We start from the raw sequence: 57,671 nt of genomic DNA on the forward strand, positions 1-57,671 counted from the left end.
TCTTCCAAGGTCGGGGCTTGTCGGCAAGAAAGGCAAAGGAGGTAGCGTGACGCTCCGGGGCTATCCCCCTAATCCCAAGGAATGATCCCCCTACACGCTTTTGCGACTTCCGAAGGAGGAATATCTCGCCAGTTTCATGCTCTGCGGTGCTTGGATTTCATCGCGCGGGCCTTCGTCAGGAGCACGCCAAGGATGGGCGTCCTGCTGGCCTGCAGCGTCCTGACAAGTTCCCGCAGCGTTTCGACATGTGTCTTGCCCCACTCGGCAACGACTACGACGCCGTCCAGAACGGATCCGACAATCAGTTCGTCGGCTCCCGAGGCAAGCGTCGGCAGGTCCAGGATGACAATGTCGTAGGCGGCAAGTTCGTAGGCGGCAAGGTCGCTAGCGGTCAGTTCCAAGAGGAACGCCTCCATATTGCCTGGTGCCAGCAGGTGCCTGGCGCCCACCACCGAACTTGGAAGCACGTCGAACGGCCGCCCAGGAGCGCGGACGATGTTGAGCCGGACAGGGTCCTGGCACGGTCTGTCGAAGGCGCCCGATGGGCCGAGCAGCCGCGTGGTCATGGTCGATCGGCGGACGTCGGCGTCAATCACCAACGTCTTCAGGCCGGACCTCGAGTAAAGCGTGGCAAGATTGCTGGCGACCGAACTCTTCGAACTGTCGTTGGATACAGCGGTCAACCCAAGTAACTTGATCGGGCGGCTGGTTTCCGCAAGGCTGATTTCGGTTCGCGCTTTCCTGAGGCTTTGGCTGTATCGGGAGTGCGGATATTTTGCCACTTCGTCGACGCGGCCGGATTCCCATCCTCTGCTGGTGGGCGGCAGCTCTCCGACGCATTCGACACCCAGGTCCCGGATGTGTCGTGGCGACCTTATGGTCCAGTCGAACGTATGCCTCACAAACGAAAGTCCGATGCCGAGAATGAGCCCGGCAGCCGCCGCGAAGGCTAGCATCAATTTCGGCTTTGGAGCGCTCGGATAGAGCGGCGCCGTCGCAGCCGTGATCACCCTTGCGTCGGCGACCGGGTACGACTGCTGGCTTACCGAGTTGGTGTAGGCCTGCAGGAAGCTCTCGTACATCTTCTGGTAGGTTTCGGCAGTCACCTCAAGTTCTTCGAGCGTTGGCACAGCGCCCGCACCGTCTTCCCTTTTGGCTTCATCCCCGACACTATAGTCATGCCGTGAACGGAATTCCTGCGCTTTCGCCATGGCCTCGTTCATCTGGGTGCGCAGCTGCTGAAGGCGCGTCTCGAGCCACACGCCGCCTTGCTTTGCTGCGTCGGCCTTGGTTTCGATCTGCTCGCGCACGAAGGCATCGGCCGTGGCGTTCGCAATCCTGGCTGCACCCTCGGGATCAGGAGAGGTGAAGGATATGTCTATCGCGTAGGAAACGCCGATTCTGCGGATGTCGAGGCCGTTGCTGAAAATCGACATGGTGCGGCGGGCCTTTTGGTACTCGGTCAGCGTCGCAGGCGTTTCAGGCACGCCGATGCCGAAATACTCCCAAAGTGAGGTGAACCGGGCGCTTTTCCGGAGCCCGGAAGCGTCAAGCAGGACTGCTCCTATCCTCCTGAATCTCTCCAGCAAAATCGGAACCTGCGGACGGTTGAACTTGGGGTCGTCGACAAGTTTCAACTGGTCGAGGACCATCGCAGCGATCTTTTCCGACTCCATAACTGCGATCTGGCTTTCCACCTGGGCGGTGTCCAATGACAGATTTACTTCGCCGCCCTCCTGCAGATGTTGCGGCAATTTCGGCTCGATCAGGATCTGTGCGCTGGCGGTGAAAGTTGGGTCGGTGGTCAAAATGTAGAACCCGACCACCAAGAAAGCCGCGGCAAGGCAGGCGACGATGGTTCCAATATAGCGCCGCAGAAATCCGGTTATGTCGGAGAGGCCAATGAACTCCTGGCCGGCGGAAGCCTGCTGCTCCGTTGTCGAAGGCCATTGATTGGGGAACATGCGGTTCATTCAACTTCTCCTGCAGGCGTGCGGGGAGATCCTGCGTGCACGCCGTCCCCATGCAGGCGGTCGATGACATTCGTCCGATGTTTTCATTGAAAGCCGAGGCCCCGCGATCCCAGACTGCCGCGAAAGATTACGCCTGCGCCCCGGAAGGTAAACGCCGCCATAGGGCGTATGGACCCTACGCCCTATGGGAAGGGAGAATGCACGGCAGCCCTGCTCTCGTCCTGTCGACAAATGACATCTGCTGTTCCAGCAAGACCTGCCGTCCGCGGCTGAGTGCCAGGTTCCGGGCGAGGGCATCGATCCGCGCGGACATGCGTTCGGGGCTCTCGCCATTTTCCATCGCCTCCAAAGCGAATGCGGCGCAGTCCGTCATCCTTTCCACAGACGGACGGAGTGCCGCGGATTCCGTCTCGATTTCCACTTGAATGACCTTGAGAAGACGAGCCAGGCGGCCGAACCGCCTTTCGTCGACATCCTCGCGGAACGCGAGCCTGAATGCGGTCAGCGGCATCTTGCAGCCCACCTTTCTCGTCAGCGCCCGAGCAGGACGCACCTTACAGAATACAAGACCGCCCCAAGCTTGGACGAGACATCCTTTCGGCCGTCGGCGGGCATGCTCCTATTGGATGAGGGGGTGCGAACCAGGGCGTTAGGGCTCCTCGAATTCATGAAGGGGCCTGCCTCCGGCAGCGTGCTACGACTGTTCCCTGTAACTGCGGAGCGGAAACCGTGACCGTGAACATAGTCGGCCAAGCCAGGCCAAACACATTCGCCTTCGAAACCAGTGCTCTGATCAAAGCCACTGGTTTCCGGGAATACGACGCGCGCTGGTGGTTCGGGCAGCCAGGCTCGGAGAAAGAACCCGAACTCAATCTGATGGGCGTGCAGGCGATCGGCATGGGGCTCGGCACCTTGATCCGCCGAATGGGCGTAGGCCCGGACATCGTCACTGGCCATGATTTCCGCAGCTATTCCATGGCGATCAAGATGGCGCTGGTCTCCGGCCTGATGGCGGCCGGCGCGCGCGTCAAAGACATCGGCCTGGCACTTTCTCCCACGGCCTATTTCGCCCAGTTCGCGCTCGACGCTCCCTCGGTGGCCATGGTGACGGCCTCCCACAACGAGAACGGCTGGACCGGAGTGAAGATGGGAGCGCAAAGGCCTCTGACATTCGGGCCCGAGGAGATGACCGCTTTGAAGGCGCTCGTGCTGGGCGGCGATTTCGATCTCATAGGCGGGGGAAGCTATGAGTTCGTGCCCGGATTTCGCGAGAGATACATCGAAGACCTGACTGCCGGAAGGAACCTCGGCCGAAAGCTGAAGGTGGTGGCGGCCTGCGGCAACGGCACAGCGGGCGCTTTTGCACCGCAGGTGCTGGAAGGAATCGGCTGCGAAGTCATCCCGCTGGACGTAGAGCTCGACCACACGTTTCCGCGCTACAACCCCAATCCCGAAGACATGCAGATGCTGCACGCTATCCGGGACAAGGTTCTGGAGACGGGTGCCGATGTCGGGCTCGGCTTCGACGGCGACGGCGACCGCTGCGGCGTGGTCGACAACGAGGGTAACGAGATTTTCGCAGACAAGGTCGGCGTCATGCTGGCGCGAGACATCTCCGGACTGCATCCGAAATCCGTCTTCGTCGTGGACGTCAAGTCGACGGGACTTTTCATGACGGATCCCGTTCTCGTGCAAAACGGTGCAAGGACGGATTACTGGAAGACCGGGCACTCCTACATCAAGAGGCGCGTTGCCGAACTCAATGCCATCGCTGGTTTCGAGAAGTCGGGGCATTTCTTCTTCAACCCGCCGATCGGACGCGGCTACGACGACGGGCTCCTCACCGCGATCGCCGTCTGCGAGATGCTCGACCGCAACCTGGGCAAGACACTCGCAGACCTTTACCGCGATCTGCCGCTGACCTTCGGTACCCCGACGATGTCGCCCCATTGCCCCGACGAGGTGAAATACGGCGTGGTCGCGAAAGTTGTCGGGGAATTCACGAAAATGAAGGGGGACGGGATCGAGTTCGCTGGCCAGCCGCTGGCCAATCTCGTCACCGTGAATGGGGTGCGTGTCGTTGCCCAGGACGGCACATGGGGTCTGGTCAGGGCTTCGTCGAACAAACCGGAGATTGTCGTCGTGGTGGAAAGCCCCGTCTCGCCGGAGCGACGTCGCGAGATGTTCGAGGCTCTCGATGCCGTGCTGCGCCGCAATCCAGAGGTCGGAGCCTACAACCAGACATTCTGAGAGGAATTGGACCATGCCGGACCGGATCGTAAGTTTTGTCATGAGCGGGGGCGTCGGCTCACGGCTGTGGCCGCTCTCGCGCGAAGACAATCCCAAGCAATTCCATGACCTTTCGGGCGACGGCTCCATGCTTGTGAAGACTGTTCGACGCCTCAAGGCGCGGCCGGACGGTGAGACGCCGATCTACCTGATAGCTTCCGAACGGCATGCCGACCGCGTCATCTCGGACATAGCTCCGCTCGGCCTGAACGGCGGCCGACCGATCTTCGAGCCGGTCGGCCGCAATACCGCCGCCGCGGTCGCCATAGCCACCCTGCAAACGATCTCCGAACATGGCGCCGACGCGCTTGTGCTCGTGGTCCCCTCCGACCATCAGATATCGACCGAAACGCAATTCTGGGAAACCGTCGAGGCGGGCGTGCCTGCCGCCGATTCAGGAAGTATCATCGTATTCGGCATCAAGCCGACGCATCCCGAAACCGGATATGGCTACATCGAGGCCACGGCAAATGGTGACGCAGTAGCCCCAGTTTCGCGCTTTGTCGAAAAGCCAGACGCCAAGACGGCCAGCAAATACCTGTCTTCGGGAAGATTCTACTGGAACGCCGGCATCTTCCTGTTTCGTGCCGACACCATGCGGAGGGGTTTTCTCGATTTCCAGCCGGATATCTGGGACACTGCGGAACGGGCCTATAAGACCGCGCGGGCCGACATCTCGGGCCTATACCTGCCACAGGGCTTCTACTCGGCTGTCCCCTCGACGTCGATCGACTACGCGGTCATGGAGCATGCGCGCGACATCGCGATGGTCACGGCTTCCTTCCGCTGGAACGACCTTGGATCGTGGCAATCGCTGCTGGAAGCCAGCCCGACGGACTGCGACGGCAACGTCGTCATGGGCGACATCGTCGCCATGGATTGCAGCAACTCCTACTTCAGAAGCCAGGGCAGACTGCTGACCGTCGTCGGAATGAAGGATGTAGCGATAGTGGCGACGCCGGACGCGGTATTCGTCGCCCCCGTCGGCCACAGCCAGAACGTGAAAAAAGTCGTCGAACAGCTAGAGAAGAGCGGACGCCTCGAAACGAAATTCACCGCTTTGGAAGACCGGGTCATCATCAGCGGGTCATGGCGCAAGCGCGTCGAACACTGGCTCTTCGAAGAAACCCTGCCGCTGTGGTCCACCGCAGGTGTCGACGATGTATACGGCGGCTTCCACGAGGCTCTCGGCTTCGATGCAAGGCCGTTGGGCAAACCCAAGCGCATGCGCACGATGGCTCGCCAGATTTACGCTTTCGCGGTGGCCAAGGAACGCGGCTGGGCTGGACCGGCCGACAAACTCATCAACCACGGTATCGACTTCATCGCGAAATACGGCCGCACCGACCGTGGCGGCTGGGTGCGCACTCTTAATGCCAACGGCAGCGTGGCTGACCCGACCGAGGACGCCTACGACCATTCCTGCGTGCTCCTGGCGCTGGCTCATGCTCATCGCTGCGGCCATCAGGATGCCCTGCGGCTTGCACAACAGACATTTCATTTCGTCGACACCCATCTCGAGGACGACAGTCTGAGCGGGTTCCTCGAGAGCCCCGGCTGGAACGGGGTGCGGTCTTCGAACCCACACATGCACATGCTGGAATCCTTTCTTGCCTGGCACAGTGTCACCGGCGACCGCGCATATCTGCGTCGGGCGGCTCGCGTCATCGATCTCTTCCGGTGCCATTTCTTCGACCAGGAAAGCTGGACGCTTGGGGAACATTTCGACGTCGATTGGCTGCCGTTGCCGGGAGACAAAGGACAGTGGACCGAACCAGGGCATCATTTCGAATGGGCCTCGCTCCTTGTCGACTTCGCGCGGGCGAGCGGGCAAAAAGACTTGGTCGCCTACGCAAGGAAGCTCTATTCGTCGGCGGTCGCCAGCGGATTGAACCGAGCCACAGGTCTGGCTTACGCTGCCGTATCGCGGCAGGGAATGCCTCTCGACCGGCTTTCCCGTAGCTGGCCGCAATGCGAAGCCGTCAAGGCAGCCGTCGCCCTGGACGGCATTGGCGGGCCTGATCTGAAGCCTGAGATCGAAGCTCGTGTCGCCCGCCTGTTCAGATGGCATATCGATCCCGCACCGCTTGGCTTGTGGGTCGACAGGATTGACGAGCGCGGAAGGTCACTGGCGACGGAGGTCCCCGCAAGCATCTTCTACCACCTTGTGACGGCGTTGATGCAGTATCTGGACAAGACCGGAGGACAGGTCGAACCTTTCCCGCTTCCGGCTTTGGATGTGAGCAAGACAGGTCTGAAGCAGGTACAGGGTCGCCGCTAATGCGGTTCACCGTTTCACGGAAACGGCGAACCGCTCTATCTCTTTGTTTGACGCAATTCCCTAAGGGAAAGCGCTACGCGCTTTTCCCGGGAAAACCGTTTCACACTTTTCCTGGAATTGCTCTAATGCGCCGATCCTGGGATACGATGTTCCGTCCCGAATTCGTGGTTGGCGACGCTTTGATCATCTCCACCAAAGTTTGACGAGGGGCCGCAAAAGTCGGCTCATGGCCGCCAGGGCACGGCCTTGACCGTGCGCGCCGGCAACGGTCGCTTTCGTCCTGGCGGCCGCCGTGAGTCTGCTGCAGGTGCCAGAAGTTCTGAGCCCACGGTTCAAAGCAATTCGCCTCGCTCGCCCACCGTGAGCGCGGGTAGCCCCGAGGTAGTAGTAGCTACGGCGAATTCGGTATCCCTTGCCTCTGTGTCGCGGCTGCAAACCGGGATAGTATGCTCCTACGATATGCCTAAGAGAGAGGCATTGAACGACCTCTTCCGATCTTGGAACTGCGGCTACCTCGTCGAGGCGTTGTGATTTTGAGCCTATGAACCCTCTTGTCCGAACGGTTGAGACGCAATTATGGCAAAAAAAAAAGCGCGTGCCAGGCCCAGCGGTGATCTCCTAAAACTGCTTGCTACCAGGCCGAGAGCGGTGGCGCTTGCTGCGCTGCACGTGAGTGAATCCGTGCTGCTGGAACTCGAAGCATCCGAGCTGTTGTCGGCAGCAGAGATCAGAGGATTGCTCAAGGACGCGTCGACGACGTTACGAAATGCCGCCGAGCAAGTGGACAATCGCAGCTGTCTCATAGCCAGCGAAATAGTTGAGTCCATGCGGGAAAATTTCAAGAGAAATAAAACCTAGCCGTGCCGCCCTGCGCCGATTTCGAATCGTGCCGTCGGCGAGCCGGTGGAACCTGTGTACATTTTCAACGAAAAGTGCCGTCGCCACACCAATCGATAGTTGCAATTGAACGGATACTCATCACATCAAATTTGATGTACATTCTATCCGAGGGAGGTAGTTTGGGGTAGATATATTGGGCGGGGTTGGCTGTAGATGACGTACGCTTCAAATCCATTTATGCGCGGAAATGAAAATCGTCCATCGTATGTCGGACTCAACGACGACGATACGGCGCTTATCAAGACGCTGGGATTCACGCCGAAGCGCTATCTGGCGGAGACGGTCATCGTCAATCAGGGCGAGGACAGCGATCGCATGTTCATCGTCGAGTCGGGCTGGGGGTGCATTTCTCATGAACTCGCGGGCGGGCAGCGACAAATTCTGGATTTTGCACTGAGAGGCGATATCGTCCTGCCTCAGTCGTATTCGGGCAGTGCTCTTCAAACGTTTGTGGCTCAAACCGAACTTTCGGTGTTGGTGGCTTCGACCAAGACATTTACCCTTGCTGCCATGCAGTCGCCCCATCTCTTCTCCCTTGTTCTCGAAACCCTCGTGCACAACGGAGCGGTTATGGCTCAACATCTCACCAATGTAGGACGACGCAGCGCCTTGGCGCGCACAGCGCATCTCTTCCTCGAACTGAGGGCGCGTCTGGAACGAATCGGTTCTGTCACCCGCAACAGCTATGAATGCCCTCTCACCCAGTACGATCTCGCGGACGCTCTCGGCCTCACTCCGATTCATATCAATCGAATGCTGCGGGAACTGCGCGAGCGCAAGTTTCTCGAATTTCGCCAAGGCCATGTTCGCGTGCTCGATCAACCGGGCCTGGCGAAGTTTGCTGGATTCGAGCACGAATATATCGAAAGTTAAGGCGTTATCGGCACACGATTCCAAGGCCCCCGAAGTTCTTCAGTCGAGGAATTGCGGGGACACCAGTGCTCGGCTCTGCTTCCGCGATAACACCATAGGCGCCAGCGGCCCGTCTGCTAGCTTCTTCGGGTGGCGGACCTGTTCCGCCTGGCCGGCGCCTTTACCCCAACCAGGCCCCCCGCCCAACAGGCGCCGGCCATCTTCAGTTTTCGCTTCTTTGGGTGTGATCTCTTCGATCCGCACCTTGTCTCCGATCTCCTTGGCGAGATCAAAAGCCTTCGCCTTGTCCTTCGTCGTCAAAACGGTACGCCAGTGAGGCTTCTCGAACACGCTCACGACGTAGGTCGTCACCGGTTTGTCGGTCATCGCCAGACCTCCGCGTTCCTCCATCCGCATGCTTCACTTTATATTAGCAGAAGCGCATAAATCTTCCAGCCGGCGGCATGTCCTCACAAGCATCTGTCGGTTAGGCCCGGTGTCCTAGACATCCCAACAAGGGGTGCCGGGCCGCTCCAGCCCAACCGCCGCAAGACGCGGGGGAAAAAATGCATCCTGAAGGACGCAGCCCGTGGCAGGCGATCACGAAGCGGTGACGGCTGTAACGAAGGCTCGGTGGGCTGCGAAGGCAGGATGTGAGCGCCGCGCAAAGCGCTTGCGGCTCGTCTCGGCCGAAGTTTCGGCGCGAATTGGATCCCCATCTGCCAACCTCCCAAGGAATCCACGATCATGATAAATCGGCGTACTTTCTCCACCGCACTTGTCGCCGGGGTGGCGACGAGCCTACTGGCCGGCTCCGACAAGACGCGAGCGCAGACGGCCCCCAAGGCTCGCAATGTCGTCCTGGTCCATGGCGCCTATGCGGATGGCTCGTGCTGGTCGGAAGTGGTTGGCATCCTGCAGCAGGCCGGCTTCAAGGCAACCGTCGTCCAGCATCCGCTGACCACGCTGGAGGCGGGCGTCGAGGCAACGCGCCGTGCGATCGCGCTACAGGATGGACCGACGATACTTGTCGGACACTCCTTTGCCGGCATGATCGTCACCGAGGCAGGGATGGATCCAAAGGTCTCCTCGCTCGTCTATGTCGCGGCGCGCGCTCCGGATGCGGGCGAAGACTACACGGCGCTCGCCAAGACTTTTGCGGCGCCGCCCGCCTCCGCCGGCCTTGTCTGGTCCGCAGGCTACGGCAAGCTCAGCGAAGAGGCTTTCCTGCGGGATTTCGCCGGCGGTATTCCTCACGAGAAGGCGCGCATCCTCTATGCCGTCCAGGGGCCGATCTCGGACAAGCTTTTCACCGGAAAGACAACGCAAACGGCCTGGCGCTCGAAGCCAAGCTGGTATGCGGTCTCGACCGAGGATCGCACGATCAACCCGGATCTCGAGCGCTTCATGGCAAAGCGCATGAACGCAAAGACCATCGAGGTGAAGGCAAGCCATTTGTCGCTGATCTCTCACCCGCACGAGATCGCCCAGCTCGTCTCGCAAGCCGCCGGGCAGCTCAGCTAGCGAAGTTGGCTGAGTCAGGGACGGCATGGAAACCAGCCGGCTCACGGTCAGCTCGATCGAATGCCCTGCCGCAAAAGACCGGACGGAGATTGGCTGCCAGCCGACGGCTGGACGCTGCGGCCTCTGGTCGCGCCACGGGATTGAACCGCTAGAAGATTCCGTTGGCGGTACCAGATGGACCACTGGGCGGCTTCAACACGAGTCTTTCAAAACCAGCCATTTGGATTGGACGCCACGATGCTTCAGAGCGACAATTTTGTCGGATCGCCACAACTGAATTTCGAGGCGTGGAGAGACACGCTCCGCGCCCTGTGCGGGGGGTATAACCCGGAAGGTACCGATCCCGACGCCTTTACCGGTTGGGTGCGCCCTTTGAGCGTCTGCGGGTTCACGGGGCTGAACCTAGGTTGCAACGCTGAGCGGATCGAGCGGACCCATCAGGATGCTCGCCGCGACAGCGTGGACCATTACTTCGTTTTCTTTCAGGTCGCTGGCCAGTCGGCGATAACCCACAACGACCAAGCCTTGCAACTTGCCGTGGGCGATGTCGCATTCGTCGATGCGGCCCGGCCCGCGACATACTTCACCAACAATGGGAACGAGGCAGGGATCACCGTGACGACTCTCGATTTGCCACGCGAGTCACTGGTGTCTCATCTTGGATTCGAGCCACAGGCTGGGCACTATCGGCCTGGCGGAACGTCCGCCGGGCGTCTGCTCTTCGATCTTATCCGGGATGCCGCGCAAACCGAAGGATCAACCTCGTCGCCCGCCGATTCCTACATGCAGCTGGCGGTTTACGATCTCGTCGGCGCGCTGTTCGCACCATCCGAGCCGTCGCTCGGTTCACGTCATTCGGACACGCTGTTCCGGCGTATCCAGGGCATCGTCAGAGACGGCTTTGCCGATCCGGATTTCGGTCCCAACGAGGTGGCGGCGGAAATGGGGATATCGCTGCGCTATCTTCAGAAGCTCTTCACGGAGCGCGGTTCGACCTGCAGTGAACTGATATTTGCGCTTCGTCTGGATCACGCCGAGCGCCTTGTGCAGCGCCGGGCGTCACTGCGAACAAGCCAGCCTCTCAGCGAAATCGCCTACGCCTGCGGCTTTCGCGACTACACGCATTTCGCACGAAAATTTCGCCATCGCTTCGGTCACGCCCCAGGCTTCCATTCAGAATAAGCCTGATCGCGCTGGCTAAGAAGTAGTGCGCGCCGATACCGGTGAAAGTGCGCCTGCGGCTCACGACCTCCCACCTCGCCTGATCTAGGCTCCTTCGCATGCGGATCGAGAACCGCCGGCGGTGCCCTCGCTACCGGCGTGGCGTGTTCCCGTCGTCCACAATGATCGGGAGCCAAGGCCTTGAACGCAACAGTCTATCTTTCAGGCCTTGGCCTGGCGGTGCCGGACAATGTCATCCGGCAAGCGGACGCCGCCGCCCTGGCGGAGACCTCTTCTCCGACCGGATAAAGGGATATCGGCGTCTCACCCCCATTTTCAGCAATTCCGGCATCCGCAAGCGGCACACGGTGCAACCGCTGTCATGGTTCGTCGAGCCGCATGGCTGGGCGGAGCGCATGCAGGCCTATGTCGAGGGCGCGAGCCGGCTGTTCGTGGACGCGGCGACGCGGGCGATCCGGCAGGCTGGGCTCACGGCCGGGGACATCGACAGCGTCGTCACGGTATCGTCGACGGGGATCTCCGTCCCCAGCATTGAAGCCCGCGTCGCCGGTGAAATGGGTTTCCGCCCGGACATCGAACGCGTCCCCGTCTTCGGTCTCGGCTGTGCCGGCGGTGTCTCCGGCTTCTCCATCGCGTCGCGCCTTGCCGCGGGCCGGCCCGGCGCAAGGGTCCTCCTGGTAGCGATCGAACTCTGCTCGCTCGCCTTCCGGCTCGATGAGCCGACCAACGTCAATCTCGTCGCTTCGGCCTTGTTCGGCGATGGCGCAGCAGCCTGCGTCCTCACTGCCGGCGAAGGCGGCATGGCGAGCGTGGAATCGACGGGCCAGCATCTTTTCCCCGATACGCTCGACATCATGGGATGGACGGTCGACGATCCCGGATTGGGCATCGTGCTGGCGCAGTCGCTGCCGCATTTCGTCCGCTCACGGATCGGACCGGTCATCGCCGAAATGCTCTCCCGCAACGGTCTGGGCGCGGCCGACATCGACCGCTTCATCTGCCATCCCGGCGGCGCCAAGGTGCTCGATGCGCTGGAAGGCGCACTGGCGCTCGGGCAAGGCACGCTCAACGACGAACGCCAGGTTCTCGCCGAGTACGGCAACATGTCCTCGCCCACCGTGCTTTTCGTGCTCGACCGAGCCATTCGCGCCGGCCTGCCGGAACGATCGGCGATGATCGCCATGGGACCAGGGTTCTCGGCAAGCTGCGTCACCTTGAAAAGGGCGGCCTGATGTGGACCTCCATGGCGCTCCTCGGCTTTGTGACGCTGCAGCGTCTCGCCGAACTCGTCCATTCCCAGCGTAACACGGCACGGCTTCTGGCTCGGGGCGCGAATGAGGTTGCGCCGGAGCACTATCCTTTCATGGTCGCGCTGCACGCAACGTGGCTGATGGGCCTGTGGCTGCTTGCGCCGGCGCGGCCGGTAGCGGCGTTCTGGTTCGCGGTGTTTGCCGTGGCGCAGATCGCGCGGTTGTGGGTGCTGGCGACGTTGAAGACGCGCTGGACGACGCGCATCATTATCCTGCCCGGCGCTCCGCTCGTCGCGACCGGCCCCTACCGCTATCTGGATCACCCGAACTACGCCATCGTCGCCGTCGAGATCGCCGCACTGCCGCTCGCCTTCGGCCTGCCTGCCTATGCGATCGGCTTCTCCGTCCTGAACGCGATGGTCCTGATCATTCGGTTGAAGGCCGAGAACAGGGCCCTTGCCACTGCTCCTTGAGCGGAAGGCACCGTTCTACCTCGGGGCGCAGCCAGATCCGAAATGACCCTGACCAGGAGCGTGACACATGAGCATGATGGTGAGCTTCAAGTCGCTCCCTCAGGCAAGGCCGAACTGCGGGGTTTCATCAAGCGCACCATGGACAGCTATAACCACCCGGCCGGCACATGCGCGGTGATGCGGGACATTACGACCGGCCATACGCTGGCGCCGACCCTGGTGATCGCGGAACGGGCCGCCAGCATGATCAGCGCAAGCTCGTAGCGCTGAAGTCGGAGCAAGTGCGCGTTCGGACCGGTGAAAGTGCGTTGCCGGCTCACGACGTCGAGCCTCCTTCGATCTAACTTCCTCCGCAAGCATCTGATCCAGCACGACAGGGACATCACTATCCGTCCGACAAAGAGCCGCGCTCGTGGCCGGAGAGACCGGCCGGATGCCTTAACTTTGAAGGAGTATGTTATGAAGAACTCAGCAGCAATCCTTGCAACGGTCGCGTTGGGCGCCGTGCTGGCGATCGGCTCGGCGACGGCGTCGATGGCTCGCGGCGGCGAGATGGGCGGTCATGGCGGCGGCGGTATGGGCGGCGGCCATGGCGGCGGCATGGGCGGCGGTACGCCATCCATCATGAACCACGGAAGCGGCTCCGGTGGCAGCCGCAGCTTCGGCGGCAGTCATGGCTTCGGCGATGGGCACCATGATTTCCATGGACGCCACGACGCAAACGCCTTTTTTGGATTTGGCCCCTTCGCATACGATGACGGCACCGCCGCTTACTGCGAGCGGCTCTACCGTTCCTATGATCCTGCCAGTGGTACCTATCTCGGGCAGCATGGGCTTCGCCATTACTGCTCGTGATCCACTTGGCCAGCCGCATCCAATCCGGCCCCTGCGGGCCGGATTGGAACATTCGATACAAACTTCGATTGGAAACTCCATGCTCACGCGCCTGTCATTCACCTTCGCTGCTCTTGTGCTTTCCTCGCTGTCAGCGGTCGCTCAGCAGATCCCTGCCGAGCTTGCAGTTCCGCAACGAGGCACGCTGTTGGGCAAGTACCCGGCCAAGGGCGTTCAGATTTATGTCTGCCGCGTCAAAGGGGCCGGAACGGAGTGGGACTTCAAGGCGCCTCAGGCCGAACTTTCCGACGCACAGGGCAGACCGTTTGCCAGGCACTATGCCGGGCCAACCTGGGAGGCGGCCGACGGCTCGAAGATCGTCGGCAAGGTTTTAGCAAGCGAACCCGCTCCGAAGGCGGGCGCAATTCCCTGGCTTCTCTTGTCGGCGGAACCGCCGGCATCGGGGATACTTGCTGGGGTGCGTTTTGTGCAGCGGGTCAACACCTCCGGCGGAGTTGGGCCGGCCGGCGCGTGTCAGACGGCCGGAACCGAGCAGCGCGTCGACTACACCGCCGACTACATCTTTTACAAATGATCAGGTTCGCTGGCCGAGCTGCCAACGGGCCAGTGCGCGCCTGTACCTGCGATCGTGCGCCCGGCGCTCACGACGTTCGGCCCTTGGCGACCTAACCTCGCTACAGACCCATCCGCACCCGCTGACAGTCCCGGAAGACGAGAGTCATTCATGCCTGCTTCACCCAAATTCTGCATCTACGGCGCCGGTGCCATCGGCGGTACGATCGCCGCTCTTCTCGGGCGGTGCGGCGCAACGGTGAGCATGGTTGCACGCGGTCGGACGCTCGCGGCTCTGAAGCGTGACGGGCTGCGGCTCATAATCGATGGCGAAATGTTGCGGGCGCCCATCCAGGTCAGCGAAGATCCGTCAGAGCTTGGAGTGCAGGACTATGTGATCATCGCGGCGAAGGCGCCTGCGCTGCCGGACATTGCACGGCGGATTGGCCCCTTGCTTGGCCCCAAGACGGCTGTCGTCACCGCAATGAACGGTGTGCCCTGGTGGTTCTTCCTCAGCGCCAAGGGCAATCTCGCAGGACACCAGCTCAAGGCCATCGACCCGGACGGCACAGTGGCGCGGGCGATTCCGACCAGCGGCGTGATCGGCTGCCCGGCGTCATTCGCCACCAAGGCGGTCACCGGCTTGTTGTTGGTGAACCCGACAACCGGCTGACGCCTCGATTGGCGGATCTTGCCGACTGGCTTCGTCGGGCCGGTTTCGATTGCCGGGAAAGCCCGGAAATCCGGCGCGAAATCTGGCTCAAGCTTTGGGCGAATCTCTGCATGAACCCTATCAGCTTGCTGACCACGGCGACCTCCGATCGCATCATCGAGGATCCACTGCTTCGCCGGCTTTGTGTCTCGATGATGGAAGAGGCAGGACAGATCGGTGCTGCGATCGGCGTGTCGGACAGCCCTCCCCTCGAGAAGATAATTGGAAGTATCCGAGGGCTCGGTGCATTCAAGATGTCGATGCTGCAGGACGTCGAACACGGCAAACCCGTCGAAATCGATGCATTGCTCACAGTTCTCCACGACATCGGACTGCTTGTCGGCGTGCCGACGCCATTCATCGACGGTGTGCTGGGCCTGGCCCGCTTGCGGGCAAACAGTCTTGGATTGCTCGACGACGGTTCCGTTGGAGGCGCGGATCTGTTCTCTCGGATGCAGCACCATCAGACACAAAACCGCACCGAGGCCCCGCCTGCCTGGCAAGAAGAAGTGAGGGCGCAATGAACGTTTTGTCCGACTACCGCGCCTCGATCGACAACATCGACGCAGCCCTCATCCATTTGCTGGCCGAGCGCTTCCGCTGCACCAAGGCGGTCGGCATGCTGAAGGCTGAGCATGGCCTGCCGCCGGCCGATCCGGCGCGCGAGCAGCAGCAGATCGCGCGCCTTCGCCAGCTGGCGAAGGATGCGCACCTCGACCCGGATTTCGCGGAAAAATTCCTCAATTTCGTCGTCCGCGAAGTGATCAGGCACCACGAACAGATCGCTGCATCAAACGGCGGGTCCAAAACCGGCTGCTGAGTCCAGTGCATGTCGCCCCCAAGCCTGCTGCAGGTATGGGACAACGGCATGCGCGAAGACAAAAGCTGCAAACCGATCGGCGAAATCAGAGCATGACGGCCGCCGGTCTGGAAAGTCCTCGAAGACTGCAAACGAGGTGTGCCGAGATCTTCAACATTCCCGCGTTGTCCGTACAGTCTCACCCCATGGCCAGCCGTAGCACCTCATCGCGGCCGCATACCAGCAACAGGGCCGGCCTCAACCCGAGGCGAACTCGAAGAGTTCGTCGACGGCTTCCTGAATACCTTGTGCAGCCGCTCGCTCGAGCCAAAGGCGACCGGCTACCGGGTTGCGCTCCCCGGCAAGACCATTGGAGAGATAGCGCCCGAGCATGAGTTGGGCATGGCCATGTCCCCGCTCGGCGGCGGCGGCGAACCATTTCTGCGCTGCCGCCGGGTCGAGTGATAGACCCTGGCCGCTCCCGAACAGCGCGCCGATCGCAAACATAGCCCCGGCGTGACCGGCCGCGGCTGCCCGCTTGAACAACTGCGCCGCAGCCACGGGCAAGCATGCGCCGCCGCGCCCGTTGAGGAGCATTTCGGCAAGCGCCACTTGCGCGTCGACCATGCCAGCGTTGGCCGCCCGCTCAAACCAGACACGGGCCTGTTTCGGGTCGGCAGCCACGCCGCGCCCATCCTGAAGCATTCGCGCGTACGCATATTGCGCCTCGGCCACGCCTTCGGCCGCGCGCCTCACCCATTGCGCTGCCTGCTCCTCGTCCTTTCGCACGCCGACGCCCTGGGCAAAGCAGAGTCCGAGGTTGAACGCTGCAATCAGATCGCCTGATGAGGCGGTCGCCTCGAACCATCCGGCAATGCTGGCGCGGTCGTCAGGCTCGCCTGCTCCTTCGAGGACCAGATTGGCAAAGTCGACCTGCGCTTCCTGATTTCCCGCATTTGCGGACGTGCGCAGCCAGCGCGCTCCCTCTTCGACGTCCTGGGCGACACCGTTTCCCGAGAGATAGAGCGATGCCAAGGCACGGGCGGCGGCCTGATGGCCTGCCTCGGCCGCCCGTCGATACCACGTTGCGGCCTCGGCATAGTCCGGCTGCGAACCCTTCACATGCCGATCGCCGAGCCGATAGGCCGCCTCGATATTTCCTGCCAATGCGGCGCGCCGCATCCACGCCTCGCCGGCTGCGATATCCTGATCTGCAAGGCCACCATCGATGAGCCCCAATCCCAACCGGAACTGGGCTGAGGGAAGGCCTTTCTCCGCGGCAAGCTGATACAGTCGCGCGGCTGCCGCTCGATCGACCGGCACGCCGCGCCCATGCTCGGTCAGGACCCCAAGAAGGTAGATTGCGGTCGGCAGGCCGGCGTCGGCAGCGCGCCGAACCTCGGCGGCAACCTTGACCGTCTGCGCAGGTTGCCTGCGCCGGGCGAGGGAAAGAGCAAGGCCCAGGCATCCCTCAGGACAGCCGGCTGCCGCGGACTTCTCATACCAGCGATGCGCCGCATCCAGGTCGCGCATCGTTTCGGGGCCTCTGCTAAGGATATAGGCGAGGATTGCCTGCCCGGTCGCGGAGCCAGCTTCGGCTGCTTTTTTCGCGAGACCGAGCGCTGCCGCGAATTCCGGCTCCCGCGAGGAATCCCGTTCGAACAAGCTTTCCGATCCGATGCGATTGCCGTCGGGCTCCTGCACCGCCAGTCCAGCCACGTAAAGCGCGGCGAGAAGCGACTGGGCATCGGGGCTGCCGTGATCGGCCGCTCGCCGTAGCCAACGCGCGCCTTCCGACCGGCTTGGCGGCACGCCCAAACCCTCGAGATAGCAACGAGCGACCCGGTATTCGGCCTCGGCGATCCCGGCGCGTGCCGCAATTGCCATGAGCGGAAAGGCTTCTGAAGGCTTGCCGCTGTCAGAAAGCTGGATCGCCCGGCGCAATACCAGCGCTGGAGGGGCAAGGGCAGTCAGCCGGTCAAGGATTGCCATCGATGCGAGAACTCATACCTCCGTTTGTCGCGTACGGGTGCCCAAGCCTACGGCTCCCTCATCGCTTCCTGGCCTACGGGGAGCATGGCGCCGAGAATGTACTTGAGCACGGTGCGGCGGCCGACCTTGACGTCAGCGGTCACCGGCATGCCAGGGCTGATCGTGAAACTGGCGGGCACGCCATGGAGGGCGACCTCATCGATGGAAATCTGCGTGCGATAGAACAGGTCAGCGTCCGGGGGCAGCATGGCCAACGAGCTATTCGGGTCGCGCGCTTGTTCCCGAGCCGAGAAGGAATCCGGGCTGACCGCGCGCACAGTGCCATGAGCGACGCCATATTGCGAATATGGAAAGGTGTCGAACTTGATGGCCACGGGATCGCCGACATGGACGAACCCACTGCTACGACCGACAATGTTCGTCTCGATCTCAAGCACCGCGTCGTCCGGCACCAGTGTGATCAATCGGTCGCCGGACTGCAGGATCGAGCCGACGGATACCTTCGCCACCGACTGCACGATGGCGTCTGCCTCGCTCTTCAGCTCGACCAGCTGTTTGCGCAGCTTTGCCTTGTTGAGAAGCTCACGGGCGTCGGACATACGCGAGCCCGCCTCAGACAGGCCCTGCGAGACTTCCGCGCGCCAGCTCTGGATGTAGCCGTCACGGTCGGCGGCCACCGTCGCCTGCTGTCGCTTGGCGGCTTCCGATGTCTGCTCGGCGTTGCCGAGCGCCCGGGACATTTCCGCCCAGTTGTCCTGGGCGAGAAGCGTATTGAGGCGGCTCCCCACCTGTCTTGCTTCCAGTTGCTTGCGCATCTGTTCGATCGAGGCCGCGACGGCCAGCCGCTGGCGGTAGCCGTCAGCATCGGACTGGGAACGCGAGATCACTGAACTGAGTTCATCGCTCTGCCGGTCAAAACTCGCCAGCTTGGCGTCGTAGACGGCTTTGCGTCGATCGAAGATCGACGCCTGCAGGGTCCAGCTCGGGTCCAGGCCGTCATAGTTGAAGGGCTTGCCGTCGGCCTCGGCTTTCAACCGCGCCACTTCGGCTTCAAGCGTCGAAACCTGTGTCGCCAGCGCAGTAAGGTCAGCCGAGGCGAAGGTCGCATCGAGGCGAGCAAGCGTTTGACCGGCTCGCACGCGCTGTCCTTCGCGCACCTCGATCGAGCGGACGATCGCTGTCTCCAGTGGCTGCACCACGATATTTGGCGATTGCGAGACCACGAGCCCTCTGGTGGTGACGACCTGATCGACCGGTATGAGCCCTGCGAGTGTTATCAAGGCGACGACCATGCTCGAGATGATCCAGACCATGCCGCGCGCCATTCGCGGAACGGGCGCATTGGCGATGGCCGTCGACGGCCACTGGAATTCCAGGATGGCGGGCATCGTCGGATCGCTCGGTTCTGTCCGGCGCCGGCGGGCGGGAAGGCTGGAATGGGTGATGCTGATGCTGCTCATGAGGGCGCCCCGATGCCGATGCTCAAACAAGTCGCGGCGGCACAGCGGCCAGACGACCGTGGCGGCTGTCAAGATGCCGGTTCTGCTGCATCCAAAGCTGGCGGTAGAGCGCGCATCGTTCAAGCAGGGTCGCATGCGGCGCGACATCGAGGACCTTGCCCTGATCCATGACCAGGATCTGGTCGCACTCGGTCAGCGAGGAAAGCCGGTGCGAAACAATAATCATCGTGCGGCCCCTGGCGATGCGCATGAGATTGGCGCTGACCACAGCCTCGCTCTCCGGGTCAAGCGCGCTGGTCGCCTCGTCGAGGATCATGACGGTCGGATCGTGGATGAGCGCGCGCGCGATCGCCAGCCGCTGCTTTTGACCACCCGACAGGTTGGGCGACCCTTCCTCAATATAGGTGTCATAGCCGTTCGGCATGCGTTCGATGAATTCTTCGGCGCCGGCAAGGTGAGCGGCTCGCATGGCGTCGGAAAGGGTCAAGCCGGGGCGCCCGGCGATGATGTTGTCACGAATCGACCCGCGGAAAAGGAAATTGTCCTGGAGGACCACGCCGAGCCCCTGGCGGAGGTGACGCAGGTTGATTTCCTTGAGGTCGACGCCATCCAGCTTGAGAAAGCCGCTGTAATCGCGATTGATCCCCTGCAGCAGCCGCGCAATCGTCGATTTTCCTGAACCGCTGCGTCCCACGATACCGAACATCGTCCCTGCCGGAATGTCAAAGCTGACCCGGTCAAGCGCAGGCGTCTTGGTGCCGATGTAGGTGAAGGTCAGGTCACGGAAACTGATCTCGCCGACGAGCTTCGGCCTCAGGCCTGTGGAATTCGAACTGCTCTCCAGGGGTCGGTTGAGGACGGATCCTGCCTCGCCGATTGCCGCCCCTACCTCCTCGAAGTCCTCGACCAGTCGAGCAAGGCCGACGAGAGGCTGCGCGACGCGTTGGGCGATCATCATGAATGCGAACAGGCTGCCGACCATGTAGCCAGACTTGTCGCTCATCGCGAGATAAGCTCCGATCAGCATGGTGCCGAGGACCATCACACGCTCGATTGGCGTGACAAGCGTCTGCGGCCAGTTGGCGAGCTGCCCGAAGGCAAGGCGCGCCCTGCCCGCATCCGCCACCCGCTCGTCCCAAAGCGCCTTGCGTTGCGGTTCCAGACCGAGCGCCTTCACCGTCTTGATGCCGACGACGGTTTCGCCGAGCGCGGCCGCCTTCCAGGTCTCCGCGTCGACCACCTGCTGGTAGCGGCGGCGCAGCGGCGCGAGAAAGGCGAAGATGATCAGCATGATCACGCCCGCGCAGGCAAGCACCATCCAGCCGAGCGTGGTGTTGATGTAGAACATTACCGGGATCAGCACGCAGAGCGTGATCAGATCCAGGAACGTGCTGAGGAGTTTTCCGGTCAGGAACTCGCGGATGCGATAGATCTGCGCGAGGTGGTACATCGTCTCGCCGGCCGGATGACGCTCGAAATAGTCAAGTGGCAGACGCAGGAGCCTGCTGAAGACATGCAAGTTCAGTTTGGTGTCCAGCCGGGCGCCGACGACGTTGATGATCAGCCGTCGGGCGTGACCGAGGAGCGTCTCGTAGACGAACATGACGGCAATTATGGCTGACAGGAGCACGAGGGTCGACATGCTGTTGAACTGCAGCACCTTGTTGACCAGCGTCATGACGATGAGCGGCGGCAGAACGGTAAGGATGCTGAGGGTGAACGAGGCGATGCCGATGTCGCGCATGGAACGGCTTTCGAGCCGCACCAGGTCGATCAACCAGCGGAGGGTGAAAGGCGCATCGGCCGCGATGTAGGATCGCGCCGGACGCAACAGCACCGCCTCACCCGCCCATACCTGCGACAGCCGCAACTCGTCGATGGCGATGGCTTCGGCGTCGTCGGGCGCGTCCGCGCTTTTGAGGAAGACGACATTCCGCTCCGGGCTGGCCCCGGTGAGGAGACCTGCGCCGCCGTCATTGAACAGCAGGACGACCGGCCCGGTGTGCTCGAAGCGCAGGAGATGCGACCAGCGGATGCGAAGCGCGCGCGACCACATGCCGCCGTTCTGGGCCCATTGCGAGAGATCAGTCGCGTTTGGAACCGGGCTTGCGCTCGCCACCCTGAACTCGTTCGGGTCAAGGTCGACGCCATGATAGCGCGCGACCCGTAGCATCGCCTTGAGGCGCGGCCCGATGCGGTCGAACTCGGCGGGTCCGCCGGGAATGCTCCGCGCCTGGCTCTCGCTACCAACCTTGCCAGTCGCGTCCACGTCTGCGCGGATCGGGATTGGCCGGGCGTCGGCGTTCAGAGGTATGCTCACCATGCACTTGCCCTCCGACCCACAAGCGAGGGTTCAAGGATGCCTCGCGCAAGCCGTCCCAGCCGGGACTTCCGGCAAAACCCAGTATATTCCGAACAGGCCGGCCGCACGAGCCCTTTGCCCGCCTGAAAATGGTGAACGCGCGGGCCTTGCGTTCCCGCAAGGTCCGCGCGCTCTTTCTGCAACCTGCACTCAGTCATTCGGCTTCAGAATATCCTTCATTGCCTTCTTCAGCGTGTCGTCGGTGTTGGCGAATCCGGCACCTTGCTTGCCCTTGTCCGAAGTCAAGTCGGACGTTGCACCGGATGTCTTGTTCTGGTTCTGACCAAAGCCCTTGATCGTGTTGAGAACGTTCAAGAGATCGGTCGTCACCGAACCCCCGGCCAGGCCGACGAGTTGCTGGAACGAGGCATGGCTGCCGTGATCACTGTCCGAGCCCGACTGCAGGAATTTCGCAGTGTCCTTGAGGCCGAGCGAGGCTGATGTGACGCTGGCTTTGTGACCAGGGCCGTTTTCGCCATTGTTATGGTTCCCGGAACCACCAGGTGCATCCTGATCTCCATTGCCAAAGCCGTTATTGCCATGGTCGCCGTCACCGGTCCCACCGCCGGGGCCGGTCGCTCCGGTCGCACCTGTCGAGCCAGCCGAGCCGGTTGCACCAGTCGAGCCGGTTGCTCCGGTCGAGCCAGTCGAGCCGGTTGCTCCGGTCGAGCCGGTCGCTCCGGTATCACCCGTCGCGCCAGTCGCACCAGTCGAGCCAGTGGCGCCCGTATCGCCGGTTGCTCCCGTATCGCCGGTTGCTCCTGTGGCGCCCGTATCACCGGTTGCTCCGGTCGAGCCAGTCGCTCCAGTGGCACCGGTATCGCCGGTCGCTCCGGTCTGGCCGGTCGCACCAGTCTCGCCAGTCGCACCAGTCTGGCCGGTTGCTCCGGTCTGGCCGGTCGCACCAGTCTCGCCAGTCGCACCGGTCTGGCCGGTTGCTCCGGTCTGGCCGGTCGCACCAGTCTCGCCGGTCGCACCAGTCTGGCCGGTTGCTCCGGTCTGGCCGGTCGCACCAGTCTCGCCGGTCGCACCAGTCTGGCCGGTTGCTCCGGTCTGGCCGGTCGCACCAGTCTCGCCAGTCGCACCAGTCTGGCCGGTTGCTCCGGTCTGGCCGGTCGCTCCGGTCTGGCCGGTCGCTCCGGTCTGGCCGGTCGCACCAGTCTGGCCAGTTGCTCCGGTCTGGCCAGTTGCTCCGGTCTCGCCTGTCGCTCCGGTCTGGCCGGTTGCTCCGGTCGAGCCAGTCTCACCTGTCGCTCCGGTCTGGCCAGTTGCTCCGGTCTGGCCGGTCGCACCAGTCTCGCCTGTCGCTCCGGTCTGGCCGGTCGCACCAGTCTGGCCGGTCGCTCCGGTCTGGCCGGTCGCTCCGGTCTGGCCGGTCGCACCAGTCTCGCCTGTCGCTCCGGTCTGGCCGGTTGCTCCGGTCTGGCCGGTCGCACCAGTCTGGCCGGTCGCTCCGGTCTGGCCTGTCGCACCAGTCTGGCCGGTCGCTCCGGTCTGGCCGGTCGCACCAGTCTCGCCAGTTGCTCCGGTCGAACCAGTCGCTCCGGTCTGGCCGGTGGCACCGGTCTGGCCGGTCGCACCGGTCTGGCCGGTCGCTCCGGTCTGGCCGGTCGCACCAGTCTCGCCAGTCGCACCAGTCTGGCCGGTTGCTCCGGTCTGGCCGGTTGCTCCGGTCTGGCCAGTCGCTCCGGTCTGGCCAGTTGCTCCGGTCGAGCCAGTCGCACCGGTCTGGCCGGTCGCACCAGTCTCGCCAGTCTGGCCGGTTGCTCCGGTCTGGCCGGTCGCTCCGGTCTGGCCGGTCGCACCAGTCTGTCCGGTCGCACCGGTCTGGCCGGTCGCTCCGGTCTGGCCGGTCGCTCCGGTCTGGCCGGTCGCACCAGTCTCACCTGTCGCTCCGGTCTGGCCGGTTGCTCCGGTCTGGCCGGTTGCTCCGGTCTGGCCGGTTGCTCCGGTCGAGCCGGTCGCTCCGGTCTGGCCGGTCGCTCCGGTCTGGCCGGTCGCTCCGGTCTGGCCGGTCGCACCAGTCTGGCCGGTCTGGCCGGTCGCACCAGTCTGGCCAGTTGCTCCGGTCTGGCCGGTTGCTCCGGTCGAGCCGGTCGCTCCGGTCTGGCCGGTCGCACCAGTCTGGCCGGTCGCTCCGGTCGCTCCGGTCGAGCCTGTCGCTCCGGTCGAGCCAGTCGCACCGGTTTCACCAGTCGAGCCTGTCGCACCAGTCTGGCCTGTCGCTCCGGTTGCTCCGGTCGAGCCTGTCGCTCCGGTTGAGCCAGTTGCTCCAGTCGAGCCAGTCGCACCGGTCTCGCCAGTCGCTCCGGTCTGGCCAGTTGCTCCGGTCGAGCCGGTCGCACCAGTCGAGCCGGTTGCTCCGGTCGAGCCAGTCGCACCAGTCTGGCCAGTTGCTCCGGTCGAGCCAGTCGCACCGGTTTCACCAGTCGCACCAGTCGAGCCGGTTGCTCCGGTCTGGCCGGTCGCACCAGTCTGGCCGGTTGCTCCGGTCGAGCCAGTTGCTCCAGTAGAACCCGTGGCTCCGGTCGCGCCGGTTTCACCAGTTGCTCCTGTAGAGCCGGTCGCGCCGGTTTCACCAGTCGCGCCAGTCGAGCCTGTCGCACCGGTCGAGCCAGTTGCTCCGGTCGAGCCGGTCGCACCAGTCGCGCCGGTTTCACCAGTCGCACCAGTCGCGCCGGTTTCACCGGTCGCACCGGTAGAACCCGTGGCGCCGGTCGCGCCGGTTTCACCAGTTGCTCCTGTAGAGCCGGTCGCACCAGTTGCGCCGGTTTCACCAGTCGCACCGGTAGAACCCGTGGCGCCGGTCGCGCCGGTTTCACCAGTTGCTCCTGTAGAGCCGGTCGCGCCGGTACCACCAGTCGCGCCGGTTTCACCAGTCGCACCAGTCGAGCCTGTCGCACCGGTAGCACCCGTGGCGCCAGTCGCGCCGGTACCACCAGTCGCGCCGGTTTCACCAGTCGCACCAGTCGAGCCTGTCGCACCGGTAGAACCCGTGGCGCCAGTCGCGCCGGTACCACCAGTCGCGCCGGTTTCACCAGTCGCACCGGTATCGCCGGTTTCACCAGTTGCACCAGTCGAGCCGGTCGCACCGGTAGAACCCGTAGCGCCAGTCCCACCAGTCGCGCCGGTAGAGCCAGTCGCGCCGGTATCGCCGGTGTCGCCAGTCGAGCCGGTCGAACCCGTGGCGCCAGTCGCGCCGGTACCACCAGTCGCGCCGGTAGAGCCAGTCGCACCGGTATCGCCGGTGTCGCCAGTCGAGCCGGTCGAACCCGTGGCGCCAGTCGCGCCGGTACCACCAGTCGCACCGGTAGAGCCAGTCGCACCGGTGTCGCCAGTAGCGCCTGTGGCTCCTGTCGCCCCGGTTGCACCCGTGGCCCCAGTTGCACCGGTAGCGCCGGTCGCGCCAGTCGACCCTGTGGTCCCAGTAGTACCCGTAGCGCCGGTCGAACCTGTCGAACCCGTTGAACCTGTCGTACCTGTTGAACCTGTTGAACCTGTCGTACCTGTTGCGCCCGTGGCGCCTGTGGCTCCTGTCGCGCCTGTTTGACTCGTGACAGTCAAACTGCCCCCGTTGAAGTTATTGTTGTTAGTGGGATTGGCAGCACCGCCCGTGAAAAGATAAGTATTAGGACCAGTGGGAACAAGTGTGCCCATCACACCAAAGTTGGCGTTGTAAATCGTATATTCATCACCAACGATAGGAATCGTAATGGTTACTTGAAACGCAAAAACCAATCCGTTAGTTGCTGATGGAAGCTGAAAACTTCCAACAACTGTATCAGGAGTGAGTGACGTATCCACAAGATAATACGTGTTGACGTTACTGCTGTTGCCAGGGCCAGTTATCGTGCCCGTGAGTGTCAGATTACCTATTGCAAGTACCCCGGTGTAACTTGCCACCCCATCCGGGGTCAGCGGCGGCAGGGGCGTGGACGCGTTCACGCGTGCGGACAGTTCCCATGCGCCGCCCAGGGCGGCCGCGCCAACCAGCGATCTCGATGCGCAGACGTCCGCGCCGACGGCCTCTTCCAGCGCCGCAACGAAGGTCTCGCCAGCATTCCCCGATGCCGTTTCGCAGCTCCACAGCCGCAGCTCGCCGTCCGCGGCAAGCGCCCGGCCGATTGCGGCAAGATCCTCAGCCTCTGCCTTCAATGTGGCTGATGACCACTCCCCTGCAGTGAAGCTAATCCGCCCAGACGCGCCATGTGCGATGACGTGCACCGCATCGAGGCCTTGGTGCCCTGCGAGCGCGGCGGCGATCTGCTGCGCCGCCGGCCGGCGGCCGTCGAGCACAATCGCTTGAACCTCGGGTCGCAGGTTGCCGAGAACAGCCTGGAGGTCGGAAACTGAAGGGTCGACAAAAAGAATTTCAGAGGCACGGGCCATGACTGGCTCCTGTTGGCTTCGAATTCAATTCACGGGGAAACCGCCCACCGGCCTGGCCGGCGAGCGCTGGGGACAGTGAGCTTGGGGGCCGTCATCTTCCGGACGACCCGACGGCGCCGTCGGGACGTTCAACGGCAGGGGTCTCTACGCGAAGGAAGCTGGCGACCTGGAAATTCCCGCCATCATCAAACGTCCCAATGGCAAGTGAGCCGGCGGTGCTTGGGACCTTGACGGTGAGAGCGACAGCGAGGCTTCGCTTGACGGCTCTGGGAAGAACGACCTGACCGACGATCGCGCTCCTGGCGGTGTCCAGAATGAAATAAGTTGCATTGTCGGTCGTGTCGCCGATCGGCAGAACGCCCCGAACGGTGACTTCCATGACCGCAAACCCTGCCGTGTAGCTCATCATGTTCTCCTTGGTCGCGGCCGCCGTGCCGCTGCTTGTTTCGTACCCTTAGTTTCAATCGCTGGTTTCAATCGCCGCCGAGCGCACGCGCTCGCTGAGGCCGGTCGCGGCTGCCATCGGCCCCGCGCGCATCGGCGTATGGCGGGCAGGTCTACGAGACGGGCGGGCAAGGCTTGACGGCCTCTTCGTGCCGCTCGATCGAACGGCGCCCCGCTTGTCTTCACTGAGGTGAGTGTGGCGTCGAGGTGAGTGTGGCGTCCACAGGTGCGCAGTGGTCTACAGGGCGCCGAGGAATACCCATCAATCGCCGGGCAATCCTTGCTGGCGGCCAGCTGCCGACAATTGAGGGGTTGATCGAAGCGGAAACCCGCGTCGCGGGCGCATCGTTTCGTACTTGGTATCACACCAACCACAGCCAACTCCCGTCACGCGTATCCCGATTTCTCGACGACGACTTGCGAGGGAACCGAACTACTTGCGGGGGAACATCAGGTTGGGAAGACGCTGGCCTTGAGTTCAAGGCAGTACGACGTCTTCTCTTGCACGTCACCAAACACTCTCTGCGCGCCCTCACGCACAAAGTGACTTGCTCCAGACACTCTCCTGGCTTCGCAGACTGCGCAGACCGACAGGCCATCTGCCCGGTCCACGGCTACCCTCCCATGCACAAGGCATTAGTAAAATCTAAAATTAGCAAGTTGTAAATAACCAAGTTAACAATTTATTAATTGTTGACCATAAGCAACTACTTTTGGTCGACATCGAAATGGCGCGCATGGGCCAAACGCATTGAAAAATCCTAGGCTTAAGGCGCCCTCTTGGTTCGCGTCGAACCCTCGATATCGCGGCGGAGTTTGTGCGTCAGCGATTGAGTCGACGGGAACGCTTGTTCGCAACCCCCTGATCCAGGGCGACCGCGAGACCCTTGCTGTGACGGAAAGCGCTGGCTAACAATGGATGGGCTAAGGTAGCGCTTGACGGGAAGGGCCGATCGATCTTTGCAACAGAGGTCATGCAAATGGCCAAGGCGTCGGGGTAATGTGCATGAGGTATAAAGGCCGGACAAAGACGTATGAGTTCCCCTTCAACAATTTCGAGCAGCGTGTAACGAGCGCCGCTCCGCCGAGGGATTAACATGAGCACCATCGGCCTGTGCATGATCGTCAAGAACGAGGCAAAGGTCATCCTGCAATGCCTCACCAGCGCGCTTCCTATCGTTGACTATGTGCTCGTCATCGACACGGGTTCCGAGGACGGCACGCAGGATCTCATCCGTACCTTCCTGACCATGCACAATGTCAACGGCGCAGTCATCGACGAGCCCTGGCGGGACTTCGCGTACAACCGGACCTTTGCCCTTGAGCGGCTGCGTGAAGTCGAGACGGTCGACTACGCCATGATCATCGACGCGGACGACGTCGTGGTCCAAGACGCCGGCTTCGATCCGATCGCGTTCAAGTCGCAGATGGAGCACGATCTATACGACGTCGAAGTGTCCCATGGTGGCATTTCGTTTTATCGCCCGCAGATCTGCCGCAACCGGCTGCCGTTCTCCTTCAAGGGCGTGCTGCACGAATATCTCGAGGCCCCTCCTGGCCATCTCACACGCGAGACCGCCAAGGGTTTTCGCGTGGCGACGGGGCGGGGCGGCGCACGCAGTCAAAACCCGCGAAAGTACCAGGACGACGCGGCCGTTCTTGAAAATGTGCTTGCCACGGAGACCGACCCCTTCCTGATTTCGCGATACACCTTCTATCTGGCGCAGAGCTACAGGGATTCCGGTGAACGTGAAAAATCGCTGGCGAACTATCTGAAGCGTGCGGAGTTGGGTTTTTGGGACGAGGAGGTCTATGTCAGCCTGCTTGAGGCGGGCAACCTCATGGCAGCGCTGGGACGGCCATTCGACGAGGTCGTTGCCGTCTTTGAGCGTGCGGCGCAGGTCGTTCCCGCCCGCGCGGAGGCTCTTCACGCCGCGAGCCTCTATTGCCGCAACCAGGGCCGGAATGCGGAAGGAACGGAATTCGCGCGTCGCGGGCTCGACCTTGCCCAACCCGCCGGACTTTTCATACAGCCCTGGGTCTACGATTACGGATTGCTCGACGAGTTTGCTGTCAATGCGTACTGGACAGGCGCTTACCGGGAATCGCTCGACGCCTGTCTGAAATTGCTCGCAAGCGAAAAATTGCCGGCGGAAATGGCGAAGCGTGTGGTGGCCAACGCGCGTTTCGCCACCGACAAGCTTCCGGTCCATGAACCGCCGAAACTTGGGGCGTTCGGGACCGAGAGCTTGATCGATCAACACAAGCTTGTCCGGCGGCGTTCGCTGCGGTCGCGCATGAAGGGCGCGCCACGCATCCTTGTAGCAATCCTGGCAAAGCAGAAGGAGCCGGCACTGCCGCTCTACCTCGAGTGCATCGAGGCGCTCGACTACCCGAAGGCGTCGATCGTCCTGTATATCAGGACAAACAACAACACCGACAGAACCGAGCACATATTGCGCGAATGGGTGGAGCGTGTGGGCCACCTCTATGCGGCGGTCGAAATCGACGCCTCGGACGTAGCCGATCGGGTCGAGCAGTTTGGCGAGCACGAATGGAACGAGACGCGCTTCAGGGTGCTCGGCCGAATCCGCAATATAAGTTTGCGGAAAACGCTTGAGCACGGCTGCGATTTCTATTTCGTTGTCGACGTCGACAATTTCGTGCGGCCGGCCACGCTGCGAGAACTTGTCGCGCTCGACTTGCCAATCGTCGCTCCCCTGCTTCGCTCCATCTCGCCCGGCCAATACTATTCGAACTATCACGCCGAGATCGATGCGAACGGCTATTATATGCCGTGCGATCAATATGGTTGGGTGCTCAACCGCCACGTGCGCGGCATTATCGAGATGCCGCTCGTGCACTGCACCTATCTTGTCCGCGCCGACGTGCTGATCGAACTGACATACGAGGACGCCACATCGCGGTTCGAGTACGTCATCTTTGCCGACAGCGCCAGGAAGGCCGGCGTCGTCCAGTACATGGATAACCGACAAGTCTATGGCTACATCACCTTCGGCGACGGCCAATACCATGTGAGTGACGGGATCGAGCGCGCTCGAGCGCTGTTGCACGGTGCGGGCGATACCCCCGCATTCGCCGGCGCCACGCCCTCTGGTTCCGGGCCGATGCAAGCTCGACCTGTCGGACCGCCGCAAATTCACCTCATAAACTTGGACAGCAGCGTTGAGCGCTGGCGCAAATATCAAGATAGGAATCCCCATCTAGCCACCAATACAATCCGCGTATCGGCCGTCGACGGAGCATCCCTCGATAGGTCGGCCTTACAAGCCTTGGTAGACGACGGGGTGATTGCCGAGGATTGCGGGTATCTGCCGGGCGCATTGGGATGTGCTCTATCCCACATCAACTTGTGGAAGTTGGCGGTAGCCGAGAAGCGGCCAATTACCATTTTCGAGGACGACGTCTACTCGTCGTTTGATTTTCTTGAGGAGTCGAACCGCATTCTGTCCATGGCTCCAGCGAACTGGGATATGGTAAAGTGGGGATTCAATTTTGATCCTCTATTCTTGTGGTTGGACTTCGATTTTTCCAAAGCCAAGCTGGAGTTCTACGAGCGAAAGCACAAACAGGTCCCGGCTCAATTTCAATCTGACAACTATTCGAGATCTCTTATCCGGCTGACCCATTCCTTTGGTGCGATGGCCTATTCAGTAACTCCAAGGGGCGCTCAAGTACTTCTTGAAAAATGCCTGCCCCTACGAAGGAGACTTATTCCGTTTCCTGAGACTGGAGTAGTCCTAGAGGATGAGAGCATCGATTGTGCGATGTCCGCGGCGTATGACTCAATGAAAGCGTTCGTTTGCATGCCGCCGCTCGTCATCCATGATGACGAGCAACCTTCACATCGGCTGGCTGCAGACGGCTTGCGACCCGAATAAGACTCTGCCCTGCATCCGCGGGGAGACCTTTGTGCCGTTCTCATCAAATGCGTTTGAACGCTACGGAGGGTATCAAATCGATCAGCTTCAACCCTAGCAGGGTCTGCGATATCAGCCAGGGCAGCGGGGTTTCGATCGGTACAGTTAGGACAGGCCATGCGAATAATCGCTTCAATGACCACCATTCCCTCGCGAATTGATCGAATTGGTCCTGCACTTGAGAGCGTGCTTGGCCAGACCATTCCGGTGGAGCATATAGAATTGAATGTTCCATACGTATGTGTGCGTACGAATGAACCATACACTCTGCCGACATGGCTCACGGAAATGGAACGGGTAAAGATTTTTCGAACGGACGACTACGGCCCGATCACAAAGATTGCCCCCACACTGCTACGACACCAGGACGACCAGGAAACGTACCTATGGTCGGTAGACGACGACTTTGCGTATCCTGCAAATCAGCTGGAAATGTTATGCCGTGGACATCGTTCTTCGGAACATCGCATACTTGCGAGGCACGGCGGCGACTTCAACACAGATGGCAGTATCACTTTCAAATTCGGGCAAACGCAAGTATCAATGTTCGAGGGATTTGGTACAGTGCTGTATCCTCCAGCGTGCATCGGAGACGACTTCTTAGAATTCCTACAGGCGAGCTCGAAAGACGTGGACTGCCGGCAAAGCGACGATGTGGTTCTATCTTTCTATTTTTCGTCTCGCCAACTTCCTATTTTCATATGGAATTCGCCTTCCGAAACTGAACCTTTTTACCCCACGGGCTCGCTTCCTCACTCCTCAGAGAGGGATGCGATCCATTTGCAAGGCGGGGGAAACCTGGAGCGGTATAAGCGCGTACTGAGCGTCTTGAAGTCACCCGGATTCACCAAGTCTCAGCCCAATATTACATTGGATATCATCACCAAGCAGCAGTTCGAAACACTGCCTTGGATATATACGGCTCACAACACGGTGCTGTACGTGGAAGTCAACACAGGTGAGCTGCGTCATGGCCCAATCGACAGTAGTTCTACAAATGTCAGATTTCTGTCCGATGGGAAGCAAGGGCAGATGATATTCGGTGGTGAAGATCACCGCCTTCCAATTGCTTTTCAGTCAGATTGCTCGCTGGTCGCTAAGGAGTCCAAGACGTCGGCGCCCACCAGTTTGGAAATCTTCCCGAAGCACTGGGTTTGGGTTGGTTTTCATGTTGGCAACACGTTCCTTTGCGCCGAGCTTGATGGGCGCATAACTCTCTCCAGACCCCATTGCCTCGGCCACGAAAGTTTTTCCCTCTCGGAGCCCCCTCGCTCACAAGAGATTTTTCAGGCCTTGGGCCTCCTCAAGCCATACGATGTAGAACCATTCCTCAAGACGAGGGTCGGATGCAAAAGTGATGGGGGATATGTAATTCTCGATGACCTGGATCCAATACAAATTGTCTACAGCTTCGGCATCGGAAACCAGGTTTCATTTGATCTTGAAATGGCGAGCATGGGAAAAGATATCTTCATGTTCGACCACACCGTTGACGGACCTCCTCTTGAGCACCCTAACTTCCATTTCTACAAGCAAGGGTTGGCAGCAGATAACAACGAAGCGGCATCCTTGTACACGTTAGCATATCAGCTCAACAGGCTCGGTCATGAGGGGCGGCCTGATCTACTTCTGAAGATCGATATCGAAGGAGCTGAGTTCGAGGTGTTTTCGGCAATGCCGAACGCGATCCTTCGACAATTCCGGCAAATTACGATGGAACTCCACTGGTTGGACAGACTGAGTGATCCGACTTACCGAGCTGGTTTCGTGGCGGCACTATCGAAAATCAACAGTGAGTTCACATTATTTCATGTGCATTCAAACAATAATCAGCCTCTGGGAATTGTCGATGGGCACGTAGTCGCGCCCGTGATGGAGCTGTCGTATGTGAGATCTGACCTGATCGAGCGCGCCCCGTCGGCGACCGTATATCCGACTGAATTCGACTTTCCGAACTGGACGCCCAGGCCTGACCACACGCTTTGGTTCTATCCATTCCTACCTATGCTTGAGGAGTCTGCTGAAGCCCTTGAGAGGTCGATAGCGACATCGAACCGCATGTTTCCGGCCGGTGGTCACACTTAGCAAAATAGTTGGCCGCCGCTGCCCTCGTGCTAGTTCCACCAGCAGCGCCATAGATGGAAACCGATCTGATATCGTCGGCGAAGCAATAGGAGAAGCAATAGGAACAGACGGTCATGCGACGAGATTTTGTAACATGGCTTGCGGGTTCATCCGCCTGTTATTTGAGGTCGGCGGATTGGCCTGGTCAGGCGGTTGGAAAACGAGTTCCACGCCGATGACGCTGGCCCGCATCAATACGCGCCGACGTTGAATTCGTTGTAATTTGTCGCATAGTGCCCTATTGCCTTTTCAGTAAGCGTGCTTGACGATTTTTCCGTTTTCCAACCAATGCGGCTGGAATTGAGCACGTCGCCGGCGTCGATGAGGTGCATTCGATGACGCAAAGCACACCCGATGATTCCCGCGAAGCCTTCGCGCGCATTTACCAAAGCAACGAGTGGGGCTCCGCGGAATCGCGCTCCGGACTCGGTTCGGCGTACGCGACGACGTATCGCGTGCGAACCGTATTGCCGATGCTTTTGCGCGCACTGGATGTGAAGTCCATGCTCGATGCGCCCTGCGGCGACTTCAACTGGATGCGCTTCGTCGACTTGGGCAAAACGCACTACATCGGTTGCGATATCGTTCCGGAAGTCATCGAAACGAATCGCATGCGATATGCGGATCGCGAATTCCATGTGTTCGATCTGGCTGCCGAACCACTGCCGAACGTCGACCTCGTTTTTTCACGCGACTGTCTGCAACATCTGACCGAGCCCGATATCTGGCGCGCCCTGCGCAACTTCAAGAGATGCGGCGCACGCTGGCTGTTCACCTCAAGCCATTCGACGTCGGCACAGGACATTGCGCCGGAACCGGGCGGATTCGGATTTCTCAACTTACAGCAACCGCCATTCTCGTTGCCGCTGCCACTCCTGGTCATGCCGGAGGAACACTACGCATCGAAGGCGATGTGTCTGTGGGACATGACGCAAATCGGTGCATAAGAAACCGACCAAGGAGCATCAGCTGACGAACAGGCGACAGTTTGGCATACTAGCTGCCGTCTCATTGGCTGCTAGCTTGGCTACGCTGTTGAGTCACTCGCGGAAAGGCTACGCGGCCATGTCTCCCAAAGCTCCCTCGGCCCGCCCATCGCCAACCCTGCTCACCGCGCCCATCGAGCTTGCTGGCGACTGGGGCCGCATGCTTGAGGGCGCCGCTGATCAGGTCGTCGAGCTCATGCGGCATTCATGCCTTGACGGCGTCCGCCTGCTGTCCGACCGCCAGCCGACGCGGCTGCGTGTCGACGAGCACACGTCCGGCACGCCGGCCGTCTGGCTGCATCCGGACGGCAGCAGCATGGCTTGGATCATTGTCGACATCGGCGAGCGCGACTGGTCGAAGCTCGCCTACCAGTTCGGCCACGAACTCGGCCATGTCTTTGCCAACAGCTGGCAGGCCGATGCCAAGCCGGCGCCGCCCTGCCAGTGGCTCGAGGAAGCGATGGTTGAAGCATTCTCGCTGCGTGGCCTGGGACGGCTGGCGAAGGACTGGAAGGAGAACCCGCCGTTCGCCGGCGACAACGCTTTCGGCGATGCTATTGCCAAGTATCGCGAGAATATCATCCGAGGCTATACCGCGCTCGCCGACAGTCAGGGGTTCACGCGCGACGCCGCGGCGTGGTTCGCCGACCATCGCGGCGAGATCGATATGCCCGCCCTCAATCCATTCGCCCAGGCGATGTCTCTGACCATCCTCGCCGAATACGACCGCGCGCCGGATTGCGTCGAGGCACTGGGCGCACTCAACCGCTGGCCCGGCCGCACCGGTCTACCGATCGCCGAGTATCTCGTGCGATGGGAGGCGAGCTGTGCCGAATTGCGCGCTTCGCCCAGATTGCCGATCCGCCTGCGTGACCTGCTGCACGTTCCGCCATGGGCCAAGTGAAGAGCACCCGGAGGTCGGCTGACCTAAAGCGCGTCGCGTCTGAATGGATTCAGACGACGCGCCTTAGGTCTTTGTTTTTATGCATGTCGTTCTCCCAAAACCGGGGCCACTTTTGGGCGACATGCATTGGCGAAATGAACCTGTGTCGATTCCACCATCGCAGGCTGTTGGAGGTGTGATCCGGGTCGGGACGCTGACGACGGGCAGACTCCCCCACGATCCGGTCATCTTTTTCAACAGAAGATCAGCCAAAGGCCTGGCTGGCCAATGCGTAGGTGACTGGCAGCTTACCAGCATCCTGTTCGCCTGCGACAGCCCACGGCCGACCAAGCCACATGCTGGTCACCGTATCGTAGACCGGCAGACCTGACCGCGCCACGAACTCCGGGAACGGGCCCGTCTCCTGCCGTGTGTCGAGGCGCAGAAACTGCCCGGGGTGCTCCGCGACATGCGGCGCCGTGACGGCAATCGCATCGTCATCCGTCTTCGCCACAACCGGCCCAACAACATGGCCGCGTCCGAAAGGACGGCAGAGAGCGAAAGCCTGGATGCGGTCTTCGCGCAGGAGCGCCACGCCCTTCGAAACATCCAACAGCCGTACCATCAACGCGGAACGGTCAGCGCCGCAGGCGCTGCGATCGAGATCCACGAGCCGGGCCAGATCGGAATGCTCGACGTTGCGCAACGTCGCTCCGGCAGGCAGCAATGCGGATGCGGGCATCACCGCTTCGCCCTGGCACTGAAATACGAGCCGCGCGGGAGCAAAGCCGAGGGACAGATAGAGCCGGCGCGCCGCGCGGGTGGCGTTCAAGCCCAGGCTGCGCGAACCGATCCGCGCCAGTACATTGTTCATGATCCAACGGCCGGCGCCATGCGCCTGCAAGCGGGGTGAGGTGATCATCATGCCGACGGTGGCGAAGCCTGTGCCGAAGGGAAACCACATGGCTGTGCCGACGACGCGCCCGATTTCGTCCTGGGCAGCGATCCCCTCGCCCGCTTCCAACAACATCTGCCAGTCCTCGGCCCGATGCGGCCAGCCGACGCTGATCGAAAGCGCATGCAGCTTTTCGAGTTCAACGCCGGCGATGTCGCCGACCTTCAACTCGAAAGAACTGAGCCGGATGGATTCCGCTGCCTTCAATGACGCCTCTCGGGGGCAAATTTGATGGACCCTGACTTCCTCTCGTCAAGCATAGCCATCTAAATCACAGAATCCGCTTCAGATGCGGCTGTATTCGAAACTTTTCACTGTAGATCAACGGCTTTCCGCATCCAGGGTCTGGAGCGCGTCTCTATGGTGAGCGGAAGGCTGCCGGAAAGCGCCGGCACCCCGCCAGTTTGCCACACGAGGACCCGCAATGTCTCCCTTCGTCCGACACCGCGAGAAAGCGACATGACGGCTGAGGAAATCCTTGCCCGGCTTGTTGCCTTTGCCTCGGTCGTCGGCCAACCCAACGAAGCGATCGTCGAGTGGATCGCCAACTATGCCGAAGGCTGCGGCGCGAGAGTCACGATCCTCCCCGGACCGGAGGGCGATCGGGCGAACCTCTTCGCCACCATCGGTCCGGCTGAAATGCCGGGGCTCATCTTATCCGGCCACATGGACGTGGTGCCGGCAGGCGAGCCGGGCTGGACAACCGATCCGTTCGCGTTGCGCGCGGACGGCGAGCGGCTCTACGGACGCGGCACCAGCGACATGAAAGGCTTCCTGGCCTGCGTGCTGGCCGCCCTGCCCGCGCTGGCCGCCCGTCCTCTTGCCCGACCCATCCACCTGGCTTTTTCCTATGACGAGGAGGCCGGCTGTCGCGGCGTGCGCCATCTGATCGAGGCCCTGCCTCAGCTCTGCGCAAAGCCGCAAGGCTGCATCGTTGGTGAGCCAAGCGGCATGCGAGCAATCCGTGCCCACAAGGGCAAGGCTGCTGCGAGGATCGAAATTCGCGGCCGTTCGGGCCACTCCTCGAGGCCCGATCAGGGGCTGAACGCGATCCACGCCATGGCCGCAGTCCTGACCGAAGCCGTGCAGAGCGCCGAGGCGCTCAAGGCCGGACCTTTGGACGCGAACTTCGCGCCGCCCTATTCCTCGCTCCAGATCGGCGTGATTGGCGGCGGACAGGCGCTGAACATCATTCCGGACTTCTGCGCCGCCGAAATCGAAGCGCGTGCGATTGCCGGTGTGTCGCCCGCCGCATTGCTGGCTCCCATTCAAACAGCCATGGCAGCGCTCACCGCCCAGGGGTTTGAGGTCAGCTGGGACCTTCTGAGCGAATATCCGGCGCTCTCGCTCGCCACCGGAGCGCCGCTTGCCAGCCTGCTGCGGGACCTGACCGGGCAGGAGCCGCTTGCCGCGGTTAGCTACGGCACCGAGGCAGGGCTTTATCAGGCTGCGGGAATCGAGGCGATCATCTGCGGGCCGGGCGACATCGCACGCGCGCACCGCCCGGACGAATATATCGAGATCGGCGAGATGGCTGCCTGCCAGCGGATGATCGAGGATCTGGGGAAACGGCTCCACAGCTGAAACCTGTTGCTCGGCTGCGGCGAATTTCGGCGTGATATGCCGCCAGGCTTGGCCGCTTCGACGCATCCTGCGGCGCGCCGCAGGCCAAGCTCGATCAACGCCATGCCAAGGAGACCTGAATGGCCTTCCTGATCAATTCCGATCCCGAGCGGGTCCGTATCTTCGCCGACGAATTCGCCAGGGAATTGCCGGAGTTGCGTTTTGCCGCCGACCCTGCCGCAATCGATAGGGCTGAGGTGCGCTATCTCCTGACATGGTCGGCGCCCGAGAATCTCGGCAGTTTTCCCAATCTGGAAGTGCTGTTCTCGATGGGTGCCGGCGTGGACCAGTTCCGCGCCGACCTCCTGCCCGCGAAAGTCAGGCTGGTGCGGATGGTCGAAGAAGGCATCATCCGCATGATGCAGGAATACGCCACCCTCGCCGTGCTGGCGCTCCATCGCGACTTGCCGATCTATCTTGCCCAGCAGGCACGCGGCGACTGGCAGCCTCGCCCGGCCGTGCAGGCGACGGAGCGGCGTGTGGGTGTCCTCGGCCTTGGCATGCTGGGGTCAGCGGTGCTCGATCGGCTGCGGCCCTTCGGCTTTGCCTTGGCGGGCTGGAGCCGGTCGGCGCGCGACATCCCAGGCGTCCGCTGCCATAGTGGCGAAGCGGGGCTGAAGACGTTCCTCTCGCAGACCGACATTCTGATCTGCCTGCTGCCGCTGACCACGGAGACGCGCGGCATCCTCGATGCCGGTTTGTTCGCCAGCCTGCCTGCCGGGGCAAGCCTCGTGCATGTCGGGCGCGGGCCGCAGCTCGACCACGCAGCGCTGCTGGCCGCGCTCGACAGCGATCATCTTGCAGGCGCCGTGATCGACGTGACCGATCCCGAGCCCCTGCCCGCCAGCCATCCGTTCTGGCGCCATCCCAAGATCCTGCTCACCCCGCATGTGGCCAGTGTCACGCAGCCGGAGACGGCGGCGAAAGCGGTGGTCGCCAACATTCGCCGGCATGAGGCAGGACTTGACCCCGTCGGTCTCGTCGACCGCAACCGGGGCTACTGACCCTCGCGCCAGAAAGGCAATCCATGTCCCTGCTCAAGACGATCGATCCGAAGCCGCAAGACGCGCCCCAGGAATCGAAAGCGCTACCCGATCGCCTTATCTCCGGCGATCCCTCCTTCAAGACCTGGGCACAGGACACCGCACGCGACGGCACGATCCACACCGGCATCTGGGAGGCGACACCGGGCGAGACGCGGTCCATCAAGGGAACGAGCTTCGAATTTTGCCACATCCTTGAAGGCGTGATCGAGCTGACCGATGACGGCGGCAAGACCGTCACCTACCGTGCCGGCGACAGCTTTGTCATGAAGCCGGGGTTTACCGGCATATGGCGAACGATCGAGACCGTGCGCAAGATCTACGTCACCGTGACGGACTGATCTCTCGGATCGCCCCGCGAACCTGCCTGGAGAGTGGTCCGAACCTCCGAAGATTGCGCTGAAAATCGGCGTCAAACGGGATATTCCATTGCCGGCCTCGGCGCAGTCGATGCAAACTGCGGGTCGATGCCGGCTAGAGTTGCGCCTGTCCTCACGACAAGGCGCCACCATGTCCCTCAGCTTCGATCCCGACGCGCTTGCGCTCCCGCAGGGCCACTTCATCGGCGGACGGTTCATCCCCGCCGCCGGCGTGCTGCCGATGCACCGCCCGTCAGACGGCGCGGCCTATGCGGACTGTCCGGTGGCCGATGCCGATGTGGTCGACCAGGCCGTCAGCGCAGCCAAGCACGCGCTCAAGGACAGCGGCTGGGCAGGCCTGCGCCCGCGCGAACGCACCCGCGCCCTGCATCGCTGGGCCGACCTGATCGAGGCCGAGGCCGAGACGCTGGCCCGGCTGGAGGCCGTCGCCTCCACCCGGCCCGTCGGCCAGCTGATCGACGGCGATATCGCGATCACGGCCGAGCAGATCCGCTTTTTCGCCGAGTTCGCCGACAAGGAAGGCGGCGACCTGGTGCCGACCGCCGACGCCAGCCTGGGAATGATCCTCACCGAGCCCTATGGCGTCGTCGGCGCGATCACGCCGTGGAACTTCCCGTTTTCGATGGCCGGCTGGAAGCTCGGACCGGCACTGGCCGCCGGCAATGCCGTGGTGCTGAAGCCTTCGGAGATGACCCCCTTCTCGGCGCTCTACATGGCCGAACTCTCGGTTCGGGCTGGCCTGCCCGCCGGGCTCATTAACATCGTTCTGGGCGACGGCCCGACCACTGGCAACGCGATCACCGGCCACCCCGACATTGGCAAGATCAGCTTCACCGGATCGACGGCCGCCGGCGCCTCGATCATGCAGAACATCGCCCGCACAGGCGTCAAGCCGATGACCCTGGAATTGGGCGGCAAAAGCCCGCAGCTGGTCTTTGCCGATGCCGATCTTGATCTCGCGGCGGCGGCCATCGCGCAAGGCATTCTGTCGAATGCCGGCCAGGCCTGTGTCGCCGGCTCGCGGCTGATCGTGGCCGAAGCGATAGCAGAGCCGCTGGCAAAGGCCATCGCCGCGCACATGGCGGCAATCCATCCCGGCCCAACCTGGGACGAGGCAACGCGCTATTCGCCGATCATCTCGGAGCGCCAGCTCGGCCGGATCGACGCCATCGTCCAGGCCGCCGTCAGGGCCGGCGCCGAATGTTTCGTCGGCGGCAAGCGGCTCGACCGCGAGGGCTATTTCTACGCGCCAACGCTGATCAACGGTGTCAGCCAGTCCTCACCGGCGGTGATCGAAGAGATATTCGGGCCGGTGTTGACCCTGCAAACCTTCGTCGAGGAAGAGGAGGCGCTGGCGCTCGCCGACCACGAGACCTATGGGCTCGCAGCCGGTGTCTTCACCCGCGATCTATCCCGCGCCATCCGGGTGACGAAGCGTCTCCAGGCCGGCACGGTCTGGGTCAACCGCTACAACCGCTCCCGCGACCACATCCTGCCTACCGGCGGCTATAAGCGCTCCGGCATCGGCAAGGATCTTGGGCGCGAGGCCTATCTGGCGAACCGCAAAAGCAAAAGCGTGCTGATCGACCTTTGATACCGAGGGACCGGACATGAAGAGCTATTCGATTGCGTTGATACCCGGCGACGGTATCGGCGAGGGCGTCACCGAAGCGGCCTGGCAAGTGCTGCAAACCGTCGCCGAAGGCTCCGGCTTCGCGCTGCAGGGCCAGCGCTTCCCCTGGTCCTGCGCCTACTACAAGGAAACCGGCAGGATGATGCCCGAAGACGCGATCGAGACCTTGCGCGGCTTCGACGCGATCCTGCTCGGCGCGGTCGGCTGGCCCGCGGAAGTGCCGGACTCGGTGTCCCTGCACGGACTGCTTCTGCCGATCCGCAAGGCGTTCGTGCAATACGCCAACATCCGGCCGCACCGGTTGCTGCCCGGGGTCGAGGGGCCGCTGAAGGCCGCCGGCTTCGACATACTCTGCATCCGCGAGAACACCGAGGGCGAATATTCCGGCGCCGGCGGCCGCGTGCACCAAGGCACCAGCGACGAGGTCGCGGTCGAGACCTCGATCTTCACACGCAAGGGCGTCGAGCGGATCCTGCGCTTCGGCTTCGAGCAGGCGCGGTTGAGGAAACGAAAACTCGCTTCGGTCACCAAGTCGAACGCACAGAAATACTCGATGGTGTTCTGGGACGAGGTGACGGCGCGCCTTGCCCCTGAATATCCGGATGTCCAGGTCACCAGCTACCATATCGATGCCATGGCCGCGCGGATGGTGATGGCGCCCGACAGCCTCGATGTGGTTGTCGCTTCCAACCTGTTCGGCGACATCCTCACCGATCTGGGTGCGGCGATCCAGGGTGGCCTCGGCTTCGCCGCCTCCGCCAACATCAACCCGGATCGCAGCGCGCCTTCGATGTTCGAACCGGTTCACGGCTCGGCCCCCGACATCGCCCATCTCGGCATCGCCAACCCGATCGCCGCGATCTGGTCCGGGGCGATGATGCTCGGCCATCTGGGTGAGCATGGCGCGGCGGCAAAGGTCATGGCGGCGATCGAGGCCGCGACCGCGCGCGGCATCGGCACGCGGCCGGGCCAGGACCGGACGGAGACGATCACCACAGCCGTGCTGGCCGCGCTTGCCTGAGCCGGGAGGGAACGACATGAAGGAATTGAAGGACAAGGGCCTGTTCCGGCAGCAATGCTTGATCGCCGGTGTGTGGCAGGACGCGGCCTCGGGCGCCAGCGTCGACGTGATGGATCCCGCCACCCAGGCAGTGATCGGCTCGGTCCCCGATGTCAGTGGGGCTGAAACCCGTTCGGCGATCGAAGCCGCGCAAGCGGCCTTCGGTCCGTGGCGTGCGAAGACCCATGCCGAACGCGCCGCGCTGTTGGAAGTATGGCACGGTCTTATGATCGAGCATGTGCAGGATCTCGCCCGCATCCTGACGCTGGAGCAAGGCAAGCCGCTGGCCGAGGCAACAGGCGAAATCCGTTATGGCGCCTCCTTCGTCAAATGGTTCGCGGAGGAAGCTCGACGGATCGGCGGCACTACCATTCCCTCGCCGACGCCGGATCGGCGGATCGTGGTGCTGAAGGAGCCTGTCGGCGTCTGCGCCATCATCACGCCATGGAACTTCCCCAACGCCATGATCACCCGCAAGGTTGCCCCTGCACTGGCCGCAGGCTGCACCGTGGTGGTCAAGCCTTCGGAGTTCACCCCATTCTCGGCGCTGGCGCTGGGCGTGCTGGCGGAGCGCGCCGGCATTCCCGCCGGCGTCATCAACATCGTCACCGGCATGCCGGCGGACATCGGCACCGAACTGACGTCCAACGAGACGGTGCGCAAGATTTCCTTCACCGGATCGACCCGCGTCGGATCGTTGCTGATGCGCGGCGCAGCCGACAGCATCAAGCGCCTCAGCCTCGAACTGGGCGGCAACGCGCCGTTCATCGTCTTCGACGACGCCGATCTCGACCTCGCCATCGAGGGCGCCATCGTGTCGAAGTTCCGCAATGGCGGGCAGACCTGCGTCTGCTCCAACCGCATCATCGTGCAGGCGGGAGTCTACGACGCCTTCGCAGACAAGCTCGCCGCGCGGGTCTCGGCGATGAAGGTGGGGCCAGGCACCGAGCCCGGCGTGGAGATCGGACCGATGATCAATGCCGCGGCAATCGACAAGATCGACCGGCATGTCAGCGACGCCCTGGCCAAAGGCGCCCGCTTGCTGTCGACGAGCCCCGCGATGCCTGGGGGTAAGCAATATGCGACGCCGATGGTGCTGGGCGATGCGACGCCGGACATGCTCCTGGCCGGCGAGGAAACCTTCGGTCCGGTCGCGCCGTTGTTCCGCTTCGAAACCGAGGCGGAGGCGATCACGCTTGCCAATGGCACACCTTACGGTCTCGCCGCCTATTTCTACACCGAGAGCCTGAAGCGGTCGTGGCGGGTGGCGGAAGCGCTGGAATTCGGAATGGTGGGACTGAACACCGGCGCGATTTCCACAGAGGTCGCACCCTTTGGTGGCGTCAAGCAGTCGGGCCTCGGGCGCGAGGGCGCGCAATGTGGCATCGAGGAATATCTGGAAATGAAGACCTTCCATATCGGCGGGCTGGCCTAGCCAGTCCGCCCTCGACCGCTACTGGAAACGGTCGAGCGTCTTGTAGTAGAGCCCGACGAGCGGCAGGAACCAGGGCTTGCCGAAGTGACCGGGGACCGCAGGCCAGGCAAGGCCTGCAACCGGGTTGCGGTCGGCCTTGCCCAGCATGGCGTCGGCCATGATCATCCCCATATGGGTGGACATCTGCGCGCCATGGCCGGAATAGCCCATGGCGAACCAGAGGCCGTCGGCGAAACCGGCGCGCGGGAACCGGTCCTTTGTGATGTCGACCAGCCCGCCCCAGCAATAGTCGATCTCGACCTTGGCCAGATGCGGGAAGATCTGCGCCAGGCTGGCGCGCAGGATCGCGCCGCTCTTTTCGTCCGACCGCTGGTCGGATGTGGCCGAAAATCGCGCCCGCCCGCCGAAGATCAGCCGGTTGTCCGGCGACAGGCGAAAGTAGTTGCCGACATTCATCGAGGTGACGCAGGTCCGGTTGCCCGGCATCGTTGCCGCGATCTCCGCCGGGGAAAGAGGCCTTGTGGCGACGATGAAACTGCCGACCGGCACGATGCGACGGCGGAAATAACCAAAGGCGCCGGTGGTATAGGCGCCCGTCGCCAACAGCACATTGTCTGCGCTGATGATGCCGGCCGGCGTCGTCAGTTCATGCCGGCCCGCCGCCGATCGGTGCCCGGTGACCAGCGTGTTCTCGAAGATCGTTGCACCCTGCCGCACCGCGGCTCCAGCGATACCCGAGACGAACCGCCCCATATGCATCATCGCACTCTTCTTCGACAACATCGCGCCATGGAAGGCCGTGGAGCCGATCTCGCTCTTGAGGTCGACCGCCGTCAGCAGTTCGGTGTCGGGATCGACCTCGCGGTTGACGGCTGCGAAATTGCGGGCGATCGCCTCGAAATGCGCCGGCTTGGAAGCAAGCTTCAGCTTGCCCGCGCGGCGGAAGTCGCAATCGATCCCCTCCTCCGCGACGATGCGCTCGATCGTATCGACGGAATCGTCGAAGGCGCGATAGAGCGCCACGGCGCGCTCGGTTCCCAGTTCGGACTTGGCGGCGAGAAAACTATGGGCGAGGCCGTTGTTGAGATGGCCGCCATTGCGGCCCGAGGCGCCGCAGCCGACGCGGCCCGCCTCCAGCACCACCACCTTGGCGCCTGACCTGGCCAGATGCCGCGCCGCTGCCAGCCCGGTAAAGCCGCCGCCGATGACGGCCACGTCATAGCGACCTTCAGCCGGCCCTTCGGCCGCTCCGCCGAAGACCGGAGCAGTGTCGTGCCAGTAGGATTCGAACTTCATCGCCAGGACCCCGTCAGAGCCCGACAACACCGGGCAGACCCGAGATATCCTTGATCTCCGTGTACTCATAGTAAGGGTTGGCGGGCTCATGGCCGCGATTGACCCAGACCTTGTGCTTGATACCCAGATCATAGGCCGACATCAGGTCGTAGCGGAACGACGAGGAGCAGTGCAGCACGTCCTGCGGACCGCATCCCAGCATGTCGAACATGTATTCGAAGGCCTGGAAGCGTGGCTTGTAGGCGTTGGCCTGCTGGGCGGTGTAGACGGCGTGGAAGGGAGCACCGAGCTTTTCCACATTCGACATGATCTGCTCGTTCATCGCGTTGGACAGGATGACCAGCGGGATTTCCTTGGCGACCTTTGCCAGACCGTCCGGCACGTCCGGATGCGGGCCCCAACTTGGCACCGTGTCGTAGATCGCACGCGCGTCCTCGGCGCGGAAGGTGACGCCATTCCTGCGGCAGGTGCGTTCGACGGCGTTGTGAAGGACTTCGTTATAGGGCTTCCAGTCGCCGAGGATTTCGTCCAGCCGGAAGGCGGCGAAATTCTTGATGAACCGCGCCATCCCCGGCGCGTCGAGCTGAGCCCCATAGATCTTCTGCGCGGCCTCGGCCATCTGGAAATTGGTCAGCGTGCCGTAGCAGTCGAAGGTGATGTATTTGGGCCGGAACTGTGACATGTCGCGAAAGTCCTTCCGAATTGCCGTGCGGGCCAAAATTGCGTGCGGGTCCGTGCGCCATCATAGGCAGAGACATCCCCGTTCGATCACCGCAATTGCAGCCATTGAAAGCAGAATGTTCCGTATCGTTGCTGCCATGGCGGAAAGTTGTGCCGTCTTCACCGCCCCCAGGGATCGGACGTGCGTTGCGGCCGTCGACCTGCGGCAGAAGATGCGGCGAACACCGTAACGGACGGCGGAAGATACCGCGCCCTGCACGTCGTCGGGACGATCTTCTTTGCCGCCGGGTCTATCACAGGGGCAGCGAACCGTCGGGAATGAGGCCATGCAGACAGACGAAATCACACTGGTGGGTTTTGCCCCGGAGCATCTCGACAGCGCGGTGGCCTTGTCATCCCAGGCGGGCTGGCCGCACAGGCGGGAGGATTGGGCGATGATGCTGGCGCTCAGCACCGGCATCGTCGCGCTGGAAGGTGAGCGGGTCGTGGGAACCACGCTGGTCACGCGCTATGGCGATGCGGCAGCCACCATCAACATGGTGATTGTCGACGCGGCGATGCGCGGCCGGGGCATCGGCCGCAAACTGATGGATTTCGCCCTGCAGCAGAGTGAAGGCCGCGAATGCCGGCTGATGGCGACACGGGAAGGCCTGCCGCTTTACGAAAAGCTCGGCTTCCGGGCGACGGGCCAGATCGTGCAGCATCAGGGCATGCCCGGCGAAGCCCTTGCCGGCAAAGATGTCGAGTGGGCGACGGCGGACGATGTCGCCGCGCTCGTGGAGCTGGACCACTCTGCCTGCGGTATGGATCGCAGCGGTCTGATCAGGTTGCTGTTCGAACAGGCGCGGCTCGCCGTTCTGCGCCAGGGTGGAAAGCCAGTCGGGTTTGCGGCGCTGCGCACCTTCGGCCGCGGCAAGGTCGCGGGGCCGGTGGTAGCCGAGACGACCGACGACGCTCGAAGCCTGCTCTCGTTCCTGTTTGAGGCCAGCCCCGGCGCCTTTCTGCGCGTCGATACATCAGAGAGTTCGGGCCTGTCGCCGTGGCTCGCCGCCCAGGGCCTGGCCAGCGTTGGCGGCGGCGTCGCCATGCGCAGGGGCGGCAGCACGGCCGCCCGCCCGGCGCCGCGCGTCCAGACCTTTGCCCTGGCCAGTCAGGCCCTTGGCTGAACCCGGAGGAAGACATGCTCAGCAATTCCCTGATCGAACTCGACCGCGCCCATCTGGTGCATCCGGTCGCCTCCTATCGCGGCCATGAAAGGGCCGGGGTGCGTGTCCTGAAATCCGCCACCGGCGCCACCGTCACCGATGCGACCGGCCATCAGATGATCGACGGTTTTGCCGGACTGTGGTGCGTGAACGCCGGCTATGGTCAGGAAAGCATCGTCGAAGCCGCGACCCGGCAGCTGCGCGAACTGCCATATGCCACCGGCTATTTCGGCCTCGGTTCCGAGCCCGCCATCCGGCTGGCCGCGGAACTTGCCGAGCGGGCGCCGGGCGACCTCAATCATGTCTACTTCACGCTTGGCGGCTCCGATGCCGTCGATAGCACGATCCGTTTCATCCACTATTACCAGAATGCCAGGGGCAGGCCGCAGAAGAACCAGTTCATATCGATCGAACAGGGCTACCATGGCTCGTCGACGGTGGGTGCCGGTCTCACCGCCTTGCCGGCCTTCCACGCCGGCTTCGGCGTGCCGCTGGACTGGCAGCACAAGATTCCGTCGCACTACGCCTACCGCAATCCGGTGGGAAACGATCCACAGGCGATCATCGCCGCCTCGGTCGCAGCACTCCGCAACAAGGTGGAAGAGCTCGGCAGGGATCGGGTGGCGGCCTTCTATGCCGAGCCGATCCAGGGATCGGGCGGCGTGCTGGTGCCGCCGCCGGGCTGGATGAAGGCGATGCGCGACCTGTGCAGCGAACTGGACATCCTGTTCGTCGCCGACGAGGTCATCACCGGCTTCGGCCGCACCGGGCCGCTGTTTGCCTGTTCCGAGGACGACATCGTCCCGGACCTGATGACCACCGCCAAAGGCCTGACCTCAGGCTATGCTCCGATGGGCGCGGTTTTCATTTCCGACCATGTCTATGACACGATCGCGGACGGCGCGGGCGAATCCGCCGTCGGCCATGGCTATACCTATTCCGCACATCCCGTCAGTGCAGCTGTCGGCCTCGAGGTTCTGAGGCTCTACGAAGGCGGCCTGCTGGACAATGGCCGCAAGGCGGGAGCCCGACTGATGTCTGGCCTCGAAAGCCTCGCCGACCATCCGCTGGTCGGCGACGTACGCGGCCGTGGCATGCTGGCGGCGATCGAGCTGGTCATAGACAAACAACGCAAGACCCCGCTGCCGCCGGCGGCCAATCCATCGCCGCGGATATTCGACCGTGCCTGGGACAATGGCCTCATCATCCGGGCCTTCGGCAATGGCGTGCTGGGTTATGCTCCCCCGCTCTGCTGCACGGAGGCCGAGATCGACGCCATCGTCGAGCGCACGCGGATGACCCTCGACCAGACGTTGGAAGACCCGGACGTCCGCGCCGCCATGACGTAAACCCGAGAGGCAAGCAGCTACAGCGGGAACAGGCTCTTGAGCGGCATGTAATTCTTGACGATCGGCGACTTCAGCACGACGAAGCTGAAATACTTGTCGATGCCGATGTCCATGTCGGTAAGCCGCTCCATGATCGCCTGATATTCGGCGATGCCGGCCGTGACGAATTTCAAGAGATAGTCGTAACCGCCGGAAACGAGGTGGCATTCGACGACCGAATCCACCTTTTCAACAGCGGCGAGGAACCGCGCGAAGTCGATCTGGCGGTGGTTCCGCAACGTGACCTCGGTGAAGACGGTGAGCGTCTGCCCCAGTTTCGCGATGTCTATCTGGGCGGAATAGCGGACGATATAGCCTTCGGCCTGCAGCTTCTTCACTCGCATCAGACAGGGGCTGGGCGAGAGATTGACCAGCTCCGCCAATTCCACATTGGTGATGCGGCCGTTCTTCTGCAGTTCGTAGAGGATCTTGATGTCGATCCGGTCGAGTTTCATGCACGGTCCAAGGCAAAGGCTCGGCACAGCGCCGGCGGATCTGATCGAAGCATATTATGCCGAAGCCAAGCGGGAGCAAGGACAAACACCCGCCGCCGCTTTCGGCAATTCCAGGAAAGCTGCATCCAAGCACGCGTTTGAACGGGTTTGTATGGCGTCCTGAGGCCTTTGTTCTACGCATTTCGTCGGCCTGCCGCGTGCTTTTGCTCGATATGCGCTAGCAGAATCCCCCGTCGGCAGAGCCCTTGGCCAAAGGAAATGCCGCGGCCTGCCGATCTGTGGCAATCGCCGCCTCGCCGGGAGCGGTAGAGTGGTCGCCGCTGCCGGAGATTTCGCATGCCCGCCCCGCTTCTCCATATCGAAACCACGCCCACCTTGCCGGCGACGGCCGACGTCGTCGTGATCGGCGGCGGCATCGTCGGCGCCTTCGCGGCATATTATCTCGCCAGGCGCGGTATTCGGGTGGCCTTGCTGGAAAAGGGCCGGATCGGCGCTGAACAGTCCAGCCGCAACTGGGGCTGGTGCCGGCAACAAAACCGCGACGCCCGGGAACTGCCTATGGCCACGGCAAGCCTCGCGCTCTGGGAGCGGCTCGCCGCCGAGATCGGCGAGGATGCGGGCTTTCGCCGTTGCGGGCTCCTCTACCTCAGCAACAACGAGGTCGAGATTGCCGGCTGGGCCCGCTGGCGCGACTTCGCACGTGGCGCCGGCGTGACCACTTATATGCTCAGCGCCGACGAGGCGAACGAGCACGGAAAAGCCACCGGCCAACGCTGGAAGGGCGGTGTCTTTTCGCCTTCCGACGGAACGGCCGATCCGTCCCGCGCAGCACCCGTGGTGGCGCTTGGCATCCTGAAGGCCGGCGGCAGCGTGCATCAGATGTGCGCCGCGCGCGGCATCGAGACCGAGGCGGGCCGCGTCAGCGCGGTGGTCACCGAAGCGGGCACGATCCGCACCGGGACCGTGGTGCTGTCGGCGGGCGCGTGGGCTTCTTCATTCTGCCGCCAGCTCGGCATACGCTTTCCGCAGGCGTCCGTCCGCTCTTCGATCCTTTCGCTCGCACCCGGACCTTCAGGGCTGCCGGATGCGCTGCACACTGCCGAGGTCTCGGTCACCCGCCGGGGCGACGGGGGCCATACGCTGGCTATCAGCGGCCGCGGCAGCCTCGATCCGACGCCGCAGCAGCTGCGTTTCGCTCGTGAATTCGTGCCGATGTTCGCCCGCCGCTGGCGCAGCCTTGCACCCGGCACCTTGCAGGCATGGCGGGCCGGGCACGAGACGCTGGCGCGCTGGCGGCTCGACGCGCCGACGCCGATGGAGCGCAACCGGATTCTCGACCCGAGCCCGAACCAGCGGCTGATCCAGGAGACTTACCGGCGCGCCTGCCAGTTGCTGCCGGCACTGCAAAATGTGCCGGTCGCGGCCAGTTGGGCCGGCTATATCGACAGCACGCCGGACGGCGTTCCCGCCATCGGCGAGGTCGAGGGACTGCCTGGCTTCATCCTGGCGGCAGGCTTCAGCGGCCACGGCTTCGGCATAGGCCCAGGCGCGGGCCACCTGATCGCCGATCTCGTTACCGGCGCGCCCCCTCTGGTCGATCCCATACCCTATCGTCCGGAACGCTTCGAAGCATCCGCCTGGGGCAAGGTGGCGGAGTTCTAGGAGGCAGGCAGCAGGCTAGGCGCCGACGCCCATGGCGAGCAATTCCCGCTCCTCCAGATGGCAAAGGATATCGCTTCCCTTCGACAAGTGGCGGATGGGCGGCGCCAGCACGTCGCAAACACCAAGCTTCCTCACCGGGCAGCGCGCTACGAAGGGACAGCATTCGGATCGCGCCAACAAGGCTCCCACACCGGCATCCGCCTCGGCAGCCTTTTTGCCGAGCCCGTCCAGCCAGCCTGTCCGCAGTTCTGGGATCGAGGACACGAGCAGGTCCGAATAGGGATGAAGCGGCATCGCGCGCATTGCCGATCGGCTGCCGGATTCCACCTTGCGCCCGGCATAGAGCACCATCACATCGTCGCAGATCGCGCGCACCGTCGACAGGTCATGGCTGATGAACAGGTAGGACAGCTTCAATTCCTTGCGCAGTTCGGCCAGCAGATCGAGGATGGCGGCGGCCACGACCGTGTCGAGGGCCGATGTCACCTCGTCGCAAAGGATCAGCGCCGGCTCCGCCGCCAGGGCGCGGGCAAGGTTGACGCGCTGTTTCTGGCCGCCGGAAAGTTCGCCTGGATATCGGTCGGCGATATTGGCCGGCAGTTGCACCAGATCGAGCAGCCGGCGGACCCTGCGGGTCCGTTCCGCGCCTTTCACGTCATGATAGAAGGTCAGCGGCCGCCCCAGGATCTGTCCGACCGAGCGGGTCGGGTTGAGGGCCGTGTCGGCCATCTGGAAGACGATCTGGATGTTGCGCAATTGATCCTTGGAACGTTGCGCCACGGATCCGGCCAGGGTTTCGCCGCGGAACTTCACCGTTCCGCCGGCGGCGGGGAGCAGTCCGGCGATCACGCGAGCCAGCGTGCTCTTGCCGCAGCCGGACTCGCCGATGACACCGAGATTCGTGCCCGGCTGCAGGCTGAGGGCGACATCGTTGAGCACCGTCACATTGGGCAGACCGTTCGGACCGGACCTGCCATATCCCGCGACCAGCCCTTCGACCTCGAGCAAGGGCAGTTCCTGTTGCTTCTCGGCGGGCGGAGCGGCCTGGGCATGCACGGCGGGATTGGCCGCGGCAAGCAGGCTGCGGGTGTAGGGACTTTGGGCGTCCGTCAGAATCTGCCCGGTCGGAGCGCTTTCCTGAATGGAGCCTTCGCGCAGCACGATGATGTGGTCGGCGATCTGCGCCACCACCGCCAGGTCGTGGGAGACATAGACGCCGGTGGTGTTGCGCTCGCGGATCACCGACTTGAACGAGCGCAAAACCTCGATCTGGGTGGTGACGTCGAGTGCCGTCGTCGGTTCGTCGAAGATCACCAGCTCCGGTTCTGAGATCAGCGCCATCGCCGCCGCCAGGCGCTGAAGCTGGCCGCCGGAGACTTGATGCGGATAACGCGATCCGACGCCTTCGGGATCCGGCAGCGCCAGTGCGCGGAACAGCTCCACTGCCTTCGCTTCCGCTTCGGCCCGCGGTGCCAGCTTGTGGATCATCGCGCTTTCCACGACCTGCGACATGATCGTCCTGGCCGGGTTGAAGGCGGCAGCCGCACTTTGCGCAATGTAGCTGACATTGCGGCCGCGGATCTTGGCTTTTTCCGCTTCCGACAGGGACAGGATCTCACGGTCACCGATCCGGATCGAGCCGCCGGTGATGCGGCAGCCGCTGCGGGCATAGCCCATCAGGGAAAGCGCAATCGTCGTTTTGCCGGAACCGGACTCACCGATCAGCGCGACGACCGTTCCGCGCGGGACCGTGAAGCTGATATCGTGGACGATCGACGTCTCGCGGCCGCTGTCGCTACGGGCGATGACGCGCAGGTTCTTGACTTCGACGAGCTCGCTCATGGCAGGCGATCCCGCAGCCGGCGCGGAAGATTGTCGATCGCCAGATTGACGCTGATCGTCAGCGAGGCAATGGCGAGCGACGGCATGATGACGGCAGGCGCGCCATAGGCCAGCCCGGAGACATTCTCGCGCACCAGCGCGCCCCAGTCGGCGTTGGGCGGCTGCACGCCCAGACCGAGGAAGCTGAGGCCGCTGAGCAACAGCACGATGAAGACGAAGCGCAGGCCGAAATCGGCCAGAACCGGCCCGATCATGTTGGGCAGGATCTCTTCGCGAACCGTGTAGAAGAAGCCCTCGCCACGCGCCTTGGCGACCTGCACGAAGTCGAGCTCGTTGATGTTGACGGCGAGCGCACGCGCTATGCGGAAAGAACCTGGAAAATAGAGAAAGGCGAGCGTTCCCACCAGTACCGGAAGCGAACTGCCGATCGCCGCGATGATGACGAGACCGAACATCAGATGCGGGATTGCAATCAGCGCATCGATGCCGCGGCTGACGATGGTGTCGAACCAGCCGCCTAGCACCGCGCTGATCATGCCGAGCGCGACGCCGATGGTGCAGGCGATGAAGGCGGCCGCGATGGAGACCCCGACCGTATATCGCGCGCCGAGAATGATGCGGCTCATCATATCGCGGCCGAGATAGTCGGTGCCAAGCAGATAGTCGCGGCTTGGTGAGGTGAACACGTCCATGCTGACGATCTTGCCGATCGGGTACGGCGCAAGCCAGGGACCGATGAGTGCAATCACGACCCAGAATAGTATGATGCAGAAGCACATCGCGCCGACGACGGAGATGGTCAGGCTGCCTGCGCCAAGCATCCTTCGCCGGGTCTCGGGAATGGTATCGGTGTGCTTGGTCATTTGTATCGCAGACGCGGGTTGGCGAGGATCGCGCATATGTCGGCCACGGTGACAAGGGCGAGATAGCCGAGGCAGAAGATCATCGCGCAGGTTTGAATAAGAGGCATGTCGCGGGTGGCCACCCCGTCCACCATCAGCTTGGCGATGCCCGGGTAGTTGAAGATGGTTTCGACGATGATAACGCCGCCAAGCAGATAGGACAGGCTGAGCGCGACGGCATTGACGATCGGGCCGATCGCATTGGGCAGAGCGTGTGTCAGCACCGCACGAACCCGGCCGGCGCCCTTGAGCGTCGCCATCTCGACGAATGGCTGGCCGAGCGTGTCGATCAAGGCGGCGCGGGTCATGCGGATCATCTGCGCCGAGACAACGAAGCTCAGGCTGATGACCGGCATGGCGAAGACACGCAGCAATTCGCCCAGTGAGTGAACGTCGTTGGCGAAGGAAAGTGCTGGAAACCAGTGCAGGCGCACGGCAAAGATCAGCACGGCAATGGTTGCGACCATGAATTCCGGCACCGAGACGACCGCGATGGTGGCAAAACTGACGAGCCGATCGTAGAGCGTGTTTCGCCACATCGCCGCGGTGATCCCCAAGGTAAGGGCGATCGGAACGGAGAAGGCCGCGGTGACGCCGGCAAGCAGTAGGGTATTGTGAAGGCGGCCGCCGATCAGCGTGACGATCGGAATGTCGTTGACCAGCGACGTGCCGGGGTTCCCCGTCATCATCCCGCCCAGCCAAATAATGTAGCGAAACACGGCAGGCTGGTCGAGATGCATGGCTTTGCGCAGGCCGGCGACCGCTTCAGGCGTAGCGGCCTGACCCAGGACGATCTGCGCCACGTCGCCCGGCAGCATGTTGGTCGCCACGAAGACGACCACCGAAACGATCAGCAGCGTCAGGACGGCCACGCCGAGGCGGGTCAGGATCATGCGCGTTATCATGCCGTGCAACTCCAGCGGAATGCGGGCGAAGCGCGGGTGGCGAGCCACCCGCGCCAAATCGGCGGCGTCAGCCTTCGAGCCAGACGTTTTCCGAAAACGCAAAGCCCATCATACCACCGGTGGCCATCGGCTTCAGCCCCTTGAGCTTGGAGCTGTGAGCGTCGATGTTGCTGATGAAGACCGGGATCGCGACGCCGCTCTCCTCGTGCGCCATCTTCTGCAGTTCGCCGTACATCTCCTTGCGCTTGGCGTCGTCGCGTTCCTTGCGGGCCTCGACGAGGATCTTGTCGAAACGCTCGCTCTTCCAATGCGATTCGTTCCACGGCGCGTTCGATGTGTAGAGCAGCGAGAACAGGATATCGGCGGTCGGACGGGGATTGATGTTGCCGAAACAGATGGGCGCCTTCAGCCAGTAATTCGACCAGTAGCCGTCCGCAGGGACCTTCTGGATATCAAGATCGAGGCCGATCTGGGCCGCTGACTGCTGCAGCAGCACCGCCATGTCGATGGACTGGTCGGCGGCCGTCGAAGCAACGACCGGGATCCTGGTGCCTGCCAGAGACGACTTGGCAAGCAGCGACTTGGCTTTGTCCGGATCATAGGGGCGCTGCGGCAGATCGGCATTGTAGAAGCGGTTCGTCGGCGGCACCGGCTGGTCGTTGGCGACCTCGGCGTAGCCGCGGTAGATCGCCGTCTTGATCTGCTCACGGTCGAGCAGCAGCTTGATCGCCTCGACGAAATTCGGATCGCTGCCCGGCGCGGTGTCGAGCCGCATGTTCAGGTCGGTATAGTTGCCCGCGGTCGTCGTCAGAAGGTCGAAACTGCCGGCCTGCTTGATCAGCTGCGTCGACCGCGGATTGACCGAGCCGATCAGCGCGACGTCGCCGGAGAGCAAGGCGTTGACGCGGGCGTTCTCGTCGGCAATGGCGAAGAACTCGACCTGGTCGAGATAGGGTCCGGTGCCTTTCCAGTAATTCTCGTTGCGCACGGCGACGGAATGCACGCCGGGCTGGAATTCCTTGCACTTGAAGGCGCCGGTGCCGTTGGCGGTGGTGAAGTCGGTTGTGCCCGCCTTGACGATCAGGAAATGGAACGTGCCCAGGATGACGGGAAGATCGGCGTTCGGCCCCGTCAGGACGATGGTGACCTCGTTGTCTCCGCTCTTCTTGACCTCGCCGATCTGGTCGGCGAGCGACTTGGCCTTCGACCCTACGGCCGGGTCCTTATGCCGGTTGAGCGAATAGACGACGTCGTCCGGACCGAAGGTCGAACCATCGTGGAACGTCACGCCTTTGCGCAGCTTTACGGTCCAGGTGACGGAATCCTTGGTATCGAAGCTCTCCGCCAGGTCCATTTGCGGCGACAGCTTGTCATCAAGGCTGGTAAGCCCATTGTAGAAGCTGGTGCAGCGCACATAGTCGGTGGACAGTGACTGTTTGGCCGGATCGAGCGTGTCGGTCGTGCCGCTCGAATATCCGGCGGCGCGGATGCTGCCGCCCTTCTTCGGCGTGTCGGCATAGGCCTTGGTGGCAGAGCCCAGCACCGTGCCGGCCATCGCGGCGCCCATGCCGCCAGCCAGAAGCATGCCGAGAAGCTCGCGCCGCGTGGCACCGTGGCGGATGGCGCTTTCGATCCGGGCGGTGTCGGCCGGGCGCAAAATCTTGTCAAAATCGGGTTTCATCGTGTCAGCCTTTCGTTGAGCCGGTCGGCCAGGCTTGGCGCGCACCGGAGACCATTCTGGTTCATTTCAAGCGCCCGAAGGCACCTCAGGCGATGACATTCAGTGTGGCTGTCTTCCCATCATTCCCATTCCTTTTCCCCTGTTGGTTCCTTTGGTCTTGTTATGATCTTGGCGCCGCCGTTTGAGCGGACGCGGGTATCGCAGGCGTATTCAGGCGACGCGATCCAGGCGGTCCTCGTCGACCGCGTCGGCCAGTTCGGCAAGTGTCGAGAAATGGTGGTCGGGCACCGTCAGCCTGACGGGTTCGAGCGTGCCGCCAAACCCCTTCATGCCCTTGCGGCGCTCGATCCAGCAGACGGTGTAGCCAAGCGCGCGGGCCACGCCGATATCGTGATACTGGCTCTGCGCAACATGCAGGATGTCCTTCAGGCCGAAGCCCCAGGCGCTGATGCGGCCGCGGGCGAAGGCGAAGAATTGCGGATTCGGCTTTTCCAGGCCGACATCGTCTACCGTGACGGTGAGATCGAACGGATTGCCAAGTGTTTGCGAAAAATGCGCCAACGCCCAGTTCTGAGCGTTGGTCATGGCGACCAGCTTGAACCGCTTGTGCAAGCGGGCAAGCGCCTCGACCGAATCTGCGAAGGCCGGCCAGTCCTTCACGGATTGGCGCAGGCCTTGCGCCGCCTCATCCGTAGCCGGCAGGCTGAGCGCCCGAGCGATTTCGAGGTAGCAGCGGACGAGATCGTCCGGAAACAGGCCGGCTTCCGGCTTGGCGCGCGCCTTGCGGTAAGCGGTCAGAACCGTTTCGCCATCGACGGATAGTCCTGCCTTTTCGGCGACATCCCGTACATAGCTGGCGATGCCCGTTTCGAAATCTATCAAGGTTCCGACGACATCGAAGGTCAGCACTCTGAAGTCTTTTTTCACGTGCATGCGCCTTTTTCCGAGGGGCTGCTATTTTTCCGAGCTTATGGCATCCGGACGGTTTGAATGGCTGAACAGACGGGCTTTCACGGCAGAGAATTCTGAACTGGCCGCGAAGTCGCAATATTGCGCGGCGCCGGCTTGCTCCGTTCCCGCCCAGCGATCACCGCCGAAGCGGCAAGGATGTTCTCAGCCAATCTGTCGCCGTCGATCGAGCCAGGACCGCTGTGAAAATCCGATGAATTTGACATTTTTTCTCCGGTGTTCGTTAGAAGGTTAAGCAACTATCAGCACGATTTAAGCTTAAATTTCCGCACACAGTCGATAAGCGTCGTAAATCGAGGAATATATATCCCGACTGGAGACCGCGTCACCAATACGATATAGATTGAACTTGCCACGCACCTGACGTTCTTCTACGAAATCATCCTGATTGCCATTGACAAAGAATGCAGCTGGCACCCCATCGTTTGCAGACCTGGACCTCAGATCCTGGTAAATTTCTTCCGCCGGAATGGTCCCGTTTTCGATGACCACCTGCGAGGCGGCAAAGGTCGTTTCCGTGTCCGTCAACTCGTTGCGGAAGATTGCTGTCAAGCCGTTGCCTTGGCGGGCCACCTTGGTCAGCCTGACGTCCACCATCGTGTGAATGCCGAGTTCCGAGATGCGTTTACGGAAGCTGGCCTTTTCGGGATAAGGCATCTCCACCGCCACGGCGTCATCAGGAGTCGCGAGACTGACCGACTTTCCTTGTCTGGCAAGTTGGAGGGCACAGGACGGTGCCGCCTGGCGCCCGGTCCCGTCATAGATGAGGATATCGTCCTTGCTGGACACCGTACCGGTCAGCAGGTCCCAAACACTGTCACAGAGTTCGGCCCCTTCCAGCCATTCCATGTCGGGAACACCGCCAGTTGCCACCACGATGACGTCTGGACCTTCAGCAAGCACGGTATCGGCGTCGGCATATGTATTCAGGCGAACATCGACACCGAGGCGTTCAAGCTCGTTTACCCGCCAGTCGACGATACCGAGCAGATCCCTTCGCTCGGTCGCGGACGCAGCGACCAGGATCTGCCCGCCAAGTTTCGCGCCCGCCTCGAACAGGATGACAAGATGTCCCCGCTCGGCGGATACCCTGGCTGCCTCCAGGCCTGCCGGCCCGCCGCCCACGACAACGACCCTTTTGAGGCTGGCGGCACGATCGATCGTGGAACTCAGCGTGGTCTCTCGACCGCTCACCGGATTGTGGATGCAGTTCACTTTCTTATAGAGGCAGTAGGTGGCGCCAACGCATGGACGGATCCGCTCTTCTTCACCGCGCAGGATCTTGTTGACGATATCCGGGTCGGCGATGTGCGCCCGCGTCATGCCGATCAGGTCGACGATATTCTCCCGGATCGCATGGCGAGCGGTCGCCACGTCCCTGATGCCGGCCGCATGAAGCAGGGGAAGTCTCGTCTCCTTCCTGAAGTTTGCGACTTGCGACAGGAACGGGGCACTGCGCTGGAACATGCCCGGCATGTTGTGCTCGGCCAACACCAGATCCGTATCCATGCGCCCGTAGATGCAGTTGAAGAAATCTACGTGCCCCTCCCTCTCGAACAAGCGGGCAAGCTCGAGACAGTCGTCGAAGTCCGAGCCTTCGTCGGTGCCCTCATCGATCGCGAAACGAATGCCGACAATCATGTCGTCGCCGACAGCCTTGCGGATCGCCTCATGAACCATCAGGCCAAATCGCGCCCTGTTCTCGACAGAACCGCCATAAGCGTCTGTGCGCTTGTTCGTCCTCGGCGAGAGAAACTGACCGATCAGATGGCCACCGGTTACGGTTTCGACACCATCGAGGCCGCCTTCACGGCACCGGACAGCGGCAGAGGCATAATCCCTGACAATGCGCCGGATATCCGCCTCGTCCATTTCCTTTGGAAAGTTCCGGTTGCGCGTCTCGCGGATCCGTGACGGGGCAACCGCAGGCAGCCAGTTCCCCGCATATGCTGTTGCCCGCCTGCCCAGATGAGAGACCTGCGACATCACGGCCGCACCATGCTGATGGATGCGTCGCGCCAGGGACTGCAGATGCGGGATGATCTCGTCGCTTGACAGATTGAGCTGCCCGCCGCCCCAGCTCGAGTCCGCAGAGGTCATTGCCGAGCCGCCGATCATCGTCATGGCGAGACCGCCGCGCGCTTTCTCTTCGTGGTAGCGTTGATATCGCTCCAGAGGCATCCCGCCTTCGTCCAGCATCGAGGCGTGGCTGGTGCTGATCACGCGGTTGCGGAACTCCAGCTTCTTGATCCGGAACGGGTTGAGAAGCGGGTCGGCGCTTGTCCCCGGGGCCTGGCCTTCCGTGAGGTGGTTCATTCGCGTCGTCCTGCATC

Annotated in this window: 44 protein-coding genes and 2 pseudogenes; 27 read left to right on the forward strand and 19 right to left on the reverse strand. The window is 62.5% G+C overall.

The window, feature by feature from the left end; genetic code table 11:
- Window positions 1-134 precede the first annotated feature (134 nt).
- Together ACFFNA_RS30320 and ACFFNA_RS30325 are read right to left on the reverse strand one after the other, a co-directional pair.
- Window positions 135-1,973: a GumC family protein gene (locus ACFFNA_RS30320; RefSeq protein ID WP_378923518.1), complete on the reverse strand. Its 1,839-nt coding sequence runs from the start codon at window positions 1,971-1,973 to the stop codon at window positions 135-137.
- Between the two features lie 175 nt (window positions 1,974-2,148).
- Window positions 2,149-2,484 (reverse strand): hypothetical protein, encoded by a 336-nt coding sequence (locus ACFFNA_RS30325; protein ID WP_146605996.1) that lies wholly within the window; start codon window positions 2,482-2,484, stop codon window positions 2,149-2,151.
- A 218-nt stretch (window positions 2,485-2,702) separates the two neighbouring features.
- Here ACFFNA_RS30325 and ACFFNA_RS30330 point away from each other — a divergent pair, with 218 nt between their 5' ends.
- The 4 genes from ACFFNA_RS30330 to ACFFNA_RS30345 all read left to right on the forward strand — a co-directional run bounded on the left by ACFFNA_RS30330 (window position 2,703) and on the right by ACFFNA_RS30345 (window position 8,316).
- Window positions 2,703-4,223 carry a phosphomannomutase/phosphoglucomutase gene (locus ACFFNA_RS30330; protein ID WP_378923519.1) on the forward strand — a complete coding sequence of 507 codons (1,521 nt, stop codon included), beginning with the start codon at window positions 2,703-2,705 and terminating at the stop codon, window positions 4,221-4,223.
- Window positions 4,224-4,236: 13 nt separating this feature from the next.
- Complete coding sequence (locus tag ACFFNA_RS30335; RefSeq protein WP_378923520.1) at window positions 4,237-6,543, forward strand: AGE family epimerase/isomerase; 2,307 nt, start codon at window positions 4,237-4,239, stop codon at window positions 6,541-6,543.
- A gap of 576 nt (window positions 6,544-7,119) precedes the next feature.
- A complete protein-coding gene (locus tag ACFFNA_RS30340; RefSeq protein WP_111542408.1) occupies window positions 7,120-7,401 on the forward strand; it encodes a hypothetical protein in 282 nt (93 codons plus the stop codon).
- Window positions 7,402-7,596: 195 nt separating this feature from the next.
- On the forward strand, window positions 7,597-8,316 hold the full coding sequence (locus tag ACFFNA_RS30345; RefSeq protein ID WP_111542407.1) for a Crp/Fnr family transcriptional regulator: 720 nt from the start codon (window positions 7,597-7,599) through the stop codon (window positions 8,314-8,316).
- A gap of 39 nt (window positions 8,317-8,355) precedes the next feature.
- Here the strand turns inward: ACFFNA_RS30345 and ACFFNA_RS30350 are convergent, their stop codons facing one another.
- Window positions 8,356-8,682: a hypothetical protein gene (locus tag ACFFNA_RS30350; RefSeq protein WP_378923521.1), complete on the reverse strand. Its 327-nt coding sequence runs from the start codon at window positions 8,680-8,682 to the stop codon at window positions 8,356-8,358.
- Window positions 8,683-9,039: 357 nt separating this feature from the next.
- On the opposite strand from ACFFNA_RS30350, the gene ACFFNA_RS30355 reads away from it, so the two are divergent.
- From ACFFNA_RS30355 to ACFFNA_RS30400, 10 genes and pseudogenes are all read left to right on the forward strand, one after another.
- The gene (locus ACFFNA_RS30355; RefSeq protein ID WP_378923839.1) at window positions 9,040-9,819 is read left to right on the forward strand and encodes an alpha/beta fold hydrolase; all 780 of its coding nucleotides are present in this window, start codon (window positions 9,040-9,042) and stop codon (window positions 9,817-9,819) included.
- Between the two features lie 237 nt (window positions 9,820-10,056).
- Entirely contained in the window at window positions 10,057-11,001 is a 945-nt protein-coding gene (locus ACFFNA_RS30360) for a helix-turn-helix domain-containing protein (RefSeq protein ID WP_378923522.1), read from the forward strand.
- A 180-nt stretch (window positions 11,002-11,181) separates the two neighbouring features.
- Window positions 11,182-12,233, forward strand: a pseudogene (locus ACFFNA_RS30365) (type III polyketide synthase).
- Window positions 12,230-12,724: an isoprenylcysteine carboxyl methyltransferase family protein gene (locus tag ACFFNA_RS30370; RefSeq protein WP_378923840.1), complete on the forward strand. Its 495-nt coding sequence runs from the start codon at window positions 12,230-12,232 to the stop codon at window positions 12,722-12,724. Before ACFFNA_RS30365 ends, ACFFNA_RS30370 begins: the two are co-directional and overlap by 4 nt.
- Window positions 12,725-12,766: 42 nt before the next feature.
- The gene (locus tag ACFFNA_RS30375; RefSeq protein WP_378923523.1) at window positions 12,767-12,988 is read left to right on the forward strand and encodes a hypothetical protein; all 222 of its coding nucleotides are present in this window, start codon (window positions 12,767-12,769) and stop codon (window positions 12,986-12,988) included.
- Between the two features lie 195 nt (window positions 12,989-13,183).
- Entirely contained in the window at window positions 13,184-13,579 is a 396-nt protein-coding gene (locus ACFFNA_RS30380) for a BA14K family protein (protein ID WP_378923524.1), read from the forward strand.
- Window positions 13,554-14,153, forward strand: a complete 600-nt coding sequence (locus ACFFNA_RS30385; protein ID WP_378923525.1) for a DUF3455 domain-containing protein — start codon at window positions 13,554-13,556, stop codon at window positions 14,151-14,153. The genes ACFFNA_RS30380 and ACFFNA_RS30385 overlap by 26 nt, the downstream gene beginning before the upstream one ends.
- 150 nt (window positions 14,154-14,303) lie before the next feature.
- Window positions 14,304-14,804: a ketopantoate reductase family protein gene (locus ACFFNA_RS30390; RefSeq protein WP_378923526.1), complete on the forward strand. Its 501-nt coding sequence runs from the start codon at window positions 14,304-14,306 to the stop codon at window positions 14,802-14,804.
- 8 nt (window positions 14,805-14,812) lie between these two features.
- Window positions 14,813-15,367 carry a ketopantoate reductase C-terminal domain-containing protein gene (locus tag ACFFNA_RS30395; RefSeq protein WP_378923527.1) on the forward strand — a complete coding sequence of 185 codons (555 nt, stop codon included), beginning with the start codon at window positions 14,813-14,815 and terminating at the stop codon, window positions 15,365-15,367.
- On the forward strand, window positions 15,364-15,663 hold the full coding sequence (locus tag ACFFNA_RS30400; RefSeq protein ID WP_111542398.1) for a chorismate mutase: 300 nt from the start codon (window positions 15,364-15,366) through the stop codon (window positions 15,661-15,663). Before ACFFNA_RS30395 ends, ACFFNA_RS30400 begins: the two co-directional genes overlap by 4 nt.
- 237 nt (window positions 15,664-15,900) lie before the next feature.
- On the opposite strand, the gene ACFFNA_RS30405 is transcribed toward ACFFNA_RS30400, so the two are convergent.
- The 6 genes and pseudogenes from ACFFNA_RS30405 to ACFFNA_RS30430 all read right to left on the reverse strand — a co-directional run bounded on the left by ACFFNA_RS30405 (window position 15,901) and on the right by ACFFNA_RS30430 (window position 26,251).
- The gene (locus tag ACFFNA_RS30405; protein ID WP_378923528.1) at window positions 15,901-17,634 is read right to left on the reverse strand and encodes an SEL1-like repeat protein; all 1,734 of its coding nucleotides are present in this window, start codon (window positions 17,632-17,634) and stop codon (window positions 15,901-15,903) included.
- A 47-nt stretch (window positions 17,635-17,681) separates the two neighbouring features.
- A complete protein-coding gene (locus tag ACFFNA_RS30410; protein ID WP_378923529.1) occupies window positions 17,682-19,094 on the reverse strand; it encodes an HlyD family type I secretion periplasmic adaptor subunit in 1,413 nt (470 codons plus the stop codon).
- A 22-nt stretch (window positions 19,095-19,116) separates the two neighbouring features.
- Window positions 19,117-21,417 carry a peptidase domain-containing ABC transporter gene (locus tag ACFFNA_RS30415; RefSeq protein WP_378923530.1) on the reverse strand — a complete coding sequence of 767 codons (2,301 nt, stop codon included), beginning with the start codon at window positions 21,415-21,417 and terminating at the stop codon, window positions 19,117-19,119.
- A 189-nt stretch (window positions 21,418-21,606) separates the two neighbouring features.
- A complete protein-coding gene (locus tag ACFFNA_RS30420) occupies window positions 21,607-25,020 on the reverse strand; it encodes a beta strand repeat-containing protein (protein WP_378923852.1) in 3,414 nt (1,137 codons plus the stop codon).
- Window positions 25,021-25,395: 375 nt separating this feature from the next.
- A pseudogene (locus ACFFNA_RS30425) lies at window positions 25,396-25,845 on the reverse strand (DUF4347 domain-containing protein); the annotation flags it as partial.
- 91 nt (window positions 25,846-25,936) lie between these two features.
- Window positions 25,937-26,251, reverse strand: coding sequence for a hypothetical protein (locus ACFFNA_RS30430; protein ID WP_378923531.1), 315 nt, complete (start codon window positions 26,249-26,251; stop codon window positions 25,937-25,939).
- 1,135 nt (window positions 26,252-27,386) lie between these two features.
- On the opposite strand from ACFFNA_RS30430, the gene ACFFNA_RS30435 reads away from it, so the two are divergent.
- The 4 genes from ACFFNA_RS30435 to ACFFNA_RS30450 all read left to right on the forward strand — a co-directional run bounded on the left by ACFFNA_RS30435 (window position 27,387) and on the right by ACFFNA_RS30450 (window position 34,244).
- Window positions 27,387-30,191: a glycosyltransferase family 2 protein gene (locus ACFFNA_RS30435; protein ID WP_378923532.1), complete on the forward strand. Its 2,805-nt coding sequence runs from the start codon at window positions 27,387-27,389 to the stop codon at window positions 30,189-30,191.
- Window positions 30,192-30,365: 174 nt separating this feature from the next.
- Window positions 30,366-32,315, forward strand: a complete 1,950-nt coding sequence (locus ACFFNA_RS30440; protein WP_378923533.1) for an FkbM family methyltransferase — start codon at window positions 30,366-30,368, stop codon at window positions 32,313-32,315.
- A gap of 374 nt (window positions 32,316-32,689) precedes the next feature.
- Complete coding sequence (locus tag ACFFNA_RS30445) at window positions 32,690-33,301, forward strand: class I SAM-dependent methyltransferase (protein WP_378923534.1); 612 nt, start codon at window positions 32,690-32,692, stop codon at window positions 33,299-33,301.
- Between the two features lie 118 nt (window positions 33,302-33,419).
- Window positions 33,420-34,244: a hypothetical protein gene (locus ACFFNA_RS30450; protein WP_378923535.1), complete on the forward strand. Its 825-nt coding sequence runs from the start codon at window positions 33,420-33,422 to the stop codon at window positions 34,242-34,244.
- 244 nt (window positions 34,245-34,488) lie between these two features.
- On the opposite strand, the gene ACFFNA_RS30455 is transcribed toward ACFFNA_RS30450, so the two are convergent.
- Entirely contained in the window at window positions 34,489-35,385 is an 897-nt protein-coding gene (locus ACFFNA_RS30455; RefSeq protein WP_378923536.1) for a GNAT family N-acetyltransferase, read from the reverse strand.
- 252 nt (window positions 35,386-35,637) lie between these two features.
- On the opposite strand from ACFFNA_RS30455, the gene argE reads away from it, so the two are divergent.
- The 6 genes from argE (at window position 35,638) to ACFFNA_RS30485 (ending at window position 42,352) form a co-directional block, all read left to right on the forward strand.
- Window positions 35,638-36,762, forward strand: coding sequence for an acetylornithine deacetylase (argE, locus tag ACFFNA_RS30460; protein ID WP_378923537.1), 1,125 nt, complete (start codon window positions 35,638-35,640; stop codon window positions 36,760-36,762).
- A 119-nt stretch (window positions 36,763-36,881) separates the two neighbouring features.
- Window positions 36,882-37,805, forward strand: coding sequence for a 2-hydroxyacid dehydrogenase (locus tag ACFFNA_RS30465; protein ID WP_378923538.1), 924 nt, complete (start codon window positions 36,882-36,884; stop codon window positions 37,803-37,805).
- A gap of 23 nt (window positions 37,806-37,828) precedes the next feature.
- The gene (locus ACFFNA_RS30470; RefSeq protein ID WP_111548036.1) at window positions 37,829-38,185 is read left to right on the forward strand and encodes a cupin domain-containing protein; all 357 of its coding nucleotides are present in this window, start codon (window positions 37,829-37,831) and stop codon (window positions 38,183-38,185) included.
- 169 nt (window positions 38,186-38,354) lie between these two features.
- Entirely contained in the window at window positions 38,355-39,818 is a 1,464-nt protein-coding gene (locus ACFFNA_RS30475) for an aldehyde dehydrogenase family protein (protein WP_378923539.1), read from the forward strand.
- A 16-nt stretch (window positions 39,819-39,834) separates the two neighbouring features.
- On the forward strand, window positions 39,835-40,878 hold the full coding sequence (locus tag ACFFNA_RS30480; RefSeq protein ID WP_378923540.1) for a tartrate dehydrogenase: 1,044 nt from the start codon (window positions 39,835-39,837) through the stop codon (window positions 40,876-40,878).
- A 16-nt stretch (window positions 40,879-40,894) separates the two neighbouring features.
- Window positions 40,895-42,352, forward strand: a complete 1,458-nt coding sequence (locus ACFFNA_RS30485) for an NAD-dependent succinate-semialdehyde dehydrogenase (RefSeq protein ID WP_378923541.1) — start codon at window positions 40,895-40,897, stop codon at window positions 42,350-42,352.
- An 18-nt stretch (window positions 42,353-42,370) separates the two neighbouring features.
- Here the strand turns inward: ACFFNA_RS30485 and ACFFNA_RS30490 are convergent, their stop codons facing one another.
- Window positions 42,371-43,648, reverse strand: coding sequence for an NAD(P)/FAD-dependent oxidoreductase (locus ACFFNA_RS30490; RefSeq protein WP_378923542.1), 1,278 nt, complete (start codon window positions 43,646-43,648; stop codon window positions 42,371-42,373).
- Window positions 43,649-43,661: 13 nt separating this feature from the next.
- Entirely contained in the window at window positions 43,662-44,330 is a 669-nt protein-coding gene (locus ACFFNA_RS30495; RefSeq protein WP_378923543.1) for a haloacid dehalogenase type II, read from the reverse strand.
- Window positions 44,331-44,655: 325 nt separating this feature from the next.
- Between ACFFNA_RS30495 and ACFFNA_RS30500 the strand changes: the two genes are divergently transcribed.
- Entirely contained in the window at window positions 44,656-45,495 is an 840-nt protein-coding gene (locus tag ACFFNA_RS30500; protein WP_378923544.1) for a GNAT family N-acetyltransferase, read from the forward strand.
- Window positions 45,496-45,509: 14 nt separating this feature from the next.
- Window positions 45,510-46,883: an aspartate aminotransferase family protein gene (locus ACFFNA_RS30505; protein ID WP_378923545.1), complete on the forward strand. Its 1,374-nt coding sequence runs from the start codon at window positions 45,510-45,512 to the stop codon at window positions 46,881-46,883.
- 17 nt (window positions 46,884-46,900) lie between these two features.
- Here the strand turns inward: ACFFNA_RS30505 and ACFFNA_RS30510 are convergent, their stop codons facing one another.
- Window positions 46,901-47,377, reverse strand: a complete 477-nt coding sequence (locus ACFFNA_RS30510; RefSeq protein ID WP_111548027.1) for an Lrp/AsnC family transcriptional regulator — start codon at window positions 47,375-47,377, stop codon at window positions 46,901-46,903.
- A gap of 336 nt (window positions 47,378-47,713) precedes the next feature.
- Here ACFFNA_RS30510 and ACFFNA_RS30515 point away from each other — a divergent pair, with 336 nt between their 5' ends.
- Window positions 47,714-49,039 carry an NAD(P)/FAD-dependent oxidoreductase gene (locus ACFFNA_RS30515; RefSeq protein ID WP_111548026.1) on the forward strand — a complete coding sequence of 442 codons (1,326 nt, stop codon included), beginning with the start codon at window positions 47,714-47,716 and terminating at the stop codon, window positions 49,037-49,039.
- 15 nt (window positions 49,040-49,054) lie between these two features.
- On the opposite strand, the gene ACFFNA_RS30520 is transcribed toward ACFFNA_RS30515, so the two are convergent.
- The 6 genes from ACFFNA_RS30520 to ACFFNA_RS30545 all read right to left on the reverse strand — a co-directional run bounded on the left by ACFFNA_RS30520 (window position 49,055) and on the right by ACFFNA_RS30545 (window position 57,654).
- Window positions 49,055-50,881 carry an ABC transporter ATP-binding protein gene (locus ACFFNA_RS30520; RefSeq protein WP_378923546.1) on the reverse strand — a complete coding sequence of 609 codons (1,827 nt, stop codon included), beginning with the start codon at window positions 50,879-50,881 and terminating at the stop codon, window positions 49,055-49,057.
- On the reverse strand, window positions 50,878-51,702 hold the full coding sequence (locus ACFFNA_RS30525; RefSeq protein ID WP_111548072.1) for an ABC transporter permease: 825 nt from the start codon (window positions 51,700-51,702) through the stop codon (window positions 50,878-50,880). Before ACFFNA_RS30525 ends, ACFFNA_RS30520 begins: the two co-directional genes overlap by 4 nt.
- Before the next feature lie 38 nt (window positions 51,703-51,740).
- Window positions 51,741-52,688 (reverse strand): ABC transporter permease, encoded by a 948-nt coding sequence (locus ACFFNA_RS30530; RefSeq protein ID WP_378923547.1) that lies wholly within the window; start codon window positions 52,686-52,688, stop codon window positions 51,741-51,743.
- A 67-nt stretch (window positions 52,689-52,755) separates the two neighbouring features.
- The gene (locus ACFFNA_RS30535; protein ID WP_111548070.1) at window positions 52,756-54,369 is read right to left on the reverse strand and encodes an ABC transporter substrate-binding protein; all 1,614 of its coding nucleotides are present in this window, start codon (window positions 54,367-54,369) and stop codon (window positions 52,756-52,758) included.
- Window positions 54,370-54,579: 210 nt separating this feature from the next.
- A complete protein-coding gene (locus ACFFNA_RS30540; protein ID WP_378923548.1) occupies window positions 54,580-55,302 on the reverse strand; it encodes an HAD-IA family hydrolase in 723 nt (240 codons plus the stop codon).
- A 294-nt stretch (window positions 55,303-55,596) separates the two neighbouring features.
- On the reverse strand, window positions 55,597-57,654 hold the full coding sequence (locus tag ACFFNA_RS30545; protein WP_378923549.1) for an oxidoreductase: 2,058 nt from the start codon (window positions 57,652-57,654) through the stop codon (window positions 55,597-55,599).
- Window positions 57,655-57,671: the final 17 nt, after the last annotated feature.

Source organism: Mesorhizobium kowhaii, assembly GCF_042431665.1.
Lineage (GTDB): Bacteria > Pseudomonadota > Alphaproteobacteria > Rhizobiales > Rhizobiaceae > Mesorhizobium > Mesorhizobium kowhaii.

Bases quoted from the DNA above. Each gene is read 5' to 3' on its own strand.
- ACFFNA_RS30320 (WP_378923518.1), bottom strand. From the start codon at position 1,973: ATGAACCGCATGTTCCCCAATCAATGGCCTTCGACAACGGAGCAGCAG.
- ACFFNA_RS30325 (WP_146605996.1), bottom strand. From the start codon at position 2,484: ATGCCGCTGACCGCATTCAGGCTCGCGTTCCGCGAGGATGTCGACGAA.
- ACFFNA_RS30335 (WP_378923520.1), top strand. From the start codon at position 4,237: ATGCCGGACCGGATCGTAAGTTTTGTCATGAGCGGGGGCGTCGGCTCA.
- ACFFNA_RS30340 (WP_111542408.1), top strand. From the start codon at position 7,120: ATGGCAAAAAAAAAAGCGCGTGCCAGGCCCAGCGGTGATCTCCTAAAA.
- ACFFNA_RS30345 (WP_111542407.1), top strand. From the start codon at position 7,597: ATGACGTACGCTTCAAATCCATTTATGCGCGGAAATGAAAATCGTCCA.
- ACFFNA_RS30350 (WP_378923521.1), bottom strand. From the start codon at position 8,682: ATGACCGACAAACCGGTGACGACCTACGTCGTGAGCGTGTTCGAGAAG.
- ACFFNA_RS30360 (WP_378923522.1), top strand. From the start codon at position 10,057: ATGCTTCAGAGCGACAATTTTGTCGGATCGCCACAACTGAATTTCGAG.
- ACFFNA_RS30375 (WP_378923523.1), top strand. From the start codon at position 12,767: ATGACCCTGACCAGGAGCGTGACACATGAGCATGATGGTGAGCTTCAA.
- ACFFNA_RS30380 (WP_378923524.1), top strand. From the start codon at position 13,184: ATGAAGAACTCAGCAGCAATCCTTGCAACGGTCGCGTTGGGCGCCGTG.
- ACFFNA_RS30385 (WP_378923525.1), top strand. From the start codon at position 13,554: ATGGGCTTCGCCATTACTGCTCGTGATCCACTTGGCCAGCCGCATCCA.
- ACFFNA_RS30390 (WP_378923526.1), top strand. From the start codon at position 14,304: ATGCCTGCTTCACCCAAATTCTGCATCTACGGCGCCGGTGCCATCGGC.
- ACFFNA_RS30400 (WP_111542398.1), top strand. From the start codon at position 15,364: ATGAACGTTTTGTCCGACTACCGCGCCTCGATCGACAACATCGACGCA.
- ACFFNA_RS30405 (WP_378923528.1), bottom strand. From the start codon at position 17,634: ATGGCAATCCTTGACCGGCTGACTGCCCTTGCCCCTCCAGCGCTGGTA.
- ACFFNA_RS30410 (WP_378923529.1), bottom strand. From the start codon at position 19,094: ATGAGCAGCATCAGCATCACCCATTCCAGCCTTCCCGCCCGCCGGCGC.
- ACFFNA_RS30415 (WP_378923530.1), bottom strand. From the start codon at position 21,417: ATGGTGAGCATACCTCTGAACGCCGACGCCCGGCCAATCCCGATCCGC.
- ACFFNA_RS30430 (WP_378923531.1), bottom strand. From the start codon at position 26,251: ATGAGCTACACGGCAGGGTTTGCGGTCATGGAAGTCACCGTTCGGGGC.
- ACFFNA_RS30435 (WP_378923532.1), top strand. From the start codon at position 27,387: ATGAGCACCATCGGCCTGTGCATGATCGTCAAGAACGAGGCAAAGGTC.
- ACFFNA_RS30440 (WP_378923533.1), top strand. From the start codon at position 30,366: ATGACCACCATTCCCTCGCGAATTGATCGAATTGGTCCTGCACTTGAG.
- ACFFNA_RS30445 (WP_378923534.1), top strand. From the start codon at position 32,690: ATGACGCAAAGCACACCCGATGATTCCCGCGAAGCCTTCGCGCGCATT.
- ACFFNA_RS30450 (WP_378923535.1), top strand. From the start codon at position 33,420: ATGTCTCCCAAAGCTCCCTCGGCCCGCCCATCGCCAACCCTGCTCACC.
- argE (WP_378923537.1), top strand. From the start codon at position 35,638: ATGACGGCTGAGGAAATCCTTGCCCGGCTTGTTGCCTTTGCCTCGGTC.
- ACFFNA_RS30465 (WP_378923538.1), top strand. From the start codon at position 36,882: ATGGCCTTCCTGATCAATTCCGATCCCGAGCGGGTCCGTATCTTCGCC.
- ACFFNA_RS30470 (WP_111548036.1), top strand. From the start codon at position 37,829: ATGTCCCTGCTCAAGACGATCGATCCGAAGCCGCAAGACGCGCCCCAG.
- ACFFNA_RS30475 (WP_378923539.1), top strand. From the start codon at position 38,355: ATGTCCCTCAGCTTCGATCCCGACGCGCTTGCGCTCCCGCAGGGCCAC.
- ACFFNA_RS30480 (WP_378923540.1), top strand. From the start codon at position 39,835: ATGAAGAGCTATTCGATTGCGTTGATACCCGGCGACGGTATCGGCGAG.
- ACFFNA_RS30485 (WP_378923541.1), top strand. From the start codon at position 40,895: ATGAAGGAATTGAAGGACAAGGGCCTGTTCCGGCAGCAATGCTTGATC.
- ACFFNA_RS30490 (WP_378923542.1), bottom strand. From the start codon at position 43,648: ATGAAGTTCGAATCCTACTGGCACGACACTGCTCCGGTCTTCGGCGGA.
- ACFFNA_RS30495 (WP_378923543.1), bottom strand. From the start codon at position 44,330: ATGTCACAGTTCCGGCCCAAATACATCACCTTCGACTGCTACGGCACG.
- ACFFNA_RS30500 (WP_378923544.1), top strand. From the start codon at position 44,656: ATGCAGACAGACGAAATCACACTGGTGGGTTTTGCCCCGGAGCATCTC.
- ACFFNA_RS30505 (WP_378923545.1), top strand. From the start codon at position 45,510: ATGCTCAGCAATTCCCTGATCGAACTCGACCGCGCCCATCTGGTGCAT.
- ACFFNA_RS30510 (WP_111548027.1), bottom strand. From the start codon at position 47,377: ATGAAACTCGACCGGATCGACATCAAGATCCTCTACGAACTGCAGAAG.
- ACFFNA_RS30515 (WP_111548026.1), top strand. From the start codon at position 47,714: ATGCCCGCCCCGCTTCTCCATATCGAAACCACGCCCACCTTGCCGGCG.
- ACFFNA_RS30520 (WP_378923546.1), bottom strand. From the start codon at position 50,881: ATGAGCGAGCTCGTCGAAGTCAAGAACCTGCGCGTCATCGCCCGTAGC.
- ACFFNA_RS30525 (WP_111548072.1), bottom strand. From the start codon at position 51,702: ATGCTTGGCGCAGGCAGCCTGACCATCTCCGTCGTCGGCGCGATGTGC.
- ACFFNA_RS30530 (WP_378923547.1), bottom strand. From the start codon at position 52,688: ATGATAACGCGCATGATCCTGACCCGCCTCGGCGTGGCCGTCCTGACG.
- ACFFNA_RS30535 (WP_111548070.1), bottom strand. From the start codon at position 54,369: ATGAAACCCGATTTTGACAAGATTTTGCGCCCGGCCGACACCGCCCGG.
- ACFFNA_RS30540 (WP_378923548.1), bottom strand. From the start codon at position 55,302: ATGCACGTGAAAAAAGACTTCAGAGTGCTGACCTTCGATGTCGTCGGA.
- ACFFNA_RS30545 (WP_378923549.1), bottom strand. From the start codon at position 57,654: ATGAACCACCTCACGGAAGGCCAGGCCCCGGGGACAAGCGCCGACCCG.